A 57,671-nucleotide genomic window follows, 5' to 3' on the forward strand; every position below is an offset into this window, starting at 1 on the left:
TTGTACCAATTTGCCACGGTAACATTTCCCTGGTTTAATGTTCCGGTTTCGGTCATTGTTGTAGGCTGCGGAACATAAGTAGTAAATATGGCGTTGTTTATAGAACCTGCCGCGGTACGATCGCCACGGAAAAAGAATAAAAAGCCGTTGCCTATGCCGATAGAACGGGTGCCGGTTTCACCATCAAAAGAGTATGGAGAAGTCAAACTGTTAACCCCCCTGTAATAGCCGGATGTAAAAGAGCTTTGGTTAGCGGCCTGGCTTTCTTTAAAAAAGTAAATGGAAGGGTTATTAGCCCCCGGCGAAACATCAAAGCCGCCTGCGGCCAATGTTGTGCCCGTAACAAACGCGTTGTTCTTAAGATAAGCCAGCGTAAATACTTTGATTGGAGCGCCTGTGTTAACTGTCGAGGTCAGCAAACGATACCCTCTGTATTTTGTTGCTCCACCGTTAATATAACGCTGTACATTCACATTACCCGTAATGGCTGTGCCAGAAGGAATAGCGTCTACAGTAGCAGAGCCGGTAGCGTCAGAGTTTAATGTTAAAACACCGCCCGCGGCAAGCGTAGCAGAACCGCCCATGGTAAGGATTCCTGAAGAAGATACTGCGAATTTACCTGTGCCCGAAGCCGACATCGTTTTTGTTCCGCTGTTGCCGACAGTAACGTTATTAAAAGTACTGCCGCTTGTACTGTTATCAAAAAGGGCCTGGGTGCCCGCTTTTGTAAAATTAACCATACCTGTACCGGCCGTAAAAGTACCTGTATTGCTGTAATCGCCGTTGTAATTCACAATACCGGTTGTTGCCGTAAAAGTACCTGTAGAAGTATTGCTATAAGCACCCGCTATGGTAACTGTGCCTGAACCCGCTGTAAATATCGAATTGTTGGTGGCATTGCCTGATACTGCTATGGCTTGCGCGTTGCCAGTAATAGTACCACTATTACTTAACGCGCCGCTTATAGCCAGGCTCGCAGTTGATGTGCTGCCTGTGATTGTACCTGCCGTGTTGGTGAAATTTCCGGTAACAAACATACTGCCTGAGCCAAGTTTCAGCGTATTTGCGGTATTGGTGTAATTTCCGGTTACCGCTATGTTGCCGCTCCCTTGCGTTACATTGGCTGAGTTGCCCCAATTCCCGCCTATCGTAACCGTTGGATCATAGGCATCCAAATCTGTAGTTGCCGAAGTGGTTAAATTTGTTGAAACTGTTAATGAACCACCGGTTGCAGTTCCTACTGTTTTTGTACCGGTACCGGATAAGATCAGGCTGGTATAGGAAACCCCGCCAGAAAGGCCGGTAATACCAGATGAAGTATATACTGTTTGGCTTGCGCCCGAGTAATCAATTGTTGCGCCGGCTCCGTTAAATGTTACAGTGTTGGTGAGCGAAGATGATAAGCCGGATAAAGCTGTAGAACCCGTTAATTGTAAAGTGGCATTTGATACTGCAACAGCAGCCGAATTACCTAAAAAACCACCGGTACCAACGCTTGTAGTTATCCCGGTTGCATTTACCGTACCCGCTGATATATTGAAAACAGGGAGGAAATAGTTGCCACCTGCAAATGTGTTAACGGTTGATGCTAAATTAATGCTACCCGCAATGGTCATTTTGCCGGTATTGGTGTAGTTTATGTTGTTGGCGAAGACATTTGCAGCGGTTGGTGAGGTATTATCTCCTAAAACAAAACTTCCACCTACCGAGATATTTGCTGTACCAGCTATATTAACTGTAGAAAATGCCTGTGTGAAATCACTTGAAACAGTAAAGGCATTGTTAACAGTTAAAGGCTGATTTACTGTTAATGTTACGCTATAAAGTCCGAAACTATTAATGCCTTTTTTAGGGCCCATTTGGATGGTACCCACAGTTGCACTGCTTGCAACAATAGGTGAGTAAGTATAAGATTGATTTATGCCAATACGGGCCATGTCATTACTGCCTGGAACTCCGGTTGGGCTCCAATTACTGCTTGTTGCCCAAAGGCCGGTTGGTTGCGTTCCGATCCAATCATATACCGTACCTGTAGTTATAGTTGCGCCGGTTGTACTTGATGCCCCTGAAAATGGAAAATATCCCGAAGTATAAAAACTTTGAAAGTCATCTGCCGCGGCACTACTTACCGAAAAGGATATGGTGCTTGGGTAACCGGTAAAAAAGGGATTTTGCGTGGTGGCTACAATGAAAAAGTTAACAACGTTGGCGGTGCTTCCGTCTGTATTGCCAGACGAATAATAATATTGATTAACATCCATTTGCTGTGTGTTGGAGCTGTTGAAGGATGTTGTGGTTATTGATCCCGCAGCTGTGGACACAGATAGAATGCTGTTATAGGTATAGTAAAGCGTACCGCTGCTAAACAATGCCTGGCCATTGGTTGACGAATTGAACCTTAGCCGGCCAAAATTAATATCTCCCCTAACATTTACATTTACACCATATGGGATAATACCGCTTTGCCCGGCATAAATAGGGCCGGTAGTTATACCATTTGCTGCACTGGTAATAGGTACGTAGTCAACCTTTTGTTGATAAAAATTAAAATTGTCCCATTGAAAACGGTTACTGGCGGAAGTAGACGATTCAAGGTATGAGTAATTGTACGTATTTAAATCAACACCGCTCACACTGGTACCCACGTTAACGGGGCCTGTAGTTGTTGTTGCGTTGGTTGATCTGTTTAAAATATAAATGTAATAATAACCTATAACCGATTTTACAACCCTGATTTGGTAGGTTGTAGTGCTGCTATTGGGCAATGAAATGGTAGCGTAAGTGGTATATTGATTATTAGCAGTACCATATTTTGCTCTTAATATTAAATTACCACCGGCCTGGGTAAGATATAAGCCTTTGGTATAATCGGTACTGGTGTTTGTTGTATAAGCATTGGCAATAAGCCAGTACCGCCATGAATCGGTACTTGAGCTGGTACTTGCTGTCATGGTAACCGCCGGATCGGCAGTTGTGGCTCCGGTTACGTTTTTATAATCAAATTCCCACTCCCATGTATTATTAGCCAGGCTAAGGCCGGCCGCCGAGGCCGAACTGCTCATAAAATTCCAGCGAAGATAACCTACGGCGTTAAGACCTACAGACGAAAGGCTTTTGGATGAGTTTAACGATGAACCCGAAACAAGATCAATTGTAGTTGACGAAGAGTTACGGGTTGATCCGGCAGCGGATAAAAATGTTGAGGGTGAGCCCGCAGTAGCCGATTCCAGATTATTGTAATAATATTGTCTTGGTGTATTGGTTCCGTCGTAGTATTCCTGAGCCGCAACTCTGTTAACCAGGCACAGCAGGTACCCGGCAAATAAAACGCAGAGTAATTGTGTTTTCAAATTAATTAGGTTTTAGGCAGCAATTGCAATAATGATGCTGATTCAATAAAAATGCTATTAAAGTACGGATTTTATCTTAAATAGGCTTTTGTATTATGAATAGCGTACTTCACTTGGTTGTTTATTAAGAAAATGGAAAATTGATATAAATTAATTATTGATTATTATTTGCCCGGTTTGGGGAATGTTTTCCCCTGTCGATTTAATCAATAAGCATGTTGTTAACCTATAGTGATGGGTAATTAATTAGCACACAACGGTGATTTTTTTTAAATATTCCGGTTTGGAGTGAGATTTTCTGGACGCTGCCAAGAGAATTGAGGCTAATAGCTCAATTGAAGATGGTGTTGCGAAGTGTTTTACGGAATGCTTTAAGAGAGAAATGGATGAGTGTTCAACTTTTAAAAGATGGGTGTTCAACCTTTAAAGCAACAGATTTTTAAGCTTTTGATTATCAGGGTATACGTGTTCAATTGTTATTTTGTCAATAATGCAAATGATTGATAATCAATAGCTGTTACATTTGGAAAATGTACCAGGTGTTCAGCCCTACAAAAGTTGAACACCTGGTGCATTTGCTTTATTTAACCTTTTGGCTGTTGTTGCCGCGGTTAAGATCGGGCAGGGCGGCATCAGGATCAATGGTCACCGATTCGGCTTCCTGTGTAGTAGGCAGGGTATAGGTAATTTGCTTGTATTGCAGCCATGTTTCTACCGGCAGGTAAAAGCGTTTTTTGCTGCCGTCTTTAAATTTTACTTCAACAGTAAATGGCATCGGTAACTGCTCCTTGTTTACCACATTGATGGTAATACCTTTGGAGGCATCCTTTCCGGCATATTTGGCATCAATAAGGGCTATATCAACCAACCAGTTATTGTAAAACCAGCCTTTCCAAAACCAGGAAAGGTCTTCGCCTGCACCGTTCTCCATCGACCTGAAAAAGTCATCAGGCTGCGGGTGTTTATAAGCCCATTGGTTAATGTAATTTTTAAAGGCATAGTCAAACCTGTCTTTTCCTAAAATTTGCTCGCGTAGCAACACCAGGCCAAAGGCAGGTTTGTAATAGGTAAGTGGATGACGGTATTTTTCGGGGATGGCATCAGGAGCCGTCATGATACTTGGCGATTGCGGATCAAGCAACGCCGGGATGATCTCGTCGGCCGGATTGCCGCCGCCGGGGGCGTATTCGCTATCCCGTTTTGGTGCATATTCGCCTTTGTTAAAAGCGTCGGAAGCATAAATATCGATAAAGGTGTTAAGGCCCTCATCCATCCATGCATAGCGGCGCTCGTTTGATCCAACAATCATCGGGAACCAGTTATGACCAATCTCATGCGCGGTTACCCAGTAAAGCACGCTGCCTTTATCTGTAATGCCGTCAAACACAATGCCCGGATATTCCATACCACCGGCAATACCGGCCTCATTAATAGCAACGGGGTAAGGGTATACAAACCATTTTTCTGAAAAGTATTCAATCGACTTTTTGAGATATTCAGTGGCACGTCCCCAGGCATCATTGCCATAGCTTTCGGCCGGGTAAACGCTCATCGCCAGTGATTTTTTACCACCGGGCAGATTAACCCTGGCTGCATCCCAGATATAAGCTTTTGATGCACCAAAGGCTACATCGCGGGTATTGAGCATTTTAAAATGCCAGGTTAGTGTGCCCTTGTTTACCGGGCGGCTGTCAGGATCATTAACCTCGGCCAAATCACGGATCATGATGGTTTTATCGCTGTTGCGAGCCTGATCTAACCGGGCTATTTGTTTAGCGGTCAGTACCTCCTTAGGGTTAAGTAATTCGCCCGACCCGGCAACGATCATATCCCATGGTACGGTTACCTGGTAATCAATGTCTCCATAATCTAAATAAAACTCACCGCTGCCCAGGAAAGGTAGGGTATCCCAGCCATGGCTATCGTCATAAACACACATCCGCGGAAACCACTGGGCAATTTCGTAGATCTTGCCATTTTTAGTATCGCAATAGTCGGTACGGCCCCCAAATGCCCCCGGGATGGTATAGTGATAATTGATGCGCAGTTTTATAGCTCCCTTTTGCAGCGGATGTACAAGACGTACCTGCATCCGGGCATCGGTAATTACAAAAGGCACGGCTTTAACCACATCGCCATAATCAATCGATACGGACTCAATCTGGTAGCCGCTGGTATGCTGATCCACGCCAGGTGTGCGGTCGGTAAAGAAGTTAGAGCGGGCATCCTGTTTATAGGTATTTTGATCAAGCTGCAGCCAAAGGTATGGCAGGGCATCAGGACTATTGTTGATATAGGTTATCACCTCAGTGCCGCTTATGGTTTTGCTTACCGTATCGAGGGTAACTTTTAGGGAATAGTCGGCGCGGTTTTGCCAGTATCTTGCTCCGGGAGCACCATTGGCCGAATGGAAATCATTACCTTTTTCGGTATAAAACATAGGCGAAAAAGCCTCCGCCGGATTGTAGTTCGATGAAGTGTCGTTGGGATTGAGTTTCCTTTTTTGCGCCGATGCGCCGAGTGCTAAAACCGACAATAAACCTATGCCGATAGATCTTAATTTCATGGTGTGTATTTAAGCACCCAATATACAAAGGATGCCCGGAAAATTTGATTTATGGGAAAACTTAAGGCAGATATTTACTTAAAGGCATTATAAAAAAACTATTTTAGTGCTATAAAAGCTAAACTTGCACTTTCCTGTAAATATACCTTTAGGCAACTCCTCCATTCCCGTACATTTTATTTGCGAGACACTATCGTACTTTTTAGGCTACCGGTATTATGCCTGGTTGCGAAAATATTCTACTGATAAGATCAGCACTGATCACCGGCTCATTATTTTTATCGGAGCGGCAGCGGGCGCATTTATAGGCTCGCACCTGGTGGGGATCTTTGAGAATCCGCCTTTGCTGTTTGCGCATTTTAATATCATCTACTTTATGGGTAATAAAACCATAGTAGGCGGTATGCTCGGGGGCTTGATAGGGGTTGAGCTTACCAAAAAACAATTGGGGGTAACGGCTTCATCGGGCGATCTGATGGTTTACCCGCTAATCCTGGCTATGGTTGTCGGTCGTACAGGATGTTTTTTAGCAGGGCTGGAAGATGGCACGTACGGCATAGCCTCTAACCTGCCATGGGCCATTGACTTTGGTGATGGCGTCCGCAGGCACCCTACTAACTTATACGAAATCGTATTCTGGCTGATGCTTTGGATCTTGCTAAAACTTGTTGAACAAAGGCACCGCTTCGCTGACGGTGCAAGGTTTAAAGTTTTTATGACAAGTTACCTTGTTTTCAGGCTGCTGGTTGAATTTATCAAGCCCAATTTTTTCAGTTTCGGTTTGTCGGTTATTCAGTTAGTTTCTATCGCCGGTATTTTGTATTATTATAAAGTATTTCTACATCCTAAAAAGCTGTTTATCAACCATGCCTGAACGCCCGTATATTTATTATGATTTTACGCTAAGCATTTGCTCTACCTGTTTGCGCCGGGTTGATGCTAAAATTGTTTTTGAGGACGATAAGGTTTACATGCTTAAAAACTGCCGTCAGCATGGTTTTGAAAAGGTACTGATCGCCACCGATGTGGAATATTATAAAAACTGCCGCAACTATGCCAAGCGGAGTGAAATGCCGCTTAAGTTCAACGCCAAAACGCACTATGGCTGCCCTTATGATTGCGGCCTTTGCCAGGATCATGAGCAACACTCATGCCTTACTGTTGTTGAGGTAACTGACAGGTGCAATTTAAGCTGCCCAACATGCTATGCCATGTCATCACCAACCTATGGCAGGCACCGTACCTTGGCCGAAATTGAACAGATGCTGGATGTGGTAGTAGCAAATGAAGGTCAGCCTGATGTAGTACAGATCAGTGGGGGAGAACCCACCGTGCACCCCCAGTTTTTTGAGATCCTGGATATTGCTAAAACCAAGCCTATTAAACACCTGATGGTGAATACCAATGGCATCCGCATAGCCAAGGATGAGAGTTTTGTAAAACGATTGGCGAGTTACATGCCCGATTTTGAGATCTACCTGCAATTTGATTCATTTAAGAAAGAGGCGCTTGAACAGCTAAGGGGCGAGGATCTGCGCGAGATAAGACAAAAGGCCATCGAAAACCTTAACAAGTACAATCTCTCGACAACGCTGGTAGTTACTTTACAAAAAGGATTGAATACCGATGAATTAGGGGCGATAATTGAATATGCGCTGAAGCAACCCTGCGTTCGTGGGGTAACCTTTCAGCCTACACAACAAGCTGGCAGATTGGAGAATTTTAATGAGCAATCCGACCGGTATACCCTAACTGAAGTACGCAGCGCAATACTGGAGCAGACCAAGATCTTCAACAAAAACGACCTGATCCCGGTGCCCTGTAACCCGGATGCCCTGGTGATGGGTTATGCCCTTAAACTGGGAGGTGAAGTAATTCCTTTAACCCGGATGATAAATCCGGATGACCTGTTGGATAATTCAAAGAACACCATTGTTTACGAAAACGACGAACGTTTGAAAGGCCACCTGCTCAATATGTTTAGCACCGGTAACTCGGTTGATAAGGCGAAAGAGCATTTGCACTCGTTGCTATGTTGCCTGCCCGAAATTGATGCGCCGAGTTTAAGCTACGATAACCTGTTCAGGGTGATCATTATGCAATTTATTGATGCGCAAAACTTTGATGTGCGGGCTATTAAAAAATCATGCGTGCATATCGTAAATAAAGATATGCAGATCATCCCTTTTGAAACCATGAACATTTTTTACAGAGACGATAAACGGGAATACCTGGAACAATTGAGAGGAGAAATTTTTGTATGATGGAAGACAATAATAAAGGGCCGCAAAACATGGATGATAGAAACCATGATAGATTTCCTGGCGACGAGAAAGGAAAAAAGTCATCTGCTATGAAGATAGTGGGATATAACTTGCTCGCCCTTGTCGCTTACACCATTATTTGCGAAATTACAGCTAAAGACGGTGGTTTTGTTTTAGATATGTTTTTTATTGGGATCCAGGTTTTTATCGGTATAATATTAGCCATCGTCAACAGGAGTTGGGTATGGCTATTAAGTGCCCTAATGGTTTTAATTATAGGATTTTCAACCTGCGTGGGTATGTTAAGCATTAACGGGTTGTAATTTATTATCCCAACATTCCCGCCAAAACTCCTTCTTTTAACGAATTAGTACACATGCTTACCTTATGAATATCCAGCGCATGCATAATAAACCGAGTAACTAAGGATGCCGATACGATCATATCAACCCGCACGGGTATGATGCCTTTATTGGCAGCCCTTTCTTTATGACTCGAAAAAATGAGTTTATTGGTGATGGTTAACAACTCTTCCTCGTCAAAATCATAATGCTGGATGCTCTTCAGATCAAATACTTTGGTTTTTCCGGTTTCTATAAGCCCGGCAAATGTTTCAAATGCCCCCGATGAACCGACAAGGGTATCGATTTCCATATCAGCAGTGGCGATGAAAAGATCGTTCAGAGTATCTTCCAGATATAAATTCATGGCCTCGATAGATGCCGGAGGGATAGGGTCGGTATGATGAAACTGATCCATAAGACGGGCAGCACCCACTTCAAAGCTCTGTTTCCACAGGATCTTATCAGTATTCCCTAAAATAAACTCCACGCTACCGCCGCCGATATCCATGATGAGCGAGTTTTTTGCCGACAGGCATCCGCTTAATTTTACACCATTGTAAATAAAACCCGCTTCCTGTTCGCCGTCAATGATCTCGATAGCAATGCCTGTTTTGGACTCAACCTCTTTAATGAAACCCTTTCCGTTTGAGGCACTTCGCAATGCCGAAGTTGCTATTGCCCTTACACTGGTAACACTGTTGGCTTCAATGAGTTGATGAAAGTGCTGCATGGTATTTACTCCGCGCTGAAAGGCTTCGGGTAAAATGTAGCCCTTATTGATGCCGCCTTCGCCTAACTTAACAGCTTCAGTAACGTGAACAATTTCTTGGTAGTCATGGGTCTCGCCCTCGGCAATCAATAAATGGAAGGTGTTTGTACCCAAATCCATTACTGCAACGCGTTTACTCATGCAGCTAAAATAGTTTTTTTTTAGCTGAAAGCTCAAGGTTTTTTAGCTGAAAGCCGAAGGCCTAAAGCAAAAAGCTTTTGAATGACTTTATGTCCAAGTTAAGCAAAGCGCTTTTTAAAAGCTTTAAGCCTTTGGCTTTCGGCTTTTAGCTTAAGGTGGCTTTCAGCTTACCTATTCTTTATAAAAGAACCACTTAACCAATTCTTTATAGCTTGCTTTTTTGCCGTACATCAAGACACCCACACGATAGACGCGCGCAGCGACATAGGTGGTAAATAAAAAGCCGATCACCATTAAGCTCATCGACAAAGCAACCTGCCAGGGTGGTGGGCCAAATGGGATCCGTACCATCATAGCTACCGGGGCAGTAAACGGAATAATAGAGAGCCATACTGCCAGCGGGCTGTCGGGGGCACGGAACAGAACCGACACTGCCAAAATATACGTAAATAACAAAGGCATGGTTATCGGGAACATGAACTGCTGGGTTTCTGTTTCGCTATCAACCGCCGAGCCCACGGCCGCAAAAAGAGCGGCGTATAAAAGATAACCGCTTAAAAAATAAAATATAAAGCAGCCCATGATATAGCCAAAAGGAATGGTTTGTAATACTAAGAGCGCATTTGCCATTGGGCTGGCCGGCGAATTAAAAGCATGTCCCGCTATTTTGGTTGAAATGATAGACAAAATTATCCATGCTCCAAATTGGGTTAAGCCAACTAAGCCAACGCCAATGATCTTACCCAGCATAAGCTGAAATGGTTTTACCGATGATATTACTACTTCAATAATACGGTTGGTTTTTTCTTCTATTACCCCGCGCATTACCTGCCCTCCGTATATAAACAGGGATATGTAAATGAGTATGGCACAGGCAATCCCTATCAGGATATTGGGGCCGATATTGGCGTTCTTATCGCCTTTATCTGAAATTTCGATAGCATTTACTGATATGTTGGCTCTTTTAATGTTACGCAAAAGCGCTGTATCGATATGATGCTTTACAAGGTTGTTTGAAAAAGCGATATCGCTGATCTGTTTCTCAATTTCTTCGGAAAGAGGAATAGAAGCTTTCTTTTTGGAAAAGATCTGTACCGAATCTTTCTGCAAATAGTTTGCGGGGATATACAAAATAGAGATCCCCTCGCTGTTCTTTAGCAGTTGTTTAGATGATTTAAGATCGGTAAGGGCATAAGTAAACTTTACATTAGTAACATCATGGAATTTATTTGCGAAATCGCCGCTTTTATCAATCACATTAACCGTTTGTAAAGAGGATAATTTATCGCTGTTCTCGGCAACCATTTTTATAACTACGCCCATGACAAATATCAGCAGCGGCACCACGAATATCATGATGATAAATGATTTTTTGCGTACCCGTGTGAGATACTCACGCTGTATAATGAGTAATACTTTATTCATGGCTGGTTGAGTTTGGGTTAACTTTTTCAATGAAGATTTCATGCATACTTGGGATAACCTCCTGTAGCATATTTACCCGTACTTTAGGGATCAGGTATTGCAAAACATCGTTGGAGTTATGTTCACCCGTAAGTTTTATTTTGATGTTGTAGCTGTCATCTTCAGTAATGGTTTCGCTAACTACATCAAACGGTTGGCTGCCATCGAAATTAACACGTTCGCCTGCATATTCAACCAGGTAGGTATCGTTACGATATGAATTACGGATATGTTTAACCTTGCCATCCAGTATCTTATGTGATTGATGGATGAGGGCAATAGCATCGCAAAGCTCTTCGACTGATTCCATGCGATGGGTAGAAAACAGAATGGTAGCGCCTTTTTCGTTTAGCTCGAGGATCTCATCTTTGATCAGTTCGGCATTTACCGGGTCGAACCCGCTAAAGGGCTCATCCAGGATGATCAGATCAGGCTCATGCAGTACGGTTGCCACAAATTGGGCCTTCTGCTGCATACCCTTCGACAGTTCTTCTATCTTCTTCTTCCACCAGGTTTCCATTCCCAGTTTCTCAAACCAAAATTTAAGGCGTTTTTGCGCTTCAGCGCGGCTTAGTCCTTTGAGGCGGGCCAGGTAGATCATTTGCTCGCCTATCTCCATTTTTTTGTACAGGCCGCGTTCTTCGGGCAGGTAACCTATGCGTTCAATATGCGATTGGTTGAGTTTTTCGCCGTTGAAATAAATCTCTCCAGAGTCTGGCGCTGTAATTTGGTTAACAATACGGATAAGTGAAGTTTTGCCGGCACCGTTAGGGCCAAGCAGGCCAAAAATTTGCCCACTTTCAACTTCCAAACTTACATCACTCAGCGCTTGGTGACCGGCGTATTGTTTAACAATATTGCGGATGCTTAGCATTTATTAAGGTTTATGTATTTGTTTTGGTTGTTAGATAAAGTTAAGTAAAAAAAGTTACAGCCCTGGTTTATCATATGGCGGCCAATCGGATTTCTCCATGTCATAAAACGGCTTTTCCAGTTGCTCGCTATTGAGTGCATTTAAAGCGGTTACTGCTATGTAAATTCCTGTTGCAGGAACAATCAGGTACACAAGCCCGATGTAGCGGATATAAAGAATATAGCTGGAATTGCCGATAAGAGGAATTATCATTGGTACTACCATGTAAAACACCATGATAAATAGTTCACTTAAGGCAAAAAGCAGCAGAGGTAGCCTGAACACGGAAGGGCGTAGCAAAAAAGTTATGATTACAAGGCATATTATTACCAGTAAGTTAATGGTTCCCTGTAACTGGTAAAACAATGCTAATAACTGCCTGTCGATTTGAAAAATGCTGATGAACGTGTTAACCAATCCAAAAATGGCACTATAGATTGTATAAATGATGAACGCGTTTATTATAAGCGGTTTTTCATTGATGTGTTTTAAAATACCTATCACAAATATCATCATCCATGCAAAACAAACAACAGGCATGAACGAAAGCAAAGGCCTGGCGCCAACCGAGATTGTAAGTGAAATGGTTTGCATAGCATACAGGAGCAGTAATACTAATATACTTATAACAGATGCAGCAATAGTAAGATAAGCAGTATCTCGTGTTGGTTTCATGAGTAGGATAGGTTTTATTTAAAGTAATATGGTGTACAATTATCCTAAGGATAAAAAGGCATAGCTGTTTATTGAAACTAAAAAACGGCGTAATGGTTTTAGTACAAAATACGCTGTTTATTTAATACTTAGCTGATAAAATTTACTTTAGTTGCTTTAAACTAAACCTCAACGTTTCAATAGCCTCCTTTTGCCTCGAAACGATCACATAAAGGTAACCGTTATAAATGATGGTATGCGGGTAACCGTATTGTCCGCCTTTCCATAAGCCTTCTTTTTTGAGATGATACAACTCGTTAGCTATGATGCAATTTTTATCAAAGCTTTTACCATCCGCCGATAGGGAGATCACCAATGGATTACGGTCGTAATGGTGCAGGGTATCCGGGATACCTACATAATAAAATCGTTTATCCGGTAGCCTGCCAAAGTGGAATTTACTATCATTATCGGAAAACGGAGCCTCTGCGGGTCGCAACCAACTACTTCCGTTGTCTTTACTTTCCGTAAGCCATAAATGACCTTTCCAGCCTTTGCCGGTTACCCGGAGCAACATATGTAAAATGTTATCATCTGTTTGAAAAAATGAACCCTCGCAAAGTGGCGGTAAACCTGATTTTGCTGCCGGGGCGTAAAACATGGCCGGGTTATCCTGCTTGTAAAGTGAATCCGGATAAAAACTGCTCAGCTTCCAGCCCGAAAGCCCTCGGGGATCATCTGTGTAAGGAAAAGTAAAATTACCGCTAATGATCAGTCTGCCGCTGTTTGTAACCTCAGGACCGTGGTTAGGTACAACAGGTAAATGCATATCAAGCGGTTCGCTCCAATGTTCACCGTCAGTACTGGTTTTAGCCCATAAGTGGGTGTTTTGACGGTGTTTGTCGTAATCACCGTAATAGGCAACTAAGGTTCCTTTATATTGATACAGGCCAGCTGCAGTGAGTACCGTAAGCGTGTCGTTGATTTTGCCGGGTGAGGCCAGTACAGCAGGTGCCGACCAATGTTTGAAATCCTTAGAAGTTGCATAAACAACCCTTTGCCCCGGCGAATCCTCGTCAATCATCCCATTGCTCCATATCGCTATAAGGCGGTCTTTAAAATGAATGATGGACGTATGGTGGTTATATAGCCATTCTTTATCCGGCGAGTAGATCATTGACCGTTCAATGTTTAGTTTGGGTACCCCGGCTTCGGTTTGGTAGTTATTGCTGATGGATGGAGTTTGGGCGTATGTACCGGGAACGGAAAAAAAAAGACAGATAATGAATAGAAGTTTGAATTTTGGAGACATAATCCTAATTAACACAAATTATCCGGTTAGCGAAAATGGAGTTGAGATTTGGCAGATTAAATCTCCCGTGTAGATTTAGCGTTTCGGAATTAACGTATAGCATAGGTTGGTAAATCACCACGACATTAATCTGCCAAATTTTATAACAAAACCATGGCAATCCTTTTATCTCATAAATCAAGGTTCTTTTACTAAATTACAGGCTCTATCAAAATACATCATTTATGAAGCGAGCCTTACTCATTATACTCACGCTTTCTGCTGTTTGTACGGTATCTGCCCAACAAAAAAAAACTTTAAAACCGGCTGATGTTTATCGGATTCCCACGGTAAGCGACCCGCAGTTGTCGCCCGATGGTAAGTGGGTAGCTTATAGTGTGTCGGAAGTTGATACCGCAAAAGACCGCCGCGTGTCTCATTTGTGGATGCAGAGTTATGATGGTAAGGAATCCATCGAACTTACCCACGGTGATGAAGCCGCTTCGTCGCCACGCTGGAGCCCGGACGGAAAATACCTTTCGTTCCTCTCTTCGCGCGATTCAAAAACAGGCTCGCAGGTTTGGTTGATAGATCGCCGGGGTGGGGAAGGCGTTAAACTAACCAATATTAAAGGCGACCTTGACGATTATGCCTGGAGCCCCGATGGCAAGCGTTTGGTAATGGAGATAGGCGATCCCGAAAATAAAGGCAAGGAAGAACCTAAAACACCCAAACCTATAGTTATTGATCGTTATCATTTTAAGCAAGATGTTGTGGGTTACCTTCAGCACCTGCATAATCACCTGTATTTAATTGATGTAGCAACAAAAAAACTGGATACATTAACCAGGGGGGATAAAGATGAGAGTTCGCCGGTATGGTCGCCGGATAGCAAGACCATTGCATTTGTAAGTAACCGGAGTGCCGATCCCGACAAAAATCAAAATACTGATATTTTTACTATCGATGCCCGGCCTGGCGCCAGCATGCTGCAGCTTACCACCTGGAAGGGTAGGGACGGCAGCCCGCAATGGAGCCCCGATGGCAGATACATCTCTTACCTGCGCTCAACCAGCGACGCTGATTACATGATGTACGATCAAAGCGTAGTGTGTATTATGGATGTTGTAGGGCAAAATAATAAGCCACTTACCCTGCAACTCGACCGCCCTACCGGTGCGCAAACCTGGGCTAAAGACAGTAAGAACATCGTTTTTATAGTAACAGATGACCGCACCCGCTACCTGGCCAATATCAATATTAACAGCGGTAAAATCACTACAATAAATAAAGGCGATTATGTTTTTAATGACATAGCCACTAACCTTTCGGGAAACTGGATAGTGCAAAAGACAGATCCATACACGCCAGCCGAATTATTTGCCCTTGAAGATAAAAAGCTGCGCCGGCTTACTTTTCATCATGATGAGTGGTTAAATACCGTGCAACTGGCTTATGCCAAAGGTTTTGAATCAACAAGTGCCGACGGTACAAAGGTATCGGGTATTGTTTTAACGCCCGATAGTATTCCTAATAAAAAATATCCATTGATCTTGTTCATTCACGGAGGGCCGGTGGGGCAGGATGAATTTGGTTTTGATGCAACAAGGCAAACGCTGGCGGCTGCCGGTTATGCTGTAGCAGCCGTAAATTATAGAGGCAGTAATGGCCGGGGCCTTGATTATTGTAAAGCCATTTATGCCGATTGGGGCAATAAAGAAGTTAAGGATTTGCTTGGGGCTGTGGACGAACTGGAAAAATTAGGTATTGCCAATCCCGATAAATTGGGAATAGGCGGCTGGAGTTACGGCGGCATCCTTACCGATTATACCATAGCATCGGATACTCGTTTTAAAGCGGCAGCCAGCGGAGCGGGCAGCGCATTGCAGCTTTCAGTTTACGGCAGTGATCAGTATGTGTTACAGTATGAAAATGAAATAGGTGTACCATGGAAAAACGCCGATAAATGGATCCAGATCTCGTATCCGTTTTTCCATGCTGATAAAATCAAAACACCGGTATTATTTATGTCTGGTTTGAAGGATTTTAATGTGCCTACCATTGGTAGCGAGCAAATGTATGAAGCCTTGCGATCGCAGGGGATTCAAACTGAATTGATTCTTTATCCGAACCAGTTTCACGGCATTACCAAACCAAGTTACCAGGTTGACAGGTTGCAACGCTATGTGGAATGGTATGATAAGTATTTGAAAAAATAATATTTTATGCCCTAAGAAGGTTTTTTTTTTATCGTGTTTTATGAAATATGTTCTGTTGATTTTAGGAGGGGTGATTTCTTTGCCTTTGATGGCTCAAACAACAAAAAAGCCGCTCAAACCCGCCGATCTGTATAAACAGCCAACACTGATGGCTCCGCAGTTATCGCCCGATGGTAAATGGGTAGTTTATGAATTATCTGAAGTGGATACGGCTAAGGATAAGCGCGTATCTCATTTGTGGATGCAGAGTTTTGACGGAAAGCAATCCATTCAGCTTACTTATGGTGATGAACCGGCATCTACCCCAAAATGGACGCCGGATGGTAAGTATATTTCGTACCTGTCCGAAAAAGATTCCAAAAATGGCGGTCAGGTTTGGCTGATGGACAGGCGAGGGGGAGAGGGACATAAACTAACTGATATAAAAGGTGAGCTTGAAGAGTACGTTTGGTCGCCGGATAGTAAAAGGTTAGCGCTGATCATTAAAGATCCTGAGAATAAAGGAAAGGAAGTGTCCAAAACTACGCTCCCAATTAAAATAGACCGCTATCATTTTAAGCAGGACATTGAAGGTTACCTGCAACACCTGCATTCCCATTTATACCTGTATGATGTGGTCGCTAAAAAGCTGGATACATTAACCAATGGTGGAATGGATGATAGCTCGCCGCAGTGGAGCCCCGACGGAAAAGCAATAGCCTATGTAAGTAATCACACAGCCGACCCCGACCGGAATGAAAATACAGATATTTTTACAATAGAGGCTAAGCCGGGCGCTGAGCCAAAGCAGCTTACCACATTTACCGGCCATGATATTAACCCAATATGGAGCCCGGATGGTAAACGTATAGCTTACCTCCGCTCAACAAGTGATGCTGATTATTTCATTTATCAGCACGATATTTTATGCCTGATGGATGCCGACGGAAAAAATAACCGCCTGCTCACCGAACAGCTGGACAGACCTGTTAGTAATATCGCCTGGAGTAAGGACGGTAAAGATGTAGAATACCTGGTAAGCAGCGACAGAATTCGTTATGTAAACAGGTATAACCTGCTTACCCGAAAATCGATGCTGGTATATAAAGGTAACGAATGCAGTTTTTCTGATATTATAGGCCATTCGTTAGGGATCTGGGTAGGAAAGATGACCACACCTTACATGCCGCATGAACTGGTGGCGATTGAAAATGGCAAGACCCGCCGCTTAACTTTTCACCAGGACAAATGGCTGAGTGAAGTTAAGCTGGCTTATGTAAAAGGTTTCCAGTCGTTCAGCAGCGATGGGACACTGGTTTCGGGCATTTTGTATACGCCGGATAGTGTTGTAACTAAGAAAATGCCATTTATCCTTTATATTCATGGTGGCCCTACAGATCAGGACGAGTTTGAATTTGATGACATCAGGCAAACGCTGGCTTGCGCTGGTTATGCTGTAGCAGCAGTAAATTACCGGGGCAGCACCGGCCGTGGTATCGAATATACCAAAACCATATATGCCGATTGGGGTAATAAAGAAGTGAAAGACCTGCTGGGTGCGGTAGACGAACTGGTTAAACTCGGTATAGCCGATAAAGATCGCCTGGGTATTGGCGGCTGGAGTTACGGCGGCATTCTTACCGATTATACCATAGCCACCGATACCCGGTTTAAAGCGGCATCGAGCGGAGCAGGCAGTGCATTGCAGTTAGCCATCTATGGATCGGATCAGTGGGTGGTACAATATGATAACGAACTTGGCGCGCCATGGAAAAATGCAGATAAATACATCAAACTATCGTACCCGTTTTTTCATGCCGATAAGATAAAAACGCCTACGCAGTTCATGTCTGGTTTAAAAGATTTTAATGTGCCAACCGGTGGGGGAGAACAAATGTATGAAGCACTCAGGTCACAAGGCGTACCAACGCAGATGGTGCTTTATCCTGGTCAATATCACGGTATAACAGTACCCAGTTACCAGGTTGACAGGTTGCAGCGCTATATCGAATGGTTTGATAAATATTTAGCCCCCCAGTCCTCCAAAGGAGGCGCCTTTTGATGAGCAAAATATAAGGGCTTGAGTTTAATACCCAAGCCCTTTTTATTCTGTCGATTCAAAAATTCTGAAAATCCTGATCTCAGACAACCAGTTTTCCTTCAATCGAATCATCAATAGTTTTACCTATTACGGCACCAGCAAGTTGTTTTACGAAGGCTATGGCGTTGCCATGTTTATTATCCCAGTAATAACCTTCGGTAGGCTCAACTTTGATAACGCTGATGCGTGGATCGTCAATACCTCCGGTGAACCATACTTTTAACATGGGCTCCCAAAGCTCTTTTATCTTTTCTTTGTCTTCTGTTACCGTTGCAATCCCGTAAAGATTTAAAAAGTCAGAATATCCTGATCCCTGAAAAAGCAGGTGAACAAAGGGGTCTTTGGCCAACTCGTCATTTTTGTGGCTGTCGTTAGCGCTCAGGAACCAGAAGTTTCCCTCATCGTCAATTTTTTGTGCCGACATTGGTCGTACAGAAGCCGGGACACCTGTTTTAAGATTACTCAAAAAAAAGCAGCTTTTCGCACTTTCTGCAAGTTCTTTGATCTTTGCGAGGGCTTCCGGGCCATTGAGGTCCTTCATGTTATCCTCAGGTTGTTGTTGATTGATACTATCCATTTTTTAAGTTTTTGTTGGTAAATGTTATAAGGGTAACCAAAAAAAAACTCAATTGTGTGGAGATGTTTAACTTAATAGATAATTATTTATTTAGAAGTGGTGGTTTGGGGCGGGACTGAGTCTCCATTACTGCGTCATCGCGAGTAAGCATCAGAAATCCTAAAAAAAACCGTGATGACGTATAAAATATATTTCAGCGATGGTGTGCGTGGGCTGCGTTAGTGATAGGAGCGGATACCGGCCTTGTGGCTAATGCCTTGTGCAGTATGAGCGGATAGCACGGGCCGCAGGCAACGCCCATATTTATAAAACGATCAATAAATATACTTGATAATCAATAATTTACGATCACGTCATTATAGGGAACGAAGCAATCGCGAGCTTTACAGAGAAATCAGTATTACCGCTCTGCCTCTTGGGGATTGCTTCGTGCCTCGCAATGACGCATGGTATAAGAGCGATAAAGCTTTAAAGTTAACCTCACCCAAACACCACCATTCTGTCCGGGTACTTGGAGGCATAAGTAGCTACAATATTTTTGATATAATCGTTTCCCGGGTAGGGTGTGAGGTAGCTTTTGAGTTGCTGCACGTTATCAGCGTCAAAATAATGAGAGATATAACCCATGCCATAAAACTGGCCTTTCTCAACCAAAATACAGCTGTGTTCATCGCCGGTGCGGCCTTCATCCCGGATAGCGTAAGTAGGTAAAGCCAGCTTAAGCTGATCGATGGCATTGTTTACCTTCTCATTGTAACTTTCTGGGGATTCAATACCTTCGCAGGCACAGTTGCTTCCGGCTGCGCTGGTACATAGCTCATTGTTTTTTTGAATAAAACAAAGTTTAGGGCACAGGTCAAACGTCTCTATCAATTTGTTAAGCAGGTTATACCCATCAAGCAACGAGTTACAGGTATATATCGGGTCACTGTATTTACGATATTTATCAACTGCTAATCTGATATAGCCGCGCTGGTCTTCAAAAGCGTAAAGACAGAAAGCGTTTTCGAAGCGTTTTAATGAACGGTTGTATTTAGGCCACAGGCGTTTGATCTCGATGGCTTCCAGCACAAAAGCAATGAGTTCGGTGCCACAAACCTGGTGGCTGATCTGGTGGATATTGCGCAAAAACTCCTGCCGTTGAAAACCTGGATTATTGCCTGTAAAGTGACTACTTACCCGTTTTTTAAGGTTTTTAGCCTTGCCTACATATATCACTTTACCTTTTTGATCATGAAAGTAATATACCCCCGGTGTGTAAGGTAACTGGTCTATATCCTTTTTTGATAGATTAGGTGGCAGTACCTGGTCTTTTGAACCTTGCTTAAGCGACTGTTTAATATGGTTGTCTGTATCGCTGTTTAGCAGTAGCGTGAACAGTTCGGCGGTAGCTTCGGCATCGCCCATAGCACGGTGGCGGCTTTGATTATCGATGCCCAAATGTTTACATAACCTGCCAAGACTGTATGATGGTAATCCCGGCAGTATCTTACGTCCAAGCCTTACAGTACACAGTTTATTGGTTTGCAGGTCATAACCCGCTGCGGCAAGGTGGTATCTGACAAAAGAAAAATCGAAGTTTACGTTATGGGCAACGAAGATCTTACCGTGAATGAGGTGATAAATATCGGCGGCAACATCCTCAAAAGGCGGCGCATCTCTTACCATCTCATTGGTAATACCGGTTAAAGCGCTGATGTAAATGGGGATGTCACGCTGTGGATTAACAAGCGTTTCGAAGCGTTTAACCACTTTTTTGCCATCATGTATGCATATGGCTATCTCGGTGATGCCATTAGCACTGGCATGCCCCCCGGTGGTTTCTATATCGACAATTGCATACATGATATTTCAAATGTAATATAATTTTGCTAATTATTTTAGTGAAATAGTGTAAAAAAACGTCGAGAACGAAGCACTCTCAAACTATAAAGAGCGGCTCTGCAAATCGGGGATTGCTTCATGCCTCGCAATGACGCTTGCAGAAAAACAAAAGCCCCTGGAAGAGAATTTCCCAGGGGCCTTAAATATCTTTCGGATTTCCCTATTGCGGACTGCCGACTTCAAACTTACGGCTTCTTCTTAGCAGGTAACTGCTGTTGGTTCCGCATCATTTCTTCCATACGGGCGCTGAAGCCTGATTTTTTCTTTTTGGTATCTTCAGGTTTCTTTTTGTTTTCCTGGATCTGGGCATGGATCTTTTTATCATCAACCATAAACTTGATCAGGTATTGCTGTAAAAAGGTAAACATGTTGGCCAAAAAGTAATAATAGTTCAAACCGGCAGGGTAGCTGTTCAGTGTGAAAAGGAACACCAGTGGAGTGATGTAACCAATGTATTTCATTTGACCTGTAGCACCCGAGATCTGGTTGTTGAAATAAGTATAGATCAACGTTGAAATGGTCATCAGTAAGCACATTAAGCTAATGTGGTTAACTCCACCAATGAGGGCTATAGGAGCAAATTTGATAACCGAGTCATAAGTTGAAAGGTCATGCATCCACAGGAAGCTTTCGCCCCTTAGCTCAAACAAGCTTGGGAAGAAGCGGAAGAATGCAATAACTATAGGCATCTGGATCAGCAAGGGCAAACAGCCTCCTAATGGGTTAACACCTGCCTTTTTGTACAGTTTCAGATATTCCTGTTGTAACAGGGTAGGGTTATCTTCACCAACTTTAGCTTTGATCTCATCCATTTCGGGCTTCAATACACGCATTTTAGCCATGGAAAGGTATGATTTGTAAGTAAGTGGTGACAATACCAGTTTCAATACAATGGTTAATACTAAAATGATAAGACCGTAGTTCCAGTTGAATTGCTTCAGGAAATTGAATACCGGTAATACCGCAAAACGGTTGATATATTTCAAAGGACCCCAACCTAAATCTACCAGTTTTTGCAAATCGTTACCCTGATCTTTAAGTGTTGAGTAGCGGTTTGGTCCAAAATAAAAATCTAACGGAACTGTGCCGTCGCTGGCGCGTGCAATGGTGAGGTCGGCCTTCATTTGCCTTACATCAGTGGTATCTGCCACATCGGTTGATACCGCTAAGCTTGATTTACTGATGCCTCCTTTAGCGATCAGCACGTTTGAAAAGAAGTGTTGTTTAAATGCAACCCATGATAGTTTTTTATCGCCAACTTCTTTCTGATCGTCTTTAGATACACTTAATGATTCATCATGATTTTCTGAATCAAGATAGTACACGGTAGAGTACTGGCGCTCTTGTTTAATATCTTTTTCCTGTTTGTGTAAACTTGACGCCCAGTTGATATTAACATTAGCACTGTTATTGATCACACCATCAAGTCCGGTTGGCTTAATAGTTAAGCCTAACTTATAGCCGTCGCCTTTTAAAGTATAAACGTAATCGATATACTGGGTAGGGCTATAGCTCAAACGCAACGTAACCGAACCTGAATCCTTCTCGGCTATGTTAAGTGCTTTTACGCTCGGGGTAAAATAGTAGTTGTTGGTGTTGATATTGGCAACTCCGGCAGCGAACTTCAAACCAAATTGGTTGCTGTCACCGCTGAAAAGTACCAAAGGTTTTTTATCAAAAGTTTTGTAGTTCTTTAATTCAACAGAGGCTACTTTACCGCCCTGGGTGCTTAATTTAATAAGCAACTCTTTATTCTCGATGGTAACAAACTCTTCTTTACCAACAGATGCAGCGCCGAAAGGCATTTTTAATAAAGCCGAATCAACTTTGACTGTTTTGGCGGTATCAAACTTTGCCGTGGTTTTAGCAGCAGCTACAGTTGCAGCCACGCCCGCTTTTTTCAGCGAATCCTGGTGCTGTACTTCACGCTCTTTTTTAAGGTCGGCTTCCGACGGCTTTAAAAAGTATATCGAGCCGGCAATGATCGCCATGATCAGGAATAATCCTGTAAACGTATTTTTATCCATTATCTAATTATCGTACAATTACTTATTTTTTGCGGGCATATGCCAGCGAAGCGGCGACAAAGTTAATAAAAAGTGGGTGCGGATTAGCAACTGTTGATTTTAATTCGGGGTGAAATTGCGAACCCACAAAAAATGGATGGTTTTTCAGCTCAACAATCTCCACCAGGCCATTGTCAGGATTTATGCCCGATGGGGTAAGGCCAGCAGCCTCATATTGCTTAAGGTAGTCGTTATTAAACTCATAACGGTGACGATGCCTTTCAGAAATATGCGTCTTTCCATATATTAAAGCAGCTTTTGAGCCTTTTCTGATGTCACAAGGATAAGCGCCTAAACGCATGGTACCGCCTTTATTGGTGATGTTTTTCTGATCTTCCATCATACCGATAACAGGGTATTCGGTTTCTGGGTTCATTTCAGTACTGTTAGCGCCTTCAAGCCCTAAAACGTTACGGCCGAACTCAACTACTGCACATTGCATGCCCAAGCAAATACCAAAGAAAGGAATATTATTTTCGCGCACATGGCGGATAGCCTGGATCTTGCCTTCAAAACCACGCTCGCCAAAGCCAGGGGCAACCAATACACCGTGCATACCTTTCAGTTTTTCAACAGCATTTTCAGGCGTTAACTGCTCTGAAGGAATGTATTCAATCCTTACTTTGCATTCCTGTTTAGCACCAGCATGGATAAAGGCTTCGGTAATTGATTTATAAGCATCCGGCAGCTCAACATATTTACCAACCAGTGCAATGCGTACATCGGCGGTAGGGTTTTTCAGGCGACCAAGAAATTCTTTCCAGTTTTCGAGGCTTGGTTCGTTTTTGTGCGGAAGCTTTAATTTGGTAAGTACTGTTTTGTCAAGCTGCTCTTTAAGCATCAACAAAGGCACATCATAAATACTTGGTGCGTCAATTGATTCAATAACCGCGTTGATGTTCACATTACAGAATAGTGCGATCTTTTTGCGGATATCATTGGTAAGGTGGTGTTCGGTACGGCAAACCAGGATATCTGGCTGAATACCGTACTCCAGTAACATTTTTACCGAGTGCTGCGTTGGTTTGGTTTTCAATTCGCCTGCTGCTGCAAGGAAAGGTACCAGTGTAAGATGGATAACCAGTGAGTTGGCCGAGCCAATTTCCCAGCGGAACTGCCTTACAGCCTCAATATATGGTAACGACTCAATATCGCCTACGGTGCCGCCCAATTCGGTGATCACGATATCATATTCACCGTTTTCGCCCAGTATGCGGAAGTTTCTTTTTATTTCATCGGTAATGTGGGGCACTACCTGTACAGTTTTTCCTAAAAAAGCACCTTCGCGTTCTTTATTAATTACATTCTGATAAATGCGGCCGGTAGTGATGTTGTTGGCTTTTGAAGTAGGAGTGTTCAGGAAACGCTCGTAGTGGCCAAGATCAAGATCGGTTTCGGCACCATCTTCGGTAACGTAACATTCGCCGTGTTCATAAGGGTTAAGTGTTCCCGGATCGATATTGATATAAGGATCAAATTTTTGGATGGTTACACGGTAACCGCGAGATTGAAGGAGTTTGGCTAAAGAAGCAGAGATTATACCTTTTCCTAACGATGAGGTAACACCGCCCGTAACAAAAATATATTTAGTCATGATTTTTTTTGAAAATGGCCGGGCTTTTATACCGCGACCAATTGTTTCTGTACGGGATACAAAAGTAAGAAAATTTTCACGCTTCGGCGTATCTGTTTTTCAAAAAAGGAAACTGTTAATGTAATTTTGTTGTAAGTTATTTTTAAAGAGTAAGTTATGAGAGGGATACCAAAAAGGAAAGCAACCTTATACACTTTCCTTTTGCCTGCTGTACAACTCAATTTTGCGGTGCAATTCGTTAGGGTTAAAAGGCTTGCTTACGTAATCGTTCATGCCAACGGTAAATGCCATATCCTGGATATCAAGCATGGCTGATGCAGTGAGTGCTATAATTGGCAGTTTTTTGTATTTGTCGCCTGCTAAGTCGCGTATGGCACGGGTAGCCTGGTAGCCATCCATTTCGGGCATTTGCAGGTCCATCAAAACCATATCATAGTCGTGGGTTTGCACCAGCATTAAAGCAATTTCGCCGTTTTCAGCCACATCGCATTCAACATCCCATTGTTTCATGAATTGTTTTGCCAGTATCACGTTGATCTGGTTGTCTTCAGCAATCAACAGTCGCGTGCCTTTAAGGCTTTTTAAGCGATAAAACTCATCGCCATCGGCTGTACTGTTCAATTGTCTTTTACTGTTTTTGAAGGTAAGGCTGAAGTTGAATACCGAGCCTTTTCCATATTCACTTTCAACGGTAATATCGCTGCCAAGCAGTTGCAGCAGGCGTTTGGTAATAGTTAGCCCTAAACCTGTGCCCCCGTATTTGCGGGTGGTATCCGAACTGGCCTGGCTAAAACTTTCAAAAATATGATCAATTTTATCTGGTGTTATGCCTATACCAGTATCGGCTATTTCAAAGTCAATGGTTGATGAGTCATCTGTACTGCTGGCTAACGATGCAGTTACCGTCACCTTACCTTTATGGGTAAATTTAACAGCATTGCTCATCAGGTTAGTGAGGATCTGACCCAGACGTACCGGGTCGCCAATGATGGCATTGGGCAAATCCTGATCCATCATCAATTTTATCTGGATGTTTTTTTCGTTTGCCTTTTGCAGCAGGGCAAGCCGTATGTTTTTGATCAGATCGGTTAAACTAAAATCAACACTTTCAAACTCAAGACCACCGGCCTCTATCTTGCTAAAATCCAATATATCATTTATGAGCACCAACAGGTTTTCGGCCGAAAACTTCAGAAAGTTCAGAAACTCCTTTTGCTCGGGCTTGGGGTCTTGATGAATGAGCAGGTGAGTGAAGCCGATAACCGCGTTCATTGGCGTACGGATCTCATGGCTCATAACACTCAGGAATTGGGCCTTGGCCATGGCCGCTTTTTCGGCAAGCTCTTTTGAGTGGATCAGCGCAACTTCCAGCTCTTTAGCTTTGGCTATCCGGTCGTGTAAAAAGCTTATAATATGGATAAGGTCATCGTCCGAATCAGATATATTTAATTCAACATTGGGATTGAGCGCCCTTATGGCTTCTTTTAACTGGGAGATAGAACGCTGTTTGATCTCGTTCTGTAGCCTCAGGTTATCGGTAGCGGTTACGTATTCACGCTCACTTACATTAAAGGCATGATCTGCCAATTTTATCGACTTCTCAAAATTTTTGAAACTGTTGTTTACGGCACCTAAAAACTGCAAAATAGCATCATCTTCCTGATATTTCGCCGGAAGCATTTTTTTTATCTGCTTATCTAATAAGTGATGGTACTCCATAAATTAGTGTTCGGTAAAGGTTGTGATAGTCATGGTTTGGTTATGCAGTTCGCAGTTTGACCCTTTATTAAGGGGTGATAATTCTCCATAGGAATAAAAGCCTGCCATAGATGTTTTATTGCCGAAAATATGTTTAGCTGCCATTAATTCTTCATCTGTACGTTCATTAAGCACCAGCTTGCGACCTACACAACTAACCAATATAGCCAGGTCGGCTTGTTCAGGACTTGTTATGGCATCAGAAGCAGCCGATGATGAAGCGCCGATCAGTTTTTCAAAATTGGCTTTCATCAGGCGTACTTTGCTGCCTTCGGGCAAATTGCCGGCAAAGGTCATTGATTTCTCAACTTCGTTAACGCTCAATATTGTACGCACCAGTTTTTTGTCCGAACCTTCGATACTCAATGATAAAGGGAACAATAGGGCTGAGCCAGGCAGTTCTTTGGCATACTCGCCTAAATATTCTTTGTAAAGATCAAGTGCGCTTTTTTCATCTATCTCAAAAAGTACATTTTTATCCGAACGGGTGATTGTGCGCTGTGGCCCAAACTCTTCCCAGCCCCCGCTTGAACCATGGCTGATGTGCAGATTTTCGCCATAAAAGCCGATAGCTATAACATTACCCTGCGCAGGAATATCATTGAGACTGGTAAAGGTGCTGCTGAATCGCGCTGCGTCACCTGCCAAACCGCCGGTTACCGGAACTTTATCCGGGTTATCGCGGTTAAAGCCGTCAACCAGTTCGCTTCCATTTATAAAAGTGCCGTCGGATATAATAAATACACAGTTTAGCCCTTTTTTATCCAGCTGTGCCATCAGGAAGGCACCTGTTTCGGCGCTGTTAGCCTGTTTGTTGACGTGAGTAGAGGTACAGGCAATGGTTGATTTTTCCAGTTCGACAGCGGTCACCACTATACTGTCATCATACACATCGCTTCCTATGATCTCGCCCGAAGTAGAAGCGAACACAATATTTGCGTTAGGATAGTCCGCCTTAAGATAATTATAGATCGCAGGATCAGTGATCAGCTGCGGTGCACCGAAAGCAAGTACCAATTGGCATTTTTCGGCGGTAAATTCGGGATCGGCGAAGTAGTTTACCCAGCTATTGTTTACAAAATGATGCTGCCTTATCCTCATAATGATTTCAGGTTAATAACACGGCTACGCTACACGTGAAGTTAATAAAATACAAAGCAATAATTGGTTAAAATACGAAACTATAAAACGGTTTGTTGTTTACCGAAAAATCGTTAATTATTAATAGTAGAGTTTGTGTTTCAATAGTTTAAATGGCCTTTAATATGGCGCACTTAATCTTATACGTATTAATAATTGGAAGGTTTTAAGCAGGGGAAGCAGTACGTAATAATTGTGGATGTTGAGGAAATACTATATATCAAATTTCAATTTCTCCAGATCCTCAGGCACATCAACAGCATGAGTTTCCAGCTCGGTTTCGGCTACTTTGATGCGGTAGCCGTTGTCGATCCAGCGAAGTTGTTCCAGGCTTTCGGCTTTTTCAAGCGGTGATACCGGCAGCAATGTTATTTGCTGCAACACATCGGCACGGTAACCGTAAATGCCTATATGTTTATAAAAAATATGAAATTCGAGCCAATTCTCAGGCTCTTGCCCACGGATGTGGGGTAGGGTAGCGCGTGAAAAATAAATAGCTTCAGATAGTTTGTTGATCACCACCTTGGGGGAGTTGGTATTATGCAGTTCCTGGTCGGTCAGGATCCTTTTTATAAGGGTAGCCAGCTGCGTATCAGGGTCGTTAAAGCAGGCTGTTAATTTGGTGATCTGTTCAGGATCAATAAAGGGCTCATCGCCCTGGATATTGATGATCACATCATACCCGGGATGCAGGCGGGCAACTTCGGCACAGCGATCGGTACCGCTTTGGTGATTGGAACCTGTCATCACCGCAACGCCGCCAAAGCCGGTTACATGCTTGAAAATGCGGTCGTCATCAGTAGCTACGATAACCTCGTTTAAGCTTTGGCATTTTTTAGCCTGCTCGTATACACGCTGGATCATAGTTTTACCGCCGATATCAACCAATGGTTTACCGGGAAAACGTGACGACGCGTAGCGGGCGGGGATGATGCCTAAGATTTTCATTGCGTGATTTTAAAACAGCCCGTTAATCTCCCGCTCAATCAGGTTTACGATGGTAGCCATATCCTCGGTATTGTTTGCAAAATCAAGGTTATCCTTATCCAGGATCAGCAGTTTGCCGAGTTTGTAGTTGCTAATCCATTTATCATACTTTTCATTCAGTTTGGAAAGATAATCTAAACGGATGCCTATTTCATACTCACGGCCACGGCGCTGGATATTGCTCACCAGCGTAGGTACCGAAGCTTTAAGATAAACGAGCAGATCGGGCGGTTTAATAAACTCGGTTATATTCTGGAAAATTGATTCGTAGTTTTCATAATCGCGGGTGGTCATGAGGCCCATATCATGCAGGTTTTCGGCAAAAATATAGGCATCTTCATAAATGGTGCGGTCCTGTATGATATTATGGCCGCTTTTCTGAATATCAATGATCTGGCGGTAACGGCTGTTCAGGAAGTAGATCTGCAGGTTAAAGCTCCAGCGTTTCATATCGCTGTAAAAGTCCTCAAGGTAAGGATTGTTGTCTACAGCTTCATACAATGGGTCCCACCCGTAGTTTTTGGCCAGCATCTCGGTGAGGGTAGTTTTTCCGGCGCCTATATTTCCTACAATAGCTAAATGCATGCGTTTTGATTAGTTGTCTGAATCAGAATTTTCCTAATTTACAGAATTAGCAGAATTAAAAAAGGCTTCAACAAAAATTCTGACAATTCTTAACTTCTGTAAATCCTGATCAAAATTTCCTGAAGCCGATGATCTCTCTAACTTCTCTTATTGTTTTTGATGCGCTTTCGCGGGCCTTTTCGGCACCCATTTCGGCTACTTTACGCAGATAATCGGCATCGTTGGCAATGGCATTGATCCGGTCGCGGATAGGAGCGGTGGCCAGCACCATATCTTCGGCAAGTTGTTTTTTCAGATCGCCATAGCGGATGGCCATTTTATTATATAAGCCGTCAAAATGGGCAAGTGTATCAGGTGTTGATACTACTTTCATCAAATCAAACAGGTTTTGGATCTCCTGTGGTTTCTGCTGGTTTTCAACAGTCGGGCCGCCGTCGGTTACTGCGCGCATTACTTTTTTACGGATAGCCTCCGGGGTATCGCCTAAAAATATGGCATTGCCTTCGCCTTCTGATTTGCCCATTTTTCCCTTGCCATCTAAGCCGGGAATTTTTACAAGGCTTTCGCCAAAGCTAAATGCAAAAGGCTCGGGGAAATAATCATGATTGTACAGTCTGTTAAAACGGTTACCAAAAGTGCGGGCCATTTCAAGGTGTTGCTCCTGATCTTTACCAACAGGCACTTTTACGGCTTTATGGATAATGATATCGGCAGCCATTAATACAGGGTAGGTTAGCAAACCGGCATTAACGTTTTCTGGACTGGCACGCACTTTATCTTTAAAAGATGTGGCACGTTCCAGTTCGCCCAGGTAAGCGTTCATGTTCAGGTACAGGTATAATTCGGTAACCTCCGGAACGTCAGATTGTACGTATATCGTAGCCTTTTCAGGGTCGATACCTGCGGCTAAATATTCTATCAGCACCTGTTTTACATTGCCATGTAAATTAGCAGGTGTAGGGTGTGTAGTTAACGAGTGGAGGTCGGCAATAAAGAAAAAGCAGTTGTATTCATCCTGCATTTTTATAAAGTTTTGCAACGCTCCGTAATAATTTCCTAAGTGTAAGTTTCCGGTTGACCGGATACCACTAACAACAGTCTCCATAGTGTGGCGAAAGTAAGGAATTTTTCTATTTTTGGTGATGATGAAAATGATATTGAGAAAAGTTCACGTTTATATTTACGTTGTAAGCGTGGCCCTGGGCTACTTTTTATTATGGCCTTTTTTCTATTATTTTTCCCGTAAACCAGATCGCTACCACACACTTAATACATGCAGAAGGATCTGGGGATTAGTAAGTTCGGCCTTTGTAGGTATTTTTTACAAGTTTGAGTATGAGCAGCCGATAGACTGGAGCAAGCCTTATATCATTTGCCCTAATCATAGTTCAAACCTTGACATTTCGGCTATGTGTATCCTGGTTAAAAGCAATTGCTGTTTTATGGGTAAACAGGAGCTTGAGGACGGCCTGGTAACCGGTCTTTTTTTCCGTACGGTGGATATCCCTGTTAACCGCGACAGTAAAATGTCATCATTCCGGGCGTTTAAAAAAGCATCCGAAAAATTACAGGAAGGTATATCCCTCATCATTTTTCCTGAAGGGGGGATTTCAGATCATTATCCGCCTCAGCTTTGCCAGTTTAAAAACGGCCCTTTCAGGCTGGCCATTGAGTTGAAAATACCCATTATCCCGGTATCATCGGCAAATACCTGGCAGATTCTTTGGGACACCGGCACTAAACACGGCAGCAGGCCGGGCCTGTGTAAATTTAAAGTGCATAAGCCTGTTGAAACCGCTCACCGGGTAATTGATGACGCCGACGCTTTGCGGGATGAAATATTTGAAATTATAAACAATGATTTAAAGCCTGAAAACTTTGTTTCAACTTTCGCTTAGTCAATTATATGGCAGCAGACCGGGAATTTGTGATATATTTGTACATAAACCCATTGAAACGGCCCGGTTAACTTTTGTTGAAGCCGGTGCTTAACTCAATATGGCTTACCATTTTATAAAGAAAAAATTACAACAGGCATGACCATCGACAAAGAAACCGTTGAAAAAGTAGCCCACCTGGCCCGCCTTGAACTTACCGAAACCGAAGTGCAGGATACCATGAAGGATATGAGCAAGATCCTTGATTTTATGGCTAAATTGAACGAGGTAGATACAACGGGTGTTGAACCGTTGGTTTATATGACTACCGGGGCTAACGTGCTGCGTGAGGATGTGGTTAAACAACAAATTACTCACGAAGAAGCTTTGGAAAATGCCCCTAAACATGATGATGATTACTTTTTAGTAGCGAAAGTTATTGAGAAGTAAGGGTTTTTGAGTCCGAAAGTCGGAAAAGTCCGAAAGTCGGAAAGCGCGAAAGAATGGGAACTAAAAAACTTACGGACTTGCGGACATCGGACTTACGGACTTGGTTCGACTAAAAATAAAAACCGCTGTAACATTAGGCACCCTTGTGCAGTCCAAACAAAAAATAATTCATGGAGCCAACAAATACTGCCAAACCGTTAATTACTATAAAAGATATCGGGCGTAAATATGTAATAGGTGCCGAGGTGATCCACGCACTTAAATCTGTTTCGCTTTCCATTAACAAAGGCGAGTTTGTTGCTTTGATGGGTCCATCTGGTTCGGGCAAATCAACTCTGATGAATATTTTAGGCTGTTTGGATACGCCAACCAAAGGACAGTATATCCTTAACGGGATAGACGTAAGCCACATGACAGATAGTGAACTTGCCGAAGTGCGTAACTCGGAGATCGGCTTCGTATTCCAGACGTTTAACCTGCTGCCACGTAATACTGCGTTGGATAATGTGGCACTGCCACTTATTTATGCGGGTATCAATAAAGAAAAACGCATGGAGCGCGCCTCTAACGCTCTTAAAAACGTAGGGCTCGGTAATCGTATGGATCACAAACCAAACGAACTTTCGGGTGGTCAAAGGCAGCGTGTGGCTGTAGCCAGGGCGCTGATTAATGATCCGTCTATCATACTTGCCGATGAGCCGACAGGTAACCTGGATACCAAAACCTCTATCGAGATCATGGGCCTTATTGAAGATATCCACGCCAAAGGCAATACCATTATATTGGTAACGCACGAGGAGGATATTGCTATGCATGCCCACCGTATAGTACGTATGCGCGACGGTTTGATAGAAAACGACTACGTTAATACCAACGTTCAAACTGTTGATCGTAGGGTAGAGGAGGTTTAAGCCTCGGCCCCAGCCCCTAAAGGGGGAGTTAAGCGCGTTTCCTTAACTGTTATAAATATTTTCATTTACGCTCCGTGAATCGTGAAACAATTACAGACAGGCAGCTTTTACGGACAAACCAACCAAATAACACATTTACAGGGTATCACTATAACCGATACCGAATACACTCTTGATAAGGTGGACTGGCATTACCATGAAAATGCCTACTTCACTTTTATACTGGCCGGTAATGTTATAGAAGGCAATAAAAAGGAAGTTTATCATTGCCCGGCTGGCAGTTTGCTGTTTCATAACTGGCATGACCCGCATTATAACATCAAGCCCAACGGTTTTACTCGCGGCTTTCATATCGAGTTACAAAAACACTGGTTTGATGCGCTGGAGTTAAAGCAGGATAAACTGGAAGGCAGTTTTGCAGTTGGTGATCCAGACGTCAAATTTCTTTTGTACCGGATCTTTAAAGAATCAAAGTTCTGCGACGAATTGACCGGGATAGCTGTAGAGTCATTATTACTGCAAACGCTCAATAAAATGCAGTTAAATAATATTGGCGCGTCAAGGCAAATACCTTTATGGGTAGGCAGGCTAAAAGAATTGCTGGCCGATGATTCTGCCGCGAAGCATACACTTGCCCAACTTTCAGGGGTATTGCAAATTCACCCGGTTCACCTATCGCGCGATTTCTCCAAATATTTCAATTGTACCATAGGTGAATACATCCGCAAGCTCAGGGTTGAAAAGTCGTTTGCGTTGCTGGCAAATGAAGATTTGTCTTTAACCGATATTGCCTTTACCTGCGGATTTGCCGATCAAAGCCATTTTTTACGCTGCTTCAGGCAATTTGGCGGAAGCAATCCATCGGCATATCGCAAGCTTTTATTGAGGGCATGTTAATCCTGTTCTATTTTAAATGTGTTTATTGAGGCAGATTTGTAAAATCTAAACAAATAAAAATGAAACGTTATTTACTAATACTCTCCATCATAATTGCAGCTACCTGTAAAATATACGCGCAAGAAGGCAATATAATAGAACCGGAACCTATTACTTCGGCTTTTCAAAAAGCCAATATTGGCAAAGTTGTTTTTGAGGCAGATACCATTCCGCTTGAAAAGTTGCAACAAACCGATCTGTTAACGGGCTATGAGGCCAAACCTGCCAATAATTTGTACATGCGGCTTTTGCTGGCTAATTCATTAACCAATTATCAACATAGCTTGCAGCCATCATTAAGTGTTGAACAATTAAATCAGGGTAATTTTCAGTTTACTTTTTATGTAGATGGCAAACAGGTTTACCAGGAAAACCTGCATAAAGGGGCTAATTTGCCGAATGTAAAAAATACAAAGACCACCATCTTTGTCCCGCTCATTAGCAACCGGGGAGAGGATTCATGGGGGCGTTCTTTGTGGGGCCGGTTTATAAATCGTGGTGGTGACGATGCGCTTACAACCGGCACACATCAGTTAAAAATTGAAGTAAGGCCTTATGTTGTTGTTCCCGATATGAAAGTTGGTGAGCTGATAGCGCAGGGCGAGATCAGGTTTACCATACCGGCAATTGATCCAAAGGATGCTGAACTTCAACCGATAAAACCAGGGAGCGGCTGGCAGGTATTAAAAGAAGGCTTCGATACAAAGAAAATCATGGAGATGAATGCGCTTATTGCCGGTAACAGGTTTAAGCAGATCACCAGCGTGGTGGTGATCAAAAACGGTAAGCTGCTCATTGAGGAGTATTTTAACGGAAGTGCCCGCGACTCATTGCATAATCCGCGTTCGGTGGGTAAAACATTTGCTTCGACTATGATGGGTATTGCTATTCATGATGGATACATTAAAAGCGTTGATCAAACCTTAAAGGAGTTTTATGATCTTAAAAAGTTCAGCAACTACTCGCCCCAAAAAGAGAATGTAACGCTGAAAAGCCTGCTTACCATGAGCTCAGTTTTTGATGCGGATGATAACAAAAGCGACTCACCCGGTAACGAGGAAAATATGTACCCTACCGATGATTGGGTTAAATTCACGCTTGATCTTAAAACTGACAGCAATAAAAGCGCAGGCAAGCAATGGAACTATTTTACGGCCGGCGTGGTGGTGTTGGGAGATATCCTGAATAAATCGGTACCCCGCGGACTTGATAAATATTCGGCCGAAAAGCTTTTTAAGCCCTTAGGCATCAGTAATTATCGCTGGCAATATACCCCGCAAAATGTACCTAACACAGCGGGAGGCCTGCAAATGCGCTCCCTTGATTACGCCAAATTCGGCCAGTTATATAAAAATGGCGGCTTGTGGAATGGCAAGCAGGTACTGCCGCAAAGCTGGGTGAAGGAATCATTCGCTAAACACCTTACATTGCCAAAAGATGTGGTAGGCGAGGGCTTTTACGGTTATCTGTTCTGGAATAAAACCTATACGGTAAACAACAAAGCTTACGAAACCTATTATTGCTCGGGCAATGGCGGCAACAAGATCTTTGTTTTTACCGATCAGCCGCTGGTGGTTATTATAACTGCCAAAGCTTACAATACACCGTACGCGCACCCTCAGGTGGATAAAATGATGCGGGATTATATTTTACCGGCGGTGCTGAAGTGATTAATGTAGAGACGCATCACATGCGTCTCCAAATATGCAGATCGAAATTGCATTGCGGCAGACGCATGTGATGCGTCTCTACATAAAAAAACTATTTTATCTCCTGTTGATTTAACTTTCCATTATCAACCCACCACCAATACCATTTGCCACCGGTGGCTTTCCTTTGCTTAAAATGAGCGATATCAAAACTGCCGCTGCCTTCGGGCAAGCCCTGAATTTCATAAACCTTAATTGCCTGATTTTTCCTGTTCCACGTTAATGGTTTGCCGGGTTCGCAGGTTTCAGGCGTTTTTTGGGCATTGGTAAGTAGAAAATACGCTTTGCTGGTGCCGATTATGGTTGCCTGGCCATTTTCATCCATACAAACAGCAGTGCGTTCGTCTGCAGCTATGCCGTTGGCATAAATGTTCCAGTTTTTAATGATACGGCTTAAAAAGGTAACGTGCCGGCCTTGCCTGTTGCGGGTAAGGTAATGCTGATCGGTAATTACATTTTTAAGGTAGGGTGACTGTAAAAAGTCGTTATTGTAAACTTTTACCAGCGGGTTGTAAGGATCATTGAGCGCTTCGTCGGCGGTAATACTGCCATCTTCGCCGCTATAATAAAACCCGCCTAAAATAGCGCAGCCCGCGCTGGTGCCGCCAACGGGGGCGTGTTTGACGTTGAGCAGGTAATTAATAGCATCAAGCGTTTTGGTGCCGCGCCAATATTTCATATAGTTGGACTGATCGCCGCCCGCAATAAACAGCATTTCGGCATTACGGATAATGTTGGCTACTGTATCATTATTGGCCAGCTCACGCGAATCTATCTTGAGTGTTTCAACTGAATTTACCTTACCTGATCCCAAAATATAAGGATTGTAAGCATCAGTGCCCGAGACGCGGATCACCACTACATCACCGCCACCGCTACGGTTTATCATCCATTTAAAAGCATTATCAACATCTTTGCCGCCGCCAATCATAGCTATGCCGCCTTTAACCGGGGTGTTTACATCAGCTGTATCGCCGATGATACCGATGGATGCCGGGCGGTGCGGGATATATTTATCCGCCTTAATTGTATCAGTTTTGTTTTGTGCCGATGATGTAAAACCTAAAGCTATAAGCCAAAATAATATTGCTATTGATTTCATAAGGCTATTCAATTTTAAACAAAATACAAAATTATTCCGTCTGCCATCGAAATAGTAAAAATCAGGATTTAGGCTGGTAATAGTTAATAGTTTTTTATTTAGAAGTGTTTTTCAAAATGTAAAAAAGTGGTTCACTGATATTGTATTTGAATGGGCCAAAATCAAAGAAAGCATTTCCGATAAGCAGGTCGGATTTCCCATCTTCGTTGATATCACCAGCATCAAGGGTTACTGCACGTTCGAATTTTGTACCGGCAGGAAAAGCGTATGGTTTGAAGTTTAAGTTGCCGGTATTCTTCAGGTATACAAAGCCTTCTTCAGGTTGCCTTGCGTCAGTAAAAAGACTGATCGTTGCGATATCGATATTACCATCGCCATCAAAATCTTTGGCGATAGCTTTATAGCATCCGTTTAGAGGGTAAAAATACCGCTGTTTATAATTCCCTTTTCCGTCGTTTAAGAAAATGTATACACCATGATAGGGTTTTAGTACCAGTGTGGCATTTCCATTATCGCCGCAGGTATAAACGATATCTTTACGACCGTCGTGGTTCATATCAACCATTTCAAAATAGGATGACCCGTAAATCGGCGGAAATCTTAAAATCTCCTTTGATTCAAATTTACCTCCCCCTTTATTTTCAAAACGAAAAATGCCTTCTTCGCCCTGTGCAAAAAGTACATACAAACCCGGTAGTTTGTTGTCCTGGTAATCAATATATGCTTTTATGGCTCCTGGTAAAGTACTTATGACATGTTTTGCAAAAGCGCCATTGCCGAGGTTTTCCATCCAGCAAAGTTCACCCGTAATGCTTCCAAACTCACAAATAACGTAGTCAGTTTTATTATCGTTATTCATATCTGCTGCCAATACTTGAACCGGGCGACCAAGCTTATCAAAAATGGGCCGRGAAGCTAATTGCATTTTACCTTTTGCTGTGATTGCAAGGGGAGTTATAGCACCCAGTTTATCACTGTTTGCTCCCAATTCCTTACCTATAGTGCAGATCATAGTATTGCCATGATCAAAAAGGATATTTACGACAGGTCCGGTAGTAGCCATTGAATCAATGACGTTTAATTGGGCTGATAAAAGATAAAGTTTCTTTGCCTGCCCGTCAGCAACAAAGATCCGGGCGGGTTTAACGCTGTTATCAATTTTTACATAACAGCCCAGTACCTGCTTCCCGTCAAACGATTGCAGCGGTTTTTGGATGGTGAAAAATGGAAGCCCTCTTTTTATTGCCAAAGTCCTGTTTTGTGCAGGTAAAGCAATAGGGGCAGTGTTCATGTAATAATCAATAATATCCTGCCATTGTTCCTCATTTAATAGCGGCTTGTCTGGCACTACCAGATCGTCGCCCTTGATCGTTCCAACGTACGATTGCCCTCTATGAGCTTTAATACCCATGCGTAAACCCATTTGCGGAAATACATTTTTCCACTTAAACCTGTTAAGTAAGGCCGGATCAGGCAGCATATGGCACGAGCGGCAATATTGTTGTGACAATATCTTCCCCTGGGCAATACTTTGCAAGGTTGCTGTAGGAAAATCAGTACGAATATCGGAGCCGGCATCATCCTGTTTATTTTCAGAAACATGCCACAGGGAATAGCCTACCAAAACACTTATGATCAAAACAACTAAACCAACAATTACAACTTTACGATTCTTTGCAGGACGGTAATTATCAGGCTTATTATTCATGAATATTTTAAAATGCGATTAGTATACAAAAGCTAAAAGCCGAATGCACAAAGCTTAAAGCTAAAAAATATTTGTCAGTGTAGGGTGTTATAATATTCTTTTAAACATATAACCCCGGGCATTTGCCCAGGGTTATATTAAGTTCAGGTATTAATTTTAATATCCCGGATTTTGCACCAGTTTTTTATTTTTATCAATTTCTGCCTGTGGAATTGGCATCCAGTTCTGCCGCTCGAAGAAGGTGTTTGTGAAAATTTTAACCGGAGTATATGTAAATCCGGAACCGGCCGCTTCTATCTTCATACCATATTCCGGCGAGGTGAGCACGCCGTTTGGTCCCGTCGTTATCAGCCATCTTCGGATATCAAACCATCGCTTATCCTCAAAAGCAAGCTCAATTCGTCTTTCCCGCCTGATGTAGACGCGCATTTCATCCTTGGTTAAACCAGCTTTTACAGCAGGTAATGATGAACGGGCCCTTACTTTATTAACCGCGTCGTAAACTGACGCGTCCGGCCCTACGGCTTCATTTTGAGCTTCGGCATAACTCAGCAATACTTCGGCATAACGGAAAATAATGTAATTGGCAAAGCTTGGCGCAAGGTTGATACTTGTTTGCCCTGTAATGCTTTCATCAAGTGTTTTGCGGGCGTTGTAACCTGTGTTGGTAATATCGCTTGTGGAGCCAAGATCTATCTGGTTACTGCCGCCTATGCGCGTTTTGAATATATCGCCCTGCCATGAAGAACCATCGTACAGGATTGACTGATAAAAGCGCTGTTCGCGGTGTACATAAGGGGCTTGCGGATTATACCCGGATGCGGCATCGGTAATAGGTAAACCATTGTCCATTGAGTAGTCATCAACAAGGCCCTGTGTAGGGGCAAGGTTACCCCATGATTGTTGAACGCCGTTTACATAAACCGGACCCAGATAACCTTCCCGGTGACTGCCTTTAGCAGGACCGGTAGCGTACCCTCTGGCGAAAATTGTTTCGACATTCCAGTTGTTTGCTGATAAAAACTGATCGGCATAGGAGGTAGGCGAGGCGTTGAACAGGCTATAAGTTCCCATATCCATTACCCCTTTATTGGTAGCTGCTGCTTTACTCCATTTAGTAACATCGTTGGCCGTATTCACCAATGGGCTGGCTGCAAAAAGCTCTACCCAGCCTTTAAGGGTTAAAGCAGCGCCTTTTGTAGCTCTACCGGTTTCTGCCGCTTTTGCAGGTAAAACTGATGCCGCGGCATCACAATCGGCCTCAATAAATGCAACTGTTTCATCAATGGTAGCACGGGCAGTAAAAATGTCACTCCCATCCCGGTTATCAAGTGGTATGGTGATAAGGGGCACACCGCCGTATGCTGTAAATAGCAATGAATAAAAGTAAGCCCTCATATAGGTGACTTCCGCAACACGCTGTTTGTACCAATCGTCGGTATAATTCGCTTTATTTAAAGCAGCCTGCTGCAAAAATATATTGCATTTCCTAATTTTTCCGTAGTTACCTTCCCAATCCCACATGCCRCCAGGACCTGTAGGAACATTGCTTGGCCCTATTGAACCAGCCCTTACAGTAGCTTGTCCATTTTCCCAGGCTGCCCCGCAAAAACTATTGTCTGCATATTGTTCTGTTAATTGGTAGTCGTTGTTAACATCTGGCAGTTGATTGTAAATATCATTCACAAAAAGGTCGGCATGGCTTTGAGAATCAAATGTTGCTGCACCGGTCAGAAATCCTTTGGGCGTTACATTTAAAGAAGAATCTTTTTTACATCCACTAATACTTACAATAAGCAAAGCAAGTAAAAAAAGCTGTCTGTATTTTATAAAAATCTGTTTCATCGCTTTCTTATTTTTAGTTAAAATGTGGCATTTAAACCTAATGAGAATACACGCTGCTGGTAGTAGTTGGTGTTACCTCCACTGTTTTCGGGGTCAATGATCTCTTTTACGTGCGGTAAAGAGTTAATGACATTTTGCCCGGCAATATATATTCTTATTGATTGGATTTTATTGCGTAATAGCTTGTTAGACAGTGTGTAGCCAACTTCAAAACTTTTTAACCGTATGTAGGAGTCGTTTCTGACAAACCACGAAGAAGTTTGCGTGTTATTTGATGTTGGCGTGCCTGTAACCCTTGGGTATAAGGCATTGGGGGTAGAAGGTGTCCAATGATCGTCATATACCAGTTGGGAAGCCGAACCGGATGCATTGAAAGGAAAAGCGAAGTAGTTGCTGATAACAATGTTGCTGTTACCCGAACCCTGGAACAAAACGTCGAGATCAAAGTTTTTAAACGTCAGTCTGGGCTCCAATCCATAAATGATCTCTGGCGTATTTGGATGCCCGATTACCGTTTGGTCATTAGCGTCTATCTTGCCGTCCGGTTTTCCGTCAGGCCCGCTTAAATCGGCGTATTCAATATCACCTGGCTTAACCGGCCCGAAGGAGGGAACCGGTAGCCCGGCTTTGAGCGATCCATCTGTATTAAAATCCGTTGTTTTAAAGTACCCCAACGCTTGATAACCAAATATGGTATTCAATGGTCGGCCTGTTATCCTCCTGTTAGGGTTGTTTGCCGTTGCGCTCGTTTCGTAAACCTGTAATAATTTATTCCTTGCAAATGTAAAAGTACCTGTAACATCTAACCGCAGGTCTTTTGAAAAGCTATGAGAGCTTTGCAGTGTAAGGTCGATACCATGGTTGCTCATGATACCTCCGTTTACAAGTCCGGTTCCAATACCATATTCTCCCGGCAATGTATTTCCGATACCTACGAGCATGTTGGACCGCTTTTCATAAAAATAATCAGCTTCAATGCTTAGTAAGCCTTTCCATAACGTGGCTTCAAACCCGATATCGGTTTTATTGGCTTTTTCCCATGTGATGTTAGGATTGCCCTGTAATGCCTCATTGATGCCTTGTGTTGCACTGCCATTTATAACTGCAGAGTTTGCGTAAGGGTTATACGGGCTTAGATATTGGTAAGTAAGAATCGTGTTTCCAGACCTTGGGTAGGCTCCTGATTGACCCCATGATGCCCTGAGTTTCAGGTTATCGATCCACGTAAAATTATCTTTGATGAATTTTTCTTCAGATAAGCGCCAACCGGCTGAAAATGCCGGAAAAAAGCCGTATCGGTGCCCCGGGGCAAATAAATAACTTCCGTCATAGCGGCCTGCTGCTTCAAACAGGTATTTTTTGTCGTAGGTATAACCTACCCTGTAAACGTAGCCAATTTGCTTTTGTCCGTTTGAGTAACCGCCATTAGTTGCATCGGCTGCTGCCGGGCCACCATAATTCAATTCATCAATATCAAGATTATAGTTAAACTTGGTGGCTCCAAATGTTTGATACTTTACCCGGCGGCTTTCAAAAACGGCCAAAGCGGTAATATCACTTTTACCAAAAGAGCCCGAATAGGATAACAAGCCCTGAACGGTTAGTGAGTGGTTCTGACTATAATTTTCTGTAAACGTAGCCTTTGAATTTCCTTGTATACCTTGTTTATAAGTATAAGGAGTGGTAGTTACATCAACGTTATAGAAAGGTATTGGTGTGGTATAGATCCGTTGAAACGAAGTTATATTTCCAGTAAATAACGGATCAGGCCCATTATCATAACTGATCACACCTTTCAGGCTTAAACCTTTGATCGGAAGCTTTTGATCAATAGTGAATTGTGAAAGCACAGCCGTGTTTTCATTGAATTGATAACCGCTATGATAAATTTCGCCAATAAGTGATTGACCGATATAGCCAGACCATAACCCGTTGCTGTAATAAATAGGAGTTGTTGGTGCCTGGCGCTGAGCCTGCCCAATAATGGTAGCCGCGTTTTGTGACGGAAAGTGCTGGTCTTCCACATAACTATTAACAGAAAGTGATACTATTGTAGTTTTTGTGGCATTTGCAGTTAAGTTTAACGAGCCATTATATTTATCAAGATAGGTTGGGTCCCACATCCCTGCCTGGTGAGTGTATCCTAATGATGCAAAGTATTTGATATCGTCGGTACCGCCTGAAAGGGTTACGTTATTGTAGGTAATTGGGCGGTTTCTCTGAATAATTTGCTGTAACGGATGCCCGTCTGCGTGCCCGTCGGGATCAGAATGGTCTTTGAATTTCTGAATATCGTCTGCTGTATATGCTGCGGGTTGGCCATCATTAGCATTAGCTTCATTACGCAGAAGCGCATATTCGTAAGATCCAACAAAGGTTGGCACTTTGGTTGGGTTTTGAATACCGTAGTAACCGTTATAAGTTAAAGTAGGTTTACCTGATTTGCCCTTTTTTGTAGTAACCAGGATTACGCCATTAGCACCCGCCACACCATATGGAGCAACGGCGGCCGCGTCTTTTAATACAGATATGTTTTCAACAGTATTAGGGTCAAGACGACTAAAATCGCGAGGTACGCCATCAACAATAAGTAATGGGGAGCTGCCACCGGTAGATCCGATACCCCTGATCAGTATATTAGATCCGTCGTAACCCGGTTCTCCGCTACTTTGGGTTATAATTAAACCGGAGGCACGCCCAACCAGGCTGTTGGTTAAATTAACTACCGGTTTTTTAGCAATTTCGGTAGTTTGAATGGTTGATACTGCAGCAGTTGAGGATGTTTTCTTTTGAGTACCATAACCAACAACGATTACCTCGTTCAGGTTCTTTGCGTTCACTTGCAACCTGATGGTTACCGAGGTTTGTCCGTTAAGTGGAAATTCTGTCTGTTCGTAACCTATATAGCTAACTACCAGTACGGCATTAGGATCGGCATTGAGCGTAAAACTACCGTTTACATCGGTAACGGCACCTACGGTGGTTCCTTTGATCTTTACAGAGGCGCCGATAATGGTTTCGCCTGTGGTTTTGTCAATCACCTTTCCTCTAATTGGCGCAGCAGTAGCAGCATGGTGAGGAGATCTTATTATACTAAGCGAGTTAAAGGTAGTTACTGCATAGCTGTTTGTTTGAATTGCCATCAGCAGGATCAGTGACAGAGTTACTGATCCGGATATTTTTCTCAAAAATATTTTACCAGGTAAAAAATATTGCATAATTGGGTTTGATTAAAAATTAAAACTTGGGCATTAGTTAATGCGTCTGGATCTTTGTCCGGTTTCCTTTTTACTTTTTTTGTCTTACCATTAGTTTTTGTTTAGGTTAATAATCAGTTAATAGATGCAGGTAATAATTGTTAAAACAACAGTTTAAATTCAGGGCGAAATTCAAGCAGCGATCTCAAAGAACAAATTTTGCTTCCTATAAACCTGATGTTAATAATCATGGTCCGCGTTTCTTAGAAAGAAAAGAAGCCATATTATTTAGCGCCTCAGGAAGCGACTTTTAATAAATAAAAAAACTGTACAAATAGGCTGCTACAATATTTGCAGCGGTTACAAGAGCGGTCTGTTGCTAATTGGTTATCCCAATTAAGCGTTATTTTTTTGGAAAAAAAGGGGGTAAAGCTGTAAAAAAAAGGGGATAAAATCCATGAAATGCAACATCTTTAAAATTAAACTGTCTTATGTCCCTGTTTTTGGTGAGGAATAATGTATATATGACAATTTAAAGGCAACGAACAACATGTAATAACCCGGCGCTTTAATTTTTCTGATACACCCTTACATAATCAACTTCAAAGCGCTTAGGGAATTTTGTGCCTGATGGGTCTCCGCCGTTATCGCCCCCTATGGCAAGGTTAAGCAATATGTAATGAGGCTGCATGAAAGGATTGAATTGGCTGCCATCCTGGTTAACCAGGTCTTTCAGTTCAACATGGTTAAGTAAAAGATCATCTACATATAAGTTTATAGCGCTTTGATCCCAATCCATGCGCCAGGTGTGAAACTTTTTACTCCAGTTGGCTTTAAAGGTATTCAGCTTTTTGTTATTGCTATACCATTTGGCTTTATAAGGAGCCTCCGTACCACAGGCAATATTGGCCAGAAGCATATTCCGGTAATATTCCATAATGTCTATTTCCCCGTTGGAGGGCCATGGCTTTTCTATGCCTAATGTCCAGAAAGCGGGCCACAGGCCTGCATCGGTACTTATCCGGCCGCGCATAATGAACCTTCCGTATTGGAAACTACGTTTGCCCCTGGTATTAATACTTGATGATGTATAATTTATAAACTGCCTTTTCTGCTTCCAGTTAGTACTGTTAGGCACATATCCCGGATTGGCCAGGTGTACCCTTTGCGCTTCGATGATCAATTTACCACCGCGGCAAATTGCGTTTTGCTCCTGGTACCATTGGTCTTCGTTATTGCGTACAAAGCCCGATTCAAACTTCCAGTTAGCCAGATCGGGAGCCCCATTTTTATTAAACTCATCTGCCCAAACCAATTTATAGCCACCCGATGTATCCTGTTGACATTTACCTGCAAACGGCATAAATAGGAGCAGCAGCGCAATAATTATCTTAGTAATCATAACAAAGGAATAATGGTGGATCTTAGCTGATCTTATTGATCTCAGCTTCAAACAAAATAAGTCATATTTTAAAAAGCCGGGCAGGGGCAAAACCATAAATTAAAGGGGTTGAAATAGGTTATAGGTTCTTTATTGATTTTTTTAGAGAAGTAATGGATCGCAAATACTTTTTCTTCTCCGAACTTTAGATAATGGCCGTTTAATTTACCGGAGGTTTTTCAAACTCGTTTAAGCGGTACGATACCTGGAAATTAGCCCGGTGTTTTTTGATAAACTCTGATGGGTTGACCCCGAATTGTTTATGAAATTGCTCCCTGAAATATTTGATATCGCTGATGCCTACCTGCAACGCTGCTTCATTAATATTGCAACTGGTTTGGATCAGGAGCTCGGCAGCTTTTCGCAGCCGGACAAACCTGATAAAGTTATTAATAGACTGGCCGGTACTGCTCTTGATCCTTTTAAACAGTGTTGGGTAACTGATACCTACTGCCTCGGCCAGGGTATAAACATCAAACTTATCGCTGTTGAAATTTTGCTCGATCACAGCAATACAATTATTGAGCAGGTCTTTATTTTCGCGGGAAATATTAATGGCGATGTTTTCCTTCGTAACTTCCTTATAAAAATATTGCTGAAGTTTGGTTTTGTTTCGCAGTACGCTTTTAACCCTTGCTGTAAGTAATTCTTTGTCAAATGGCTTCCGCAAAAAGTCTATGGCACCTTGTTCAAGACTTTTTACCATGATATCGGGCGTAGTATCGCCGGTGAGCAAAATAACCGGGATGTGTTTTATGGCTGCATCGTCCATGATCATCTTGCATAGTTCCAGCCCATTTATCCCGTCCATAACAATATCACTTATAATCAGGTCAGGGATATATTTTTTGATCAATTCAAAACCAACTGCGCCATCTTTAGCCTCAATAACCAAATAGTCGGCGAAAAATATCTTTTTAATATAGGTCCTGATCTGTTCATTATCGTCAATAACAATGATGGTATGCTTTTCCTGGCTAAATATTTCAAGTTTCTGCATTTCAGTGTTTTCTTCAACAAGGTCTTTGCTGTCATGATCTATAAGGTCGTTCACAAAGCTGTAATCAGGAGCCGCTACCACATTTATCTCCTCTGCCGAAAAGTGATTTATCCCTTTGGGTAATTTCAAAGTGAAGGTGGTTCCGCCGGTTTTATTATTTGTATAATTTATGGTACCCTTGTGGCAGTCAATAAATATTTTAACCAGGTACAAACCTATGCCAAATCCTTTTTTGAAGTAATTATTGTCTTTCACCTGGTAAAACTTATTAAACAGTTTGTCGCCAGTTTCTGTATTGATGCCTATGCCATTGTCACTTATTTTAAAGGAAACGTGTGTATTGTCTTCTTCTACCATAATATGGATGGTGCCATGGTCTGGAGTAAATTTAATGGCGTTTGAAATAAGGTTAAATAACGCGATCTCTATTTTTTCAATGTCTGCAAATACCCCAATATTCCGGCTTGTTGTTTCAATGTTATAATTCAGCTTTTTGATTTTGGCCTGGTGTACAAAGCATGAAAACACCTCCTCGCACACCCTCACAAAATTCATCTCACTTATGTTTAATTGCGCGTTTTCGCTTTCAATTTTGCGAAACAATAGCAGGTGATCAACCAGGCCTAACAAGCGGCGGGCATTTCGGTATACTGTATTAAGCTCATCCGTATGGCTTTTATTTTTATCCAGTAAATCTTTGATGGGGTTGATGATCAGCGTAAGCGGAGTCCTGAACTCGTGCGAAACGTTGGTGAAAAAAGCGAGCTTCTTTTCGTTCAATTCTTTCTCCTTTTCAACTTTTAAGTTAGCCAGGTTAATTTCAAATCTAAGTTTTGTTTGTTTTTCGCGGTATAAAAAGTAAATGTATACCATCCCGAAAATAATAACCAGGTATACTCCATAAGCCCACCATGTTCTGTACCACGGCGGAAATACGATAACCCTGATACTTACTTGTTTTGACATCCAGTTTCCCCTGGTATCTGTTGCCTTGATCCTTAGCGTGTAAGTTCCTTCACTTAAATGGGTGTAATAAGCTGATTTGGTTTTGCCCACATAGTTCCATCTGTGGTCCCAGCCCTCAAGGTAATATGCATATTGAATTTTATCAGGAAATGAATATTCAAGCGCCGTGTAATGAACGGTGAGCGCAGCTTGCTCATAACTAAGCTGGATTGTTTTAAGGTCGGCTACTGATTGATTCTTTAGCAGCTCACTGGAACCATCGGTCTCCAAATTATCAATCTTCAGGCCTGTGATGCGAAGATCTGGCTTATGGTCTGCTACCTTTATGCTGTCGGGGTTAAAAATATTAAACCCATTAATGCCCCCGAAAGCCATATTGCCTGATTGCAACCGGATTGCCGCGTTATAATTAAACTGAAGGCTTTGCAAACCGTCGGAAACAATGTAGTTGGAAAACTCGTTTTTTGCCGGAGAAAACCTTGTTAAACCATTATAAGTGCTGCACCATAGGTTCTCCTTGCTGTCGATAAGTATGTTCAGAACGGAATTGCTTGGTAAGCCATTGGCCCTGGTATATCTTACATGGCTCATATCTGTAAGGTTAAACTTCAATAGTCCGCCGCCTTCCGTGCCTATCCATAAACGGTTTAACTTATCTCCGGCGATAGCTCTTATGCCATAACCAATGTTGAAAAAGCGGTGTGCTTTTTTAACAGTATCTATTTTTATAAGCCGCGTATAATTGCCTGCCCATAACGTTCCATTCCGGTCTTCAAATAAAGAATGTACGTTAACCAGGTTTTCATCAAACAACTCGAAGACGTCTTTTTTCCTGTTATACAAGTAAAGAGCGCCACCCCGGGTAGTACCCGCCCATAAATGGTGCCTGGAATCTTCATAAAGTTTCCATAGGTTATTATCAATTGTTTGGGTCGATGTGTTAAAACATTTGTAATGCCTAAACTCGCTGGTGGACTTGTTAAACTCATCTATACCGCCATTGAAGGACGCTACCCATATTTTGTTATCGAAGGTTTTAAGTATGCTCACAATAAAATCTGAACTTAAGCCGCCGCCGGTTGATGCGTGGGTATAACTGGTGTACAAATTATTTTTGGTATTCCAATAACAAAGGCCACCACCATCTGTACCTATCCATAAATTGTGCTTTTCATCTTCACAAAATGAAAGGATAAAGTTGTTGATCACACTGTTTTTATTAAAGGGATCATTATTAAAAAGAGCGAAAGGCTTTTTAAAATTGTCAACAACACTTACACCGCCGCGCAGGGTTGCTATCCATTTTCTTGACTCCCGGTCATGAAAAACTGTAGTAATAGCTCCGCTGCGTAAAGAGCCGGCTTTATTGCCGTTAGTAATAAAAGTGAGTTTGCCGTTATCTGTATTAAAAATATTAATGCCTCCGCCGTCGGTGGCTATCCAGAGGTTGCTTTTTTCGTCGAGCGTTAGGTTAGATATATTTTCGCTTGTGAGTTTGTCGGTAGGAGGGTGAAACCGGTTGAGGGTTTGTGTTTTAGTGTTAAATAAAAACAAACCGTTTTCTGTACCGATCCACAGGTTGCCGGTTTTATCCGTAAGCAGGCAACTGGCACTATTAAGTTGCGTATTGATGATATTTATGCGCCCAGATTTGCGGTCGTACAAACCGAGCCCCTCGCTTTTTACAAATATCCAGGCACCTCCCCGGGTTGGACATAAGGCCTTTACACTATAGTTATATATATTATTAAGCCCTGTTTGCAGATACAGCTTTTTAATCTTGTCATATCTCAATAGCCCAAGCTCGTCCGATCCTACATATACATTACTGTCTTTATCGGTTACTATGATATTGATGTTTGACGCAATTTTTGACCGGCGCCCATTGTTATGCTCCTGAAAGTATTCGGGATAAAAATATGAGTCCTGGTAATTATAAAAAGCAAGGCCCCGCTGGGTGCCTATTAATATTTTGTTGCCAACGCCGTTTAACGCACTGATATGATTGTAGGGGAGGGATTTATTATTATTCCATTCATTTCTGTAGATCTTAAATTCATCGCTGTCGTACCTATTTAAGCCATCATATGTGCCCATCCATATAAAACCGTATTGGTCCTGGTATATGGAAGTGACCGCGTTGTTTGATAATCCGTTTTCAATACCTACATACCGCACAGGCAGCCCTTCGGCAAAACCAAAAACATGTAGGTAAATGAAAAGGAACAGAAAGATAAAGTGTATTCTCGGATTTAAAGCATTATTTATCCTGCTATACATTATAATTATTAGTTAATAGTTGGTAAGTAAAAATATCAAAATGATTTACAAATGGGTTTTGTTTTCTACGCTGAACGATAATGTTACAAACAACAGCCGGATAGTGTTGAGGCTTTGTTGCTTTGTATAGGAGGGATATGGACTTGTTGGGCTATTGTTGCTCTACTTTTGATAGTTAATGATTTTGGGTTTTTATGGATATTATTTTACCCCCTTAAATTTAGGGCTTTGTCCCCCTTTTTTTTGGTTGTATTATTGCATTTTTGGTCAAGCAACCAATTGTACCTGCATAACGATCTGTGTTTATCCTTTTTTGAGCGATAAACTCATAGTTAGATATAAAAAAAATAATTTATCATGATAAAACGCGGACTCATTTTCTCAATATTGAATGTTGTATTGTTATTAAGCTTACCCATTTTGTTGGCACTTAAAAGTGTTGATGTACCGCCGAAAATTAAATGGGAGCAGCTTTTTAACGGAAAAGACTTAAACGATTGGACTATTAAGATCAGGAAACATAAGTTGAATGAAAATTTTGGTAACACCTTCAGGGTTGTTGATCACAAGATCCAGGTGAATTATGATCAGTATGAAAAGTTTGATGAGCAGTTTGGGCATTTATTTTACAAAAGGCCTTTTTCGTACTACCTGATAGGTGTTGAGTACCGCTTCACCGGAAACCAAATAAAAGATGGTCCGGGATGGGCATACCGCAACAGTGGAGTCATGATACATGGCCAGGATCCTAAAACAATGGGGCTCGACCAGGATTTTCCCGTATCCATTGAGGTGCAGTTGCTGGGCGGAAACGGTAAGGACAAAAGGCCAACAGCCAACGTGTGTACCCCCGGAACGCAGTACGTGCTTGATAACTCGGTTGTTAAAAGTCATTGCCTTGATTCAAAATCGGCAACCTTTCATGGTGACCAATGGGTTAGGGTGGAGGCGTTGGTGCTGGGGGATTCGCTTGTTGTACATTATGTAAATGGAGAAGAAGTGTTACGTTATCATCGCCCGCAACTGGATCCAGTTGGCGGAGCAGAAGAAGGCGCGTTGTTAAAAAGTGGCACAATTTCTTTACAAAGTGAAAGCCACCCCGTTGAATTCAGGAAGGTTGAAATTGTCAATCTTGAAAAATATGCACACGATCCTCAGAAACTTACCGCTGTAATACAGCAACTAACGGCCGAAAAGCGGATCGCCAGGCAATAAAGAATCACTAATAATTTACCTATAACCAATAATTAACGATGTTAAAGTTTTCCCTGACCCTGTTCATCTGCATATCCTTTTTGCTTACATTCAAATATTTCGCCAATACCAGTATTAACGAAGTGAAGCCAGCTAAGCACGGTGTTTTAGCTTCAACACAAGTAAAAGGCTTAAATCACTCTAAAAGCGATTCGCTTCATTGGCCCGCCGGTTTTACGATCACCAGGTTTACGGGCCCTGATATTACGCCAAGCCCGGCTTGTTTAGCAGTAGCAGCCACCGGTGAGGTGTTTGTTGGCGTTGATATGATGGGGTCGCTGGGCAAAGATCCCGGCAAGGGGCGGATAATTAAACTTATAGATAGCGATAACGATGGCAAGTTAGATAAGCATACTGATTTTGCCGATGTTGACGATCCGCGCGGTATACTCATCATGGGCGACCAGGTTTTTGTGCTTCATACAGTTTTTTCGAAAGAAACAGGCAAAGCTAATGGCATGATTCTCGAAGTTTTTGAAGATAAAGACCATGATGGTATAGCCGATGGGCCTCCAAAGCCGCTTATTGAACATTTAAGTAATGCGCACATGCTGGCCGAACGCGGAACAGACCATGCTACTAACGGTATCCGTATGGGAATTGACGGCTGGATCTATATAGCTGTGGGCGATTTCGGCTTTCATGATGCTATCGACCGCGATGGCAGAAAATTGACAATGCTGGGTGGCGGTATCATAAGGGTTAGACCTAATGGCAAGGAAATGGAAATTTATACCCACGGCACACGCAATATCTATGATGTTGCTATTGATCCGTACATGAATATATTTACCCGCGATAATACCAATGATGGTGGCGGCTGGAATATTCGTTTTTCGCATCATATCCAATCTGGCGAATACGGTTATCCACTATTATTTAAACATTTTACTGATGAAATTTTGCCGGGGCTGGTTGATTTGGGTGGTGGCTCGGGTACAGGTTCATTGTTTATGGATGAGCCAACCTGGCCGGAGAAATACAATCATGTGCCTATGACCGCCGACTGGGGACGGAGCGAACTTTATATAAACAGGGTAAAGCCCGATGGGGCCAGCTTTACGCAAGCAGAAGAACCATTTATTGAACTTCCCCAAATCACCGATCTTGATGTGGATGGATCCGGAAGGCTTTACCTCTCGGCCTGGGATGGAGCCGGATATTCAGGCAGTGCATCAAAGGGCTATGTTATCAGGGCCATACCAAATGGATGGTCATATAAGGCATTTCCTGATGTTAAGGCGATGTCGATAACCGATTTAACCAATATGCTAAAATCAGAAAGCGCTGTTGCCAGGTTAAACGCCTCGCAGGAACTTATTATGAGGCCGGCAGACGAAAGTAGTAAAGCGGCTTTTGCAATTGCATCAGACGCAGGCGCACCTTTATATGCACGGGCGGCCGCACTTTTTACTTACGCCCAAATTGCCAGGGAAAGTGGAATAGCCAACCTTGTACAACTTACTCATGATAAAGCCTTGAGGGAATTTGCACTACGTGAATTAACCGATAGAAAAGCCGGAATAGAGCAGGTACCAATAGCTCCTTTTTTAAGTGGACTGAAAGATCCCTCTCCGCGTGTGCAGGCAGCAGCAATCATCGGCCTTGGCCGACTTGGCCGTTTAGAGGCAGCCATTGAATTGCTTAAAACGAAGGTTCCTGCAAGTTTTGTAGCGCCTGCTAAAAATACAGAAGGTCCGCACGCTACGCCTAATTCAGCCATAATACCGGCCCACTTAGCTGTAAGGGCACTTGTGAGTATGAATGCGGTTGATGCATGTGTTAGTGCAATTGGAACATCCAATTCAACATTAGCATTATGGGCATTACGATACATGTATGACGCAAAGGCGGTGAATGGTTTGATTACTGCTTATCCAAAAATTAGAGATCCAAAAACTAAGAAACAAATACTGGTAACCCTGGCTCGCCTTTATAAACAGGAAGCACCTTATGATGCATCATGGTGGTGGGGTACCCGGCCAGATTCACATGGGCCTATTTACAAAGGTATAACCTGGGAAGCTTCACCTCGTATTGAAAAATTTCTTACACTTGAACGGGCCAAATCGGACGCCGCAGGCAAACAATTTTATGCTGATCTGAATGAGCGCCATCAAATGGGTATCACCGCATTTGGAGGTGAGGAAAAAAGCGTTGCAACAAAAGAAACCAAAGTGGATTTGGCAAAGATCCTGAATAAAAAAGGGCAGATTGGCAGTACATCTATTGAAGATGTTATGTTGATGTTAGCCAAAGTTAAAGGTGATCCGAAGAAGGGAAAAGCTCTTTTTGCACAGCAAGGCTGTATAGCCTGTCATAGCCTCACCCGGGGCGAAAAGTTAAAGGGGCCTTTTATGGGACAGATCGGTTCGATCATGAACCGTCAGCAAATTGCCGAATCCATTTTAAAGCCCAGTGCTTCTATTTCGCAGGGGTTTGCCACAGTGATGATAACAGCTAAAGGCAATAAAAATTATATGGGATTTATTACAGATGAGTCTGCCCAAAAAATAGTGATGAGAAATATAACGGGAGATGTATTCACGATTAAATCAAGCGATGTGCTTACCCGGAAGGAATTGAAAACATCCATGATGCCAGTAGGCCTTGCCAATGCCTTATCGTATGATGAGTTTGCATCACTTGTTACTTTTCTTTCTCAGCAAAAAAATTAGGAGCGAAGGTTAATCCTAAGGACTTGTTTGAAAATCAGTAGCTATAAAGTACCTTAGTATTTAATTAGTCGCCGGCAATCTGCAGCAAAATTAAGCAGGTTGCCGGCCTGATTTCAACCCCAACCAATTATGCAACACAACGCTTTATCGCTCAGGCCGTTCATTGGCTCTAAAAATTTTGAAATATCACGTAGTTTTTACCGCGATCTGGGTTTCGACGAAGTTGTGCTTGACGCTAATATGTCGGTTTTTAAAACCGGCCAACTCGCCTTTTACTTGCAAAACGCCTACGTTAAAGACTGGATAGATAATACCATGATCTTTCTGGAAGTTGACGATGTTGCCCGCTATTGGAATGAACTGTTAGCTTTAGATCTGCCCTCAAAATATAAAGGCGTTAAATTAACCCCAATTCGCGTCGAGCAATGGGGGAGGGAATGTTTTTTACACGATCCCTCCGGTATACTTTGGCATTTTGGAGAGTTTTTTAATAAGGCTTAGTTCCCTTTTGCGGTCGAAAGATCAAAAAGAGTTGTATCAACCTCCGGTTTTAACCTGAATGTTATTATGTTTCCGGGCTCAGAAAAGTGCTTTCTACTGATGTAAGCGGCCCTGATATATGCAGGTTGCCCGGTGTGTGATGAGTATATTAACCGGCTTCCTCCCCTAAAAGAATCCTTTGCAATTAATCAATACATTAAGTATTAACCCCGCAATCCGGCAGGGCTTACTCCGGCTATAACCTGTCTTGTGATCTTCTTTAAAAATCTGCTTGTCACTCCACCGTAATAATTTATACAATTATTTTAAACAAATGTTTTAATCAAACGATTGATTAATTTTGTGCCATCATTTACGACACAAAACTTTTATCAAATGGCCGAGTCAGGATTTAAAAAGTGGATAATTACCATCACGGTGATTATAGCCTCACTGTTAGAATTAATAGATACCACCATAGTTAACGTTTCCATTCCCCAGATCCAGGGTAACCTTGGGGCCACCATAACCGATGCCGCCTGGGTAGTAACAGGGTATAGTGTGGCAAACGTGATCATTTTGCCCATGTCGGGCTGGCTGAGTAGTTTTTTTGGGCGCAAAAACTACTTTTTAACTTCAATTATTGTATTTACTATAGCTTCGTTTTTATGCGGTAACGCCAGTAGCCTGACCGAACTTGTTGGTTTCAGGATTTTACAGGGTTTAGCGGGAGGTGGCTTACTTTCAACATCACAGGCCATACTGATTGAAACATGGCCGGCAGAGCAATTAGGCACAGCCACAGCCCTGTTTGGATTAGGCGCTGTTGTTGGTCCAACCATAGGCCCAACAATTGGCGGCTACATAACCGACCATGCCGCCTGGCGCTGGATCTTTTATGTTAATATACCCGTGGGGATCCTGGCCTCTATATTTACGGTAATGTATGTAAAAGTAACATCCCGAGACGGGAAAGATAAACCTATCGACTGGTGGGGGATTGCATTACTGGCTATAACCGTTGGCAGTTTACAAACCATATTGGAAAAAGGGGAGGACGAAGACTGGTTTGCCACCACCTATATCATTGTACTTACCTGTACAGCGGTTATAGGTTTGCTGCTTTTTTTATGGCGCGAGTTAAGTACCGACCATCCTATTGTTAATTTCAAGATCATGCGCCACCGCAGTTTTTCGGCGGGGATGGTTACTTCTTTTATCCTTGGCGTGGGTTTGTATGGGTCGCAGTTTGTTTTTCCTGTTTTTTGCCAAAACCTGCTGGGGTTTTCGGCGCAACAAACCGGCGAGATCTTGCTGCCCGGCGGTTTGTTCACCATTATGATGATGCCTTTTGTAGGGATTATGCTTAATAAAGGGCTGCCCGCACAATTTATGGCTGTGGGTGGTATGATATTGTTCTTTGTTTTCTCCTGGTTTATGAGCGGCTCAACGCTGGCATCAGGTACCGGCGATTTCTTTTGGCCTTTAGCCATCAGGGGGATCGGTTTATCGTTGCTTTTTGTACCGCTTACCACTATCGCTATCGGCGGTTTAAAAGGTGCCGAAATAGGGCAGGGAACAGGTTTAAACAATATGATGCGCCAGCTGGGCGGTTCGTTTGGTATAGCGGGTTTAAATACGCTGATCCATATCCGCGTGGCAACGCACCGCAACAATCTGTTAACCAATATCAACCCATATAATAACTATTTTACCGACAGGTATAACGCCCTGTTGCATGGGTTCATGGCTAAGGGCAAATCATTTTTTGATGCCTCAAAAATGGCCTATGCAGCTATTGACGGTACGGTTAATAAGCAAAGCACGTTGTTAAGTTATAACGACGCTTACATGGTGGTTGGCTGGGTGATGCTGGCGGCAATTCCGCTCATATTTTTGGCGCCAATTGTAAAAGGACAAAAGGCCGTGGCCGACTCACATTAATCGCCCTGGATGATATATGTTTTTGAATGAGTAAATTTGAAAACATATATCATCCATGACAATAATCGCTGAAACGACAACCGAAGAGAAAATATTGAATGCGGCCAGAAATATCTTCACCAAAAAGGGCTTCTTGGCTACTACCGTACGGGATATAGCTACCGAGGCCAATACCAACGTAGCATCTGTTAACTACTATTTTCGGAGTAAGGAAAATCTTTTTGCGTTTATCATGGATGAAACCATCAAAAAGCTTTTCGATAAAATTGAACCGGTTTTAAACGATGAAACCACTACTGCCATCGACAAGATAGAAACTTGTGTAGGATACTATATTGATCAGCTTTTGGAAAACCCTGATTTTCCTTTCTTTATGGTGAACGAGGTACTTGCAGGGCAAACCACTTTACCCATGGTTGAAAAGGTTAAAACGTTAACTGATTCTTTTTTTGCAAAACAGCTTTATGCCATGCAGACCGATGGCGTTATTAAATTTCATCCCATTAACCTGATGTGGAATATTGCAGGGATGATCGTTTTTCCGTTCCTTGTGCGTCCAAGGCAACTGGAGGCTGGCTATTTTGATGCACCCGAATTTGTAGCGATGATGAAGGAAAGGAAAAAGCTGATCCCGCTGTGGATAGGGCAGAGCCTGAAGGGGTAGTAGCGTTCTTGGTTGGTACCTCAGTATTCATTACTCTCCGACTGCTTTCATCGTAAACATTCCACTGTAATATTTGCGGTATGCATAACCCAACAAGAGATTAGGCACTACCAAGGTGACGCCCATAAGCCATCCAGATGGCACTAAAAAAGTATGGAACAGCAATACATTCAAACTGATGGGGAAAAGTACCACTGCCGAAAATGGCGCATAACGGTTAAACATCAATGAAAGCCCTCCCACTATTTGTATCACCTTTTGCATGGGGTAAAAGTAGCCCGTGCCTTTTAATCCAGCTATGAAAGCTCCGGCTTTACCAGTGTGCAGCGGTTGATAAGGGATAAAATGTAAAAAGTAATCGAGCCCGAATATCAAATAAAGTGAACCGAGTAATATCCGGCATACCAGCGTTGTAGTTTTCATGATTGTTTATAACCGGGCTGAATTTATCGAAAAATTTGCGATCAAACTCATATTCCTAAAATATATGATTGATCCCCATGGAAAATGGAAGTGAGTAATTGGAAGGTTGAAAATGTTTTAGGGACGATTTTATCTGGCGATAATATGCAAATGCTCTTCTCTTAAAAAGTCCACCAGATCAACTTCCAAAATTTTCGCTATCTCAATGAGCCTGGTAAGGGTGAGCTTAACATTGCCTAATTCAATTTTGCTGAATGTATTTTGCGATACGTTGAGTTTATAGGCAACATAAAATTGAGTGTAATTTTTTTCTTCCCTCACTGCACGGATCCTGTTGGCTATAAGTTTTTCGGTAAGCATTTGTTGTTTGCTGGTTTCAATTATAAACGTAATTGTGATCACCCCGGATTGGAAAAGCACGTAATAAACAGCTGAGTTGTTTTGTATACCTAAGATCTCTTCTTACTCTAAAATAGGGTGTTGTTAATGTGTTGGTAATCATGGTTTTGTATTTAATTTGGTTGATTGCGAATCTGTTGGTTGCCGTGAGCCGTAGTTTCATCCAAACTAATTAAAACAATAATTTATGAAAAAAATGATCATCGCGGCCTTTGCATTAGTAGCTTTTGCAGTAGTCCCCAAAGCCAACGCACAAACCAAAATGGTAGGCGGCGCAGCTATGTACCCAACTAAAGATATTATTGATAATGCGGTAAATTCAAAGGATCACACTACACTTGTTGCCGCTGTTAAGGCAGCAGGCCTGGTTGAAACCCTGAAAGGCGATGGCCCGTTCACCGTTTTTGCACCAACCAACGAGGCTTTTGATAAACTGCCGAAAGAGACCGTTCCAACTTTGTTGAAACCAGAGAACAAGGAAATGCTGACCAAGATACTTACTTATCACGTAGTGGCAGGCCGTTTAAGCTCGACAGATTTATGGGCTAAAGTTAAGGCGGGTATGGGTAAAGCCGAACTAAAAACTGTAGCTGGCGGTACACTTACCGTTATGGCACAAGGCAAAAAGCTATACCTTGTTGATGAAAAAGGTGGTAAATCATGGATCACTATTGCCGATGTATTTCAAAAAAATGGTGTTATCCATGTAGTTAACACTGTACTAATGCCCAACTAGTAAGAGTTCATGTTTAATTGAATAGGGCCTGGTTGCTTAAAAGCGCCGGGCTTTTGTTATTCAGGGATGCCCGGGGGAAAGATGAATTGAGTTGTATTTAGTTGATTTTGTATGAATTACGGTAGATTAACTTTAAATTAGGTTAAAAGTATGCGTATGGAAAACTTCTGGAAGGAAAAAAAAGATTGGCTGAACAAATTAACCATAGAGGATGCAAAGTTCATATTTGACCAGGCCGAAAAATCTTATAACCACACCATGGAAACGGCAAAGGGAATTTACGAGCGTTCAAACGGGTTGCTAACGCTTGTTTCTGGTATTTTAATCGGCCTTGTGGCTTATGCTATTGGCAGGTGGAAGGATAACCCTCATTTAGATACCTTGTTATTTACAGCCGTAGTAGGGATATTTTACTTTCTGATATTGGGATTGATATTTATTTTGGAAAGTGTAACGCCAAGCGAATATCTTTTACCCGGCACAAGCCCCGAAGCATACTTTAACAACGGGTTTTTCAATGACAAACTTGGTGATGATGACAGGATATTAGCTTTTTATAAGGTTGAAATCATCAATTTTAAGGAACGGATTGAAAAAAATACTAAAAAAAATGATACCAGGTGGAAAATGTACATTCTTTGCTTAAGAGCGATATTTTTTTCGCCCATAGTTATGGGGATTGCTTTTGCTATCGCAACTATAGCTTCCTGATTATTCGGTTTCAAGGTAGTCTCCCTGCTCGGATGATGACAGATCATCGCCATTCCATAAACCAGGTGTTCCGAAATCACCTTCCTCATAAGGCTCGTTGTCTTCGGCGCAAGGCATAGCTTCATCAAGATTGGGATCTGACCTGCCTACGCGGCCCTTACCTGATGTTTTAATATCCCATATATCAGGTATGTTTTGACCGTCTTCTTCGGGAGTGGGGGTTTCATCAGGGTCTGGAAATTGGCTCATAATCAAATAATTATTGCTAATTAAAGTTAATTTATTGTAGGGATAAAAACAAATGAAAAAAATGT

42 protein-coding genes are annotated in these 57,671 nt (G+C 42.5%); 17 read left to right on the forward strand and 25 right to left on the reverse strand.

From position 1 onward, the window contains the following. Together AC1DUD_RS28945 and AC1DUD_RS28950 are read right to left on the reverse strand one after the other, a co-directional pair. Positions 1-3,350, reverse strand: a 3,350-nt coding sequence (locus AC1DUD_RS28945; RefSeq protein ID WP_477381046.1) for a beta strand repeat-containing protein, incomplete at its 3' end; no start/stop codon positions are given. 580 nt (positions 3,351-3,930) lie between these two features. Then, positions 3,931-5,916, reverse strand: coding sequence for a M1 family metallopeptidase (locus tag AC1DUD_RS28950; protein ID WP_477381048.1), 1,986 nt, complete (start codon positions 5,914-5,916; stop codon positions 3,931-3,933). A 124-nt stretch (positions 5,917-6,040) separates the two neighbouring features. Here AC1DUD_RS28950 and AC1DUD_RS28955 point away from each other — a divergent pair, with 124 nt between their 5' ends. The 3 genes from AC1DUD_RS28955 to AC1DUD_RS28965 are packed head-to-tail and all read left to right on the forward strand — an operon-like array spanning position 6,041 to position 8,503. Further along, complete coding sequence (locus AC1DUD_RS28955; RefSeq protein WP_477381050.1) at positions 6,041-6,790, forward strand: prolipoprotein diacylglyceryl transferase; 750 nt, start codon at positions 6,041-6,043, stop codon at positions 6,788-6,790. Further along, the gene (locus AC1DUD_RS28960) at positions 6,783-8,180 is read left to right on the forward strand and encodes a radical SAM protein (protein ID WP_477381052.1); all 1,398 of its coding nucleotides are present in this window, start codon (positions 6,783-6,785) and stop codon (positions 8,178-8,180) included. The genes AC1DUD_RS28955 and AC1DUD_RS28960 overlap by 8 nt, the downstream gene beginning before the upstream one ends. Continuing rightward, on the forward strand, positions 8,180-8,503 hold the full coding sequence (locus tag AC1DUD_RS28965) for a hypothetical protein (protein ID WP_477381055.1): 324 nt from the start codon (positions 8,180-8,182) through the stop codon (positions 8,501-8,503). Before AC1DUD_RS28960 ends, AC1DUD_RS28965 begins: the two co-directional genes overlap by 1 nt. 4 nt (positions 8,504-8,507) lie before the next feature. Here the strand turns inward: AC1DUD_RS28965 and AC1DUD_RS28970 are convergent, their stop codons facing one another. From AC1DUD_RS28970 to AC1DUD_RS28990, 5 genes are all read right to left on the reverse strand, one after another. Continuing rightward, positions 8,508-9,434: a Ppx/GppA phosphatase family protein gene (locus AC1DUD_RS28970; protein WP_477381057.1), complete on the reverse strand. Its 927-nt coding sequence runs from the start codon at positions 9,432-9,434 to the stop codon at positions 8,508-8,510. A 171-nt stretch (positions 9,435-9,605) separates the two neighbouring features. Continuing rightward, the gene (locus AC1DUD_RS28975; RefSeq protein WP_477381059.1) at positions 9,606-10,859 is read right to left on the reverse strand and encodes an ABC transporter permease; all 1,254 of its coding nucleotides are present in this window, start codon (positions 10,857-10,859) and stop codon (positions 9,606-9,608) included. Beyond that, positions 10,852-11,772, reverse strand: coding sequence for an ABC transporter ATP-binding protein (locus AC1DUD_RS28980; protein WP_477381061.1), 921 nt, complete (start codon positions 11,770-11,772; stop codon positions 10,852-10,854). Before AC1DUD_RS28980 ends, AC1DUD_RS28975 begins: the two co-directional genes overlap by 8 nt. A gap of 54 nt (positions 11,773-11,826) precedes the next feature. Continuing rightward, positions 11,827-12,486 (reverse strand): hypothetical protein, encoded by a 660-nt coding sequence (locus tag AC1DUD_RS28985; RefSeq protein ID WP_477381063.1) that lies wholly within the window; start codon positions 12,484-12,486, stop codon positions 11,827-11,829. A gap of 142 nt (positions 12,487-12,628) precedes the next feature. Next, positions 12,629-13,777, reverse strand: coding sequence for an exo-alpha-sialidase (locus tag AC1DUD_RS28990; protein WP_477381065.1), 1,149 nt, complete (start codon positions 13,775-13,777; stop codon positions 12,629-12,631). Between the two features lie 224 nt (positions 13,778-14,001). On the opposite strand from AC1DUD_RS28990, the gene AC1DUD_RS28995 reads away from it, so the two are divergent. Both AC1DUD_RS28995 and AC1DUD_RS29000 read left to right on the forward strand, forming a co-directional pair. Next, the gene (locus tag AC1DUD_RS28995; RefSeq protein ID WP_477381067.1) at positions 14,002-15,975 is read left to right on the forward strand and encodes a prolyl oligopeptidase family serine peptidase; all 1,974 of its coding nucleotides are present in this window, start codon (positions 14,002-14,004) and stop codon (positions 15,973-15,975) included. A gap of 40 nt (positions 15,976-16,015) precedes the next feature. After that, entirely contained in the window at positions 16,016-18,016 is a 2,001-nt protein-coding gene (locus AC1DUD_RS29000; protein WP_477381069.1) for a S9 family peptidase, read from the forward strand. 79 nt (positions 18,017-18,095) lie between these two features. On the opposite strand, the gene AC1DUD_RS29005 is transcribed toward AC1DUD_RS29000, so the two are convergent. From AC1DUD_RS29005 to trpS, 9 genes are all read right to left on the reverse strand, one after another. Continuing rightward, complete coding sequence (locus tag AC1DUD_RS29005) at positions 18,096-18,632, reverse strand: pyridoxamine 5'-phosphate oxidase family protein (RefSeq protein ID WP_377025168.1); 537 nt, start codon at positions 18,630-18,632, stop codon at positions 18,096-18,098. Positions 18,633-19,112: 480 nt separating this feature from the next. Further along, positions 19,113-20,477, reverse strand: coding sequence for an exonuclease domain-containing protein (locus tag AC1DUD_RS29010; protein ID WP_477381072.1), 1,365 nt, complete (start codon positions 20,475-20,477; stop codon positions 19,113-19,115). Positions 20,478-20,701: 224 nt separating this feature from the next. Beyond that, positions 20,702-22,543, reverse strand: coding sequence for a membrane protein insertase YidC (gene yidC / locus AC1DUD_RS29015; protein ID WP_477381074.1), 1,842 nt, complete (start codon positions 22,541-22,543; stop codon positions 20,702-20,704). Between the two features lie 22 nt (positions 22,544-22,565). Further along, positions 22,566-24,176 carry a CTP synthase gene (locus tag AC1DUD_RS29020; RefSeq protein WP_330858223.1) on the reverse strand — a complete coding sequence of 537 codons (1,611 nt, stop codon included), beginning with the start codon at positions 24,174-24,176 and terminating at the stop codon, positions 22,566-22,568. Between the two features lie 186 nt (positions 24,177-24,362). Further along, positions 24,363-25,895: an ATP-binding protein gene (locus AC1DUD_RS29025; protein ID WP_477381077.1), complete on the reverse strand. Its 1,533-nt coding sequence runs from the start codon at positions 25,893-25,895 to the stop codon at positions 24,363-24,365. A gap of 3 nt (positions 25,896-25,898) precedes the next feature. Beyond that, positions 25,899-27,035, reverse strand: a complete 1,137-nt coding sequence (locus AC1DUD_RS29030) for an FIST signal transduction protein (RefSeq protein WP_477381079.1) — start codon at positions 27,033-27,035, stop codon at positions 25,899-25,901. A gap of 252 nt (positions 27,036-27,287) precedes the next feature. Beyond that, a complete protein-coding gene (gene kdsB, locus AC1DUD_RS29035) occupies positions 27,288-28,022 on the reverse strand; it encodes a 3-deoxy-manno-octulosonate cytidylyltransferase (RefSeq protein ID WP_477381081.1) in 735 nt (244 codons plus the stop codon). Positions 28,023-28,031: 9 nt separating this feature from the next. Beyond that, positions 28,032-28,646 (reverse strand): deoxynucleoside kinase, encoded by a 615-nt coding sequence (locus tag AC1DUD_RS29040; RefSeq protein ID WP_477381083.1) that lies wholly within the window; start codon positions 28,644-28,646, stop codon positions 28,032-28,034. 109 nt (positions 28,647-28,755) lie between these two features. Next, positions 28,756-29,751 carry a tryptophan--tRNA ligase gene (trpS, locus tag AC1DUD_RS29045; protein ID WP_477381085.1) on the reverse strand — a complete coding sequence of 332 codons (996 nt, stop codon included), beginning with the start codon at positions 29,749-29,751 and terminating at the stop codon, positions 28,756-28,758. A 46-nt stretch (positions 29,752-29,797) separates the two neighbouring features. Here trpS and AC1DUD_RS29050 point away from each other — a divergent pair, with 46 nt between their 5' ends. The 5 genes from AC1DUD_RS29050 to AC1DUD_RS29070 all read left to right on the forward strand — a co-directional run bounded on the left by AC1DUD_RS29050 (position 29,798) and on the right by AC1DUD_RS29070 (position 34,490). Continuing rightward, positions 29,798-30,544, forward strand: coding sequence for a lysophospholipid acyltransferase family protein (locus tag AC1DUD_RS29050; RefSeq protein ID WP_477381087.1), 747 nt, complete (start codon positions 29,798-29,800; stop codon positions 30,542-30,544). 138 nt (positions 30,545-30,682) lie between these two features. Beyond that, positions 30,683-30,973 carry an Asp-tRNA(Asn)/Glu-tRNA(Gln) amidotransferase subunit GatC gene (gene gatC, locus AC1DUD_RS29055; RefSeq protein WP_121227576.1) on the forward strand — a complete coding sequence of 97 codons (291 nt, stop codon included), beginning with the start codon at positions 30,683-30,685 and terminating at the stop codon, positions 30,971-30,973. A 170-nt stretch (positions 30,974-31,143) separates the two neighbouring features. Then, the gene (locus tag AC1DUD_RS29060; RefSeq protein ID WP_477381090.1) at positions 31,144-31,884 is read left to right on the forward strand and encodes an ABC transporter ATP-binding protein; all 741 of its coding nucleotides are present in this window, start codon (positions 31,144-31,146) and stop codon (positions 31,882-31,884) included. Positions 31,885-31,965: 81 nt separating this feature from the next. Then, positions 31,966-32,781, forward strand: coding sequence for a helix-turn-helix domain-containing protein (locus AC1DUD_RS29065; protein WP_477381092.1), 816 nt, complete (start codon positions 31,966-31,968; stop codon positions 32,779-32,781). Positions 32,782-32,840: 59 nt separating this feature from the next. Beyond that, the gene (locus AC1DUD_RS29070) at positions 32,841-34,490 is read left to right on the forward strand and encodes a serine hydrolase domain-containing protein (RefSeq protein ID WP_477381094.1); all 1,650 of its coding nucleotides are present in this window, start codon (positions 32,841-32,843) and stop codon (positions 34,488-34,490) included. Between the two features lie 91 nt (positions 34,491-34,581). Here the strand turns inward: AC1DUD_RS29070 and AC1DUD_RS29075 are convergent, their stop codons facing one another. The 6 genes from AC1DUD_RS29075 to AC1DUD_RS29100 form a co-directional block, all read right to left on the reverse strand. Beyond that, the gene (locus AC1DUD_RS29075) at positions 34,582-35,631 is read right to left on the reverse strand and encodes a cyanophycinase (protein WP_477381097.1); all 1,050 of its coding nucleotides are present in this window, start codon (positions 35,629-35,631) and stop codon (positions 34,582-34,584) included. A 94-nt stretch (positions 35,632-35,725) separates the two neighbouring features. Then, complete coding sequence (locus AC1DUD_RS29080; RefSeq protein WP_477381099.1) at positions 35,726-37,339, reverse strand: FG-GAP repeat domain-containing protein; 1,614 nt, start codon at positions 37,337-37,339, stop codon at positions 35,726-35,728. 156 nt (positions 37,340-37,495) lie between these two features. After that, positions 37,496-39,184 (reverse strand): RagB/SusD family nutrient uptake outer membrane protein, encoded by a 1,689-nt coding sequence (locus AC1DUD_RS29085; RefSeq protein WP_477381101.1) that lies wholly within the window; start codon positions 39,182-39,184, stop codon positions 37,496-37,498. A 17-nt stretch (positions 39,185-39,201) separates the two neighbouring features. Beyond that, positions 39,202-42,402, reverse strand: a complete 3,201-nt coding sequence (locus AC1DUD_RS29090) for a SusC/RagA family TonB-linked outer membrane protein (protein ID WP_477381103.1) — start codon at positions 42,400-42,402, stop codon at positions 39,202-39,204. Between the two features lie 547 nt (positions 42,403-42,949). Beyond that, complete coding sequence (locus tag AC1DUD_RS29095) at positions 42,950-43,783, reverse strand: glycoside hydrolase family 16 protein (RefSeq protein WP_477381106.1); 834 nt, start codon at positions 43,781-43,783, stop codon at positions 42,950-42,952. Positions 43,784-43,982: 199 nt separating this feature from the next. Continuing rightward, entirely contained in the window at positions 43,983-48,068 is a 4,086-nt protein-coding gene (locus AC1DUD_RS29100; protein ID WP_477381108.1) for a two-component regulator propeller domain-containing protein, read from the reverse strand. A 357-nt stretch (positions 48,069-48,425) separates the two neighbouring features. On the opposite strand from AC1DUD_RS29100, the gene AC1DUD_RS29105 reads away from it, so the two are divergent. The 5 genes from AC1DUD_RS29105 to AC1DUD_RS29125 all read left to right on the forward strand — a co-directional run bounded on the left by AC1DUD_RS29105 (position 48,426) and on the right by AC1DUD_RS29125 (position 55,088). Beyond that, on the forward strand, positions 48,426-49,283 hold the full coding sequence (locus AC1DUD_RS29105; protein ID WP_477381110.1) for a 3-keto-disaccharide hydrolase: 858 nt from the start codon (positions 48,426-48,428) through the stop codon (positions 49,281-49,283). 38 nt (positions 49,284-49,321) lie between these two features. Next, complete coding sequence (locus AC1DUD_RS29110) at positions 49,322-52,000, forward strand: DUF7133 domain-containing protein (RefSeq protein WP_477381113.1); 2,679 nt, start codon at positions 49,322-49,324, stop codon at positions 51,998-52,000. A 129-nt stretch (positions 52,001-52,129) separates the two neighbouring features. Further along, on the forward strand, positions 52,130-52,501 hold the full coding sequence (locus AC1DUD_RS29115; RefSeq protein ID WP_477381115.1) for a VOC family protein: 372 nt from the start codon (positions 52,130-52,132) through the stop codon (positions 52,499-52,501). Between the two features lie 375 nt (positions 52,502-52,876). Beyond that, a complete protein-coding gene (locus AC1DUD_RS29120; RefSeq protein WP_477381117.1) occupies positions 52,877-54,424 on the forward strand; it encodes a DHA2 family efflux MFS transporter permease subunit in 1,548 nt (515 codons plus the stop codon). Positions 54,425-54,479: 55 nt separating this feature from the next. Next, on the forward strand, positions 54,480-55,088 hold the full coding sequence (locus AC1DUD_RS29125; protein WP_477381119.1) for a TetR/AcrR family transcriptional regulator: 609 nt from the start codon (positions 54,480-54,482) through the stop codon (positions 55,086-55,088). Between the two features lie 30 nt (positions 55,089-55,118). Here the strand turns inward: AC1DUD_RS29125 and AC1DUD_RS29130 are convergent, their stop codons facing one another. Together AC1DUD_RS29130 and AC1DUD_RS29135 are read right to left on the reverse strand one after the other, a co-directional pair. Next, complete coding sequence (locus AC1DUD_RS29130; RefSeq protein ID WP_477381121.1) at positions 55,119-55,511, reverse strand: hypothetical protein; 393 nt, start codon at positions 55,509-55,511, stop codon at positions 55,119-55,121. A gap of 129 nt (positions 55,512-55,640) precedes the next feature. Then, on the reverse strand, positions 55,641-55,871 hold the full coding sequence (locus AC1DUD_RS29135) for a helix-turn-helix domain-containing protein (protein ID WP_477381123.1): 231 nt from the start codon (positions 55,869-55,871) through the stop codon (positions 55,641-55,643). Positions 55,872-56,097: 226 nt separating this feature from the next. Here AC1DUD_RS29135 and AC1DUD_RS29140 point away from each other — a divergent pair, with 226 nt between their 5' ends. Both AC1DUD_RS29140 and AC1DUD_RS29145 read left to right on the forward strand, forming a co-directional pair. Next, positions 56,098-56,646 carry a fasciclin domain-containing protein gene (locus AC1DUD_RS29140; RefSeq protein ID WP_477381125.1) on the forward strand — a complete coding sequence of 183 codons (549 nt, stop codon included), beginning with the start codon at positions 56,098-56,100 and terminating at the stop codon, positions 56,644-56,646. Positions 56,647-56,802: 156 nt separating this feature from the next. After that, positions 56,803-57,357, forward strand: coding sequence for a hypothetical protein (locus AC1DUD_RS29145; protein ID WP_330861975.1), 555 nt, complete (start codon positions 56,803-56,805; stop codon positions 57,355-57,357). Here AC1DUD_RS29145 and AC1DUD_RS29150 read toward each other — a convergent pair whose 3' ends face one another. Next, a complete protein-coding gene (locus AC1DUD_RS29150) occupies positions 57,358-57,606 on the reverse strand; it encodes a hypothetical protein (RefSeq protein WP_477381128.1) in 249 nt (82 codons plus the stop codon). It lies immediately after the preceding gene. Positions 57,607-57,671 lie beyond the last annotated feature (65 nt).

The organism is Mucilaginibacter sp. P4_A11, assembly GCF_056402535.1.

Bases quoted from the DNA above. Each gene is read 5' to 3' on its own strand.
- AC1DUD_RS28950 (WP_477381048.1), bottom strand. From the start codon at position 5,916: ATGAAATTAAGATCTATCGGCATAGGTTTATTGTCGGTTTTAGCACTC.
- AC1DUD_RS28960 (WP_477381052.1), top strand. From the start codon at position 6,783: ATGCCTGAACGCCCGTATATTTATTATGATTTTACGCTAAGCATTTGC.
- AC1DUD_RS28965 (WP_477381055.1), top strand. From the start codon at position 8,180: ATGGAAGACAATAATAAAGGGCCGCAAAACATGGATGATAGAAACCAT.
- AC1DUD_RS28970 (WP_477381057.1), bottom strand. From the start codon at position 9,434: ATGAGTAAACGCGTTGCAGTAATGGATTTGGGTACAAACACCTTCCAT.
- AC1DUD_RS28975 (WP_477381059.1), bottom strand. From the start codon at position 10,859: ATGAATAAAGTATTACTCATTATACAGCGTGAGTATCTCACACGGGTA.
- AC1DUD_RS28980 (WP_477381061.1), bottom strand. From the start codon at position 11,772: ATGCTAAGCATCCGCAATATTGTTAAACAATACGCCGGTCACCAAGCG.
- AC1DUD_RS28985 (WP_477381063.1), bottom strand. From the start codon at position 12,486: ATGAAACCAACACGAGATACTGCTTATCTTACTATTGCTGCATCTGTT.
- AC1DUD_RS28990 (WP_477381065.1), bottom strand. From the start codon at position 13,777: ATGTCTCCAAAATTCAAACTTCTATTCATTATCTGTCTTTTTTTTTCC.
- AC1DUD_RS28995 (WP_477381067.1), top strand. From the start codon at position 14,002: ATGAAGCGAGCCTTACTCATTATACTCACGCTTTCTGCTGTTTGTACG.
- AC1DUD_RS29000 (WP_477381069.1), top strand. From the start codon at position 16,016: ATGAAATATGTTCTGTTGATTTTAGGAGGGGTGATTTCTTTGCCTTTG.
- AC1DUD_RS29005 (WP_377025168.1), bottom strand. From the start codon at position 18,632: ATGGATAGTATCAATCAACAACAACCTGAGGATAACATGAAGGACCTC.
- AC1DUD_RS29010 (WP_477381072.1), bottom strand. From the start codon at position 20,477: ATGTATGCAATTGTCGATATAGAAACCACCGGGGGGCATGCCAGTGCT.
- yidC (WP_477381074.1), bottom strand. From the start codon at position 22,543: ATGGATAAAAATACGTTTACAGGATTATTCCTGATCATGGCGATCATT.
- AC1DUD_RS29020 (WP_330858223.1), bottom strand. From the start codon at position 24,176: ATGACTAAATATATTTTTGTTACGGGCGGTGTTACCTCATCGTTAGGA.
- AC1DUD_RS29025 (WP_477381077.1), bottom strand. From the start codon at position 25,895: ATGGAGTACCATCACTTATTAGATAAGCAGATAAAAAAAATGCTTCCG.
- AC1DUD_RS29030 (WP_477381079.1), bottom strand. From the start codon at position 27,035: ATGAGGATAAGGCAGCATCATTTTGTAAACAATAGCTGGGTAAACTAC.
- kdsB (WP_477381081.1), bottom strand. From the start codon at position 28,022: ATGAAAATCTTAGGCATCATCCCCGCCCGCTACGCGTCGTCACGTTTT.
- AC1DUD_RS29040 (WP_477381083.1), bottom strand. From the start codon at position 28,646: ATGCATTTAGCTATTGTAGGAAATATAGGCGCCGGAAAAACTACCCTC.
- trpS (WP_477381085.1), bottom strand. From the start codon at position 29,751: ATGGAGACTGTTGTTAGTGGTATCCGGTCAACCGGAAACTTACACTTA.
- AC1DUD_RS29050 (WP_477381087.1), top strand. From the start codon at position 29,798: ATGATATTGAGAAAAGTTCACGTTTATATTTACGTTGTAAGCGTGGCC.
- gatC (WP_121227576.1), top strand. From the start codon at position 30,683: ATGACCATCGACAAAGAAACCGTTGAAAAAGTAGCCCACCTGGCCCGC.
- AC1DUD_RS29060 (WP_477381090.1), top strand. From the start codon at position 31,144: ATGGAGCCAACAAATACTGCCAAACCGTTAATTACTATAAAAGATATC.
- AC1DUD_RS29070 (WP_477381094.1), top strand. From the start codon at position 32,841: ATGAAACGTTATTTACTAATACTCTCCATCATAATTGCAGCTACCTGT.
- AC1DUD_RS29075 (WP_477381097.1), bottom strand. From the start codon at position 35,631: ATGAAATCAATAGCAATATTATTTTGGCTTATAGCTTTAGGTTTTACA.
- AC1DUD_RS29090 (WP_477381103.1), bottom strand. From the start codon at position 42,402: ATGCAATATTTTTTACCTGGTAAAATATTTTTGAGAAAAATATCCGGA.
- AC1DUD_RS29095 (WP_477381106.1), bottom strand. From the start codon at position 43,783: ATGATTACTAAGATAATTATTGCGCTGCTGCTCCTATTTATGCCGTTT.
- AC1DUD_RS29100 (WP_477381108.1), bottom strand. From the start codon at position 48,068: ATGTATAGCAGGATAAATAATGCTTTAAATCCGAGAATACACTTTATC.
- AC1DUD_RS29105 (WP_477381110.1), top strand. From the start codon at position 48,426: ATGATAAAACGCGGACTCATTTTCTCAATATTGAATGTTGTATTGTTA.
- AC1DUD_RS29110 (WP_477381113.1), top strand. From the start codon at position 49,322: ATGTTAAAGTTTTCCCTGACCCTGTTCATCTGCATATCCTTTTTGCTT.
- AC1DUD_RS29115 (WP_477381115.1), top strand. From the start codon at position 52,130: ATGCAACACAACGCTTTATCGCTCAGGCCGTTCATTGGCTCTAAAAAT.
- AC1DUD_RS29120 (WP_477381117.1), top strand. From the start codon at position 52,877: ATGGCCGAGTCAGGATTTAAAAAGTGGATAATTACCATCACGGTGATT.
- AC1DUD_RS29125 (WP_477381119.1), top strand. From the start codon at position 54,480: ATGACAATAATCGCTGAAACGACAACCGAAGAGAAAATATTGAATGCG.
- AC1DUD_RS29130 (WP_477381121.1), bottom strand. From the start codon at position 55,511: ATGAAAACTACAACGCTGGTATGCCGGATATTACTCGGTTCACTTTAT.
- AC1DUD_RS29135 (WP_477381123.1), bottom strand. From the start codon at position 55,871: ATGCTTACCGAAAAACTTATAGCCAACAGGATCCGTGCAGTGAGGGAA.
- AC1DUD_RS29140 (WP_477381125.1), top strand. From the start codon at position 56,098: ATGAAAAAAATGATCATCGCGGCCTTTGCATTAGTAGCTTTTGCAGTA.
- AC1DUD_RS29145 (WP_330861975.1), top strand. From the start codon at position 56,803: ATGGAAAACTTCTGGAAGGAAAAAAAAGATTGGCTGAACAAATTAACC.
- AC1DUD_RS29150 (WP_477381128.1), bottom strand. From the start codon at position 57,606: ATGAGCCAATTTCCAGACCCTGATGAAACCCCCACTCCCGAAGAAGAC.